The sequence below is a fragment of the Yersinia fenwicki genome (assembly GCF_043099325.1).
Taxonomy (GTDB): domain Bacteria; phylum Pseudomonadota; class Gammaproteobacteria; order Enterobacterales; family Enterobacteriaceae; genus Yersinia.
This window is the reverse complement of sequence record NZ_CP170755.1, coordinates 692,060-749,730: the sequence shown is the minus strand read 5'-3', so window position 1 is coordinate 749,730 and position 57,671 is coordinate 692,060. Positions and strand designations below refer to the sequence as shown.

The window sequence follows — 57,671 nt, the reverse complement described above, 5'->3', positions numbered from 1 at the left end:
ATCACTCCGATATCCCAAGTAGACTCGCATCAGCGCCAGTAAATCGGTATGTAGCGAACCGCCGGGAAGCCAACCATTGGCTTCTGTGGGATTAGACGTAAATAGCGTGACCTTTACGCGACTGTTAGCCTCTTTGGCTGTTTTACCTAACGTCGCCCGCTGGGATAACGACACTCTATTTTCGCGGCTCATACGACAGCGAGGAGTCACGTGGATTTTAACAGGATCATGCTGAACAACCGTGGCTTCAGTATCCGGTGCCAGTAGATTGACCAACGCGCGGATCCCTTCGGCATTACGTGTGGGTAACCTCATCGTGCCTAATAGCGCTAAAAAACGGGAAACTGGCGTAGCGATGTGTTCTGCCGTACCAGGAATACCAAGCCCCACTAGCCCCAACAAACATTGGGACGTTGCGTCTGCACCCCCCCCCTCAAACGTCGCGGGGTAGGCATACTTTCGCCAAATACGATAATACTGGGTGGTGATGCGGTGATTAAATATATCCAGAAATGCCGTTAGGGCTTCATGTCCTTCTCGGCGTAAGGCTATATCATCCAAATACGTGCTAGGTAACGGGGAGTCCACACCGTACATGCCAAGAAATGTGGTCCGTACGGTGGGCGGTAAGTCTGGATTATCTTCATCGATTTCAACGACTTTTAACTCGCTAACTGGAAATCCCATTCCCGGCCATGGACGAAAGCGCACAGGATCGGTTCCTGGGTGACTAGTTCCCCCAAGTAAAGGGGAATTCGGCGAGGCCTGCTCCAACAACTGACAAAATCGATAAAAGTTAACGCGCCAGATATCTTTACTTAATGCTTGTGTCAGCCCGGTACGTGCTGACTGTGGTTCTCGCACCATCTCAGTCGTTTCCCTGTGGGTTGCAGCACCAGCGTTAACTGGTTGAAAAGATGTATATCGGCGTAGAGTGCAAAGAAGCGATGCAGCATCTCACCAAATAAATTCACATCGCCAATCCCTGCAAAATTATCCTGATTGAGGGTAACTTCGATATCCACGCCTCTTAGCATGAACCCTCGTTCAAAACGGCGAATAAGCGTGTGTTTTACCGCGACAATCGCCTCCAGACGGCGGCGATTCATCTCATCATCCGTCCAGTCGTAGAGCGCCAAAGTTCCTCGAAGTACTTCTGGGTTATCCATCATGCTGAGGAAGTTTGAACCTAGGTGGCTCATCACCCGCCAGTGAAAGCGATCATTCGCTGGAGGGTACAGCGGCAGACTTGGTGCCGACAGGTTGAGCACTCGAACAGGCACTTTGCCCGTTTTTACCACCCGATCCAGTAGGGTACTTTCCAGTGCTTTACGGGGCAGTTGGCCATTAGTGCCAGTAATGCGCATAGAGAGCGATTCTGGTTTTTCTGCCAGTTGTTCCATTTCAAAAGAACGCCCACCGAGGATAAGCCAAGTGTCGTACAAGCCTGATGCCCCGCGTTTGACACGGGTGTGGAAGTAGCGTTCCGGCGCATCGTGACGCATCATGCCACCTCGATGACGAAAACTGGTAAAGGGCACGTATGCATGTTTCCCGTTTTTAACTGCGCCATGGATATTGTCTACGCTATATATTTCGGTATGCCCATCCTGAAGACGCAGCGGCCGCAATAGGTATTCGTTATCCAAGGGATTGAGTGTCAGCGGATCGGCTTCTAGGGTGAAGAGATTGATCACGGGAGCACAATGCAAACGAAAGTTTTCAGTCTCAAACGGCAAGTCAGGCGACCAAGCTTCATTGAGTACAATGTCAATTTCGAACCAGTTGTTATCTGGTGTCAGACCAATGGTTTCTAATCCATTCAGTTCCACAAACATAAACTTCGGCCGAAAGCTAAAATACTCAAGCAATAACTGATAACCGCTAAAAGCAGACTCGGCTTTAGGCCACAGTCTGTCTTTATCCTCAAAGCCCATGGGTTTGCACCAACCATCAAACGTTCGGCGTTCTGTACGTGTTCCCGCATGACGGGCATACATAGTATGAACATTGCGGGTTAATGCCAGATGCAGTGCAGAGCTAACAGGACTTTCTGCATGAAGATAAATGGCCACTTTATCTATCCCCGCTTTCGCCCAGTCCGTCTTTTCCGTACATTCAAAACGTAGGCGTATGGCAGAACGTCCATCGGTTTCTGTCTGCAACTGCGCATCCGCAAGGTGTAGCGGTTGAAGTGTGACATCCCGAGTGGTGCGGTATTGGCAATGGGTTTTATGTTGCCCTACAGGACGGGACAAAACAGAAAAGCCCTCCGTCAATGACTCGGCCTGACGTAAGTTACGCCAATCGGGTGAAAACTTGACAATTGCCAAGGACGGAATGGTGCGCATGTAATGTGGCCAGAGCAGGCTGACTAGCCCTTCCGTGAGCTCAGGTAGATCGTCATCAAGTTTTTCACGCATGCGACCCATGAGGAAAGCGAAGCCTTCGAATAGGCGCTCCACGTAGGGGTCTCGACCACCAGGTTTATCCAAGTTAAGCATGGCTGCTCGGTCTGGATGGGCGCGGGTAAATTCTTTACCGGCTTCACGCAGATAGCGCATTTCGGCTTCATAGTAGCGCAGCGTTAAATCATCCATGCCTAGGGCTCCTAAAAATCATCAAAGAAAAAATAACGTTAGCCACAAAGCACCATCGCTCGAGCCGGATCGATGGCGATAAGACCGGCCATCAATGTCTCCATTTCTGGTGTCAGCCGAGCTTTATCAGACTCGCTACGGCTCGCTTTCATACGCAGTAACTTCAAACGGCGAGCCTGCACTTCAAACAGTAAAGCCGGTTCCCAGTCACTGAGCGTCAAGTGCGGCCCTGTCACGGCGAGTTCTCCGAGTAAATGCAATGCCATATCGTTGCGCCCATATTGTTCTGCCACCCTTGCCATCAGTAGCCGTATCAGCCAACGATGACGGGGAACATCCATACCAGGGCGCGTCTGTAGCCAAGTTATTGCGGCCTCTGGGCCCTCGCTATCACCTTTTTCCATGGCCTCGGTTTCTAACGTAAGCACATCATCAGCTTGGCTATTGGCAACACTGACCGGCGCATCATGGAAGGTCAGTTTATCTTCGCTCACTTTCTCGTTAATCCAGCTCAGTGTGACCTCATCGGCAAATGGAGTGCCATCGTTCCAAGCTAAAGTTTCCAATGCAGGAAGACGTTTCAGGAACAACCGTAGATCGAGCAAAATATATTCAGACCACGCCTCCCAAGGCTGGCCAGCACGATTTAACCCTTGCCAGAGGTACCACTGTACGTCGAGCCAAAAATGGTTCACACCTTCGCAATACATCTGGCTAGCCTGCTCAACTAACTCAGCCCAACTCTGCTGACGATATAGGCGTTTGAGCTGTGCGAGGTACTCCGGTTTTGGTGGTTGAAGTCGGGTACGACCGCTGGCATCCAAGGCTGGGATTTGGTCGACCGTATCCCAACGCACTGTTTTCATCAGACGGTGTGAAGCCAGCCAACCTTGCGGTTGCTCACCGAGCCAGCGGGAAAGTAATTTTGTCTGATCCAGCAAATCACGACCTGACTGGACGGTAGACAACTGAGGAGAATGGCGGGTAACGACGGCGGATGCTGGCTCTTGAGTGCTGCTGTTTTGCGGTACAAGCGCTCCCAGTCCCCCGGAACGCGCCAAACGATTTTCAAGTGCAGTGCACAATCCAGAAAAAGAAGGTTGCTCATTTTCCGGCCAATGACTGACCGCAACATGCAGATGATAGAGTGCAGCAGCCGTCAACTCAGCATCCGCACGCGCGACCTCTGGCCATAGCGCAAGGCTATCGAGTACTTTTGCACTATTAAGCCACTCCAGTGCGCTCTTACGAGCAACAGGACGTAGCGGATAGCAGAGGGAACCAAAGCGAGTTATCATCGCCGACAGCAATGTTAAGCCCTCTGCCAGCCCTTTTTCCCCGTCACGATGAAGACGTGCTTGAATATACCAAGTCACTACGCGGATATCTTTGGCGGTCTGACAGAGGAGTTTCTCTGCTAGCTGGCACAATAGTTCTGGGCTGGCCCCTGAAAGCTTGTTGATCTCCTCTCTCATCGACTGGAAATCGTCTTGATAAGCGGGGTCTTCACCGGCATCTGCCTCAGGGCTGATTGGCATCAACCAGTTACTCCATAGGGATGAGGCGTTTTCAGCAAGGGAGAGTAATTTCTGTTGTTCAGCCTTATCTGCTGCACATAGGGCTAATAATTCTTCCGGTGAACTCATGCTTTCCCCCGCTGGTTTATTTTTTTCATCACACTCATTACGCCCACTGCCTCGTCACCGTGGTCATTCTGCTTCTGCAATAAATTGTTCAATGCTCTCTGCCCCCGGCTCAATATTGAAAATTGACTCAGGCAGGCGGAACCCTTGAAGTTTTAGGAGCGCCAGCGGCCCGTCACCGAGCTCGCTGCGTAGGATGAACTTGATGGGATTTCCGTCTTGAGTCGTCCAAACCAATTGAGTTCGACCGCTATCCAGAGGGGTCACTTGGGCCCTATTAAGTAATCGAATGAAGCCCCAATTACCTTGGATATCAGCATAGAGTCGCATGCCTGTATTGACGCCACGCCAGCTAAGCTGAACACCGGGATAGTAGGTATTCCCCGGCCAAGTGAAACTCTGCCAACTCTCCATCTGGTTAAAGTAATCCAGATTCTGCTCATCAACGGTGAGTTGTATTCGAGCGATATCTTTAGATGGGCGCGCCATGAGTTCGAAATGCACATTGGCATCCCCTTGGGCAAATACAATGTCCGAAATATCCGCTAACTGGTTAATCGCATTAAGGAAGGCCGGATTGACTGTCATCCCTTGGCTGGCTACAGGATCTACCACCCAGCGATTGCCTTCTTGATGCAGAATCCCAGCGAGGTTAGCTTTCAGGAATGCGGTAATGCGCCCTGAATCGCTACGCAGAAACTGTGCTAGCAACGGTAGCGAAGCATCACTGCCCGTCGCTTTAAATGGATAACGACCAGCAAAAGCTTTATTCCATTGATCAACAATAGAATTCTGCCAACGGGCATTTAGGCTACCGGCTGCTGGAGCCAGCACTTGTCTCCATGCTAGGTCCAGTGGCTGCACAAATAGCGCCTGACCGAAACCGCCCCATTCCTGCCCAAGACTCGCAGCCATCAAACTGCCATAGTCGCGAGTATCTGTCAGATCGATGGCTTTGCCCTGAAAGACCGTCTGGGCCAACATTTGTGACATCGCCTGTGGGTCTGGTGCGCTGGTGACTTGTTGAAGTTTGAGGCGAACTTGTGTGACGCGAGCTAGCCATGACTGAAAACTCAGATTATCGTTGTTACCCGCTCCGTCTTTGCCTTCGATAACCCCTAATAATGGAGCAAATACGCTGTCCAGCGGACCACGAGGTCCTTGGGCTTGCTGTATAAATTGTTTAGCATTCTTTTCCCGTCCCATCAGTTTTTTTGCTGAATCTACAATTGAATCCGCCAATGCCTCACTTTTCTGGCCCGTTTTCCCCTGCCAAGCAAGCGTATCCATTAATGCAACTAACGGTGATTGGCGTATATCCGCCAGCAGATTGAGTTGAGCAATAGCCTCTGAGAGTGAGCTCGCCGCATGCCATTGAATGCTGTTAACCATATTCAGCCAAGCATTGCCAAAGTCAGTAAAATAGCGATCCGTAAGTCGCGCTTTTAGGGCTTCCGGCGACATCTCACTATCCGGTTGATATGTTTTGTCCGTCAGTACCCAATCGATTTCATTGCGACGGTTTTTCACCACATCATCAATAGCCCCTTGGACTTGTTCTTCCCAAGCCTGACGGGTAAACATGCCCGGTACGACCTCATCTGTACTGAATAATGTTGACGCATCCGTATCACCGGTCATATCAGCCAGCGTTAAGTCTGGCCAGTTGCTGGCAATACGCTTGAGCATATCTTGATACAATCCCGCATCTGCGTTGCGTTGCCCTATTTGTTTGAGCAAAATTTGGCGAACGGTACTAATGAGTTCGGTATCAGGTTTTATTTTCCATTCCGGATGTCTCGGGAGGTTTTGGGCATAAAAGCCCAGTAATTTCGGTGCCTGCGATTGCCAAACCCCATCAGGCACACCTTCTCGTTTCGGCCAAGACTGTATCGTGTTTTTCGACAACCAAACCGCATCAGCTTTATCAGGATGAGACAGCATCAGGTAGCTTTTGAGCAGATCGTAGGCACCCTGTGTCCCCTGTACTCTGGCCTCGCTCGCCGGAGGCAACTGCACAAAAGCGTTCAGTTGCTGATGAAGATGTTTAACAGTGGCATCGCGCATGAGCTCATTGTTATTACGGGTATACAGTGGCCAGAGAGCGGCCAGAGTGTCACTATCTTGATTAAGCCCAAAACGGGTATACCAAGGCGCGCCTTTTGCTTCACGGTTTTGTAAACGGGCAATGGTCTGTTGAAGGACGAGTTGATTACGCAGACGTTCTGGCAGTGGCTGTTTGATATCACCGGCCAGTCGGGCTGTCTCTTGCGCCTGATATATTTGCGTCCGGTTGACACTCAGTGACAACAACGTACCCGCAGCCCAAAAAACAACCAGAGCCAAGAGTAAGAACCGCAGCACCTTCAACCAATCGACAGTCAATTTTTTCGCGGTCACATTTTGGCTGTCTTCTATCACGGCCTGCCAAGCAGGGTTGCTCTGCCGAACGTGAGGTGTGATATCTGCACCGACAAGTTCTGGGCTAATCATGAGGCCGCGAAGGCGATAAGCAGCAGTCCCCTGCATCAGTCCGCTTAATAAGGCTGTCAGTCGGGCTTTTAGCTCACCTTGTAGACGGGAAGACAGTCGCAACAGCCAGTCATGACGCGAATTATTCAATATCTGCGCCATCCCGGCATGACGTAACCGAGGAACCAGCTCATCAAGAGAAGAAAGTGCCTCTTCTGGCGAGGTGCGTAATCCGAACAAAGTGCCTACTGGTGCCCTTTCTCTTTCTTGCTGTGAGCCGTCTTCTTTATCTATCAACCACAACCACACTGGAGCCTGCCAGCCCAGCACTTTATCGGTTCTCTGGCGGTTACGTAAGAAGGCATCACGTTCGATGGCCGAGGGAAGCGAGTCAGTATTGAGCACTTGCACTATGCCGTCTAGCGGGCGGCGTGGTCTCACCTGTTTCAATGAGGACAGGAACACGCTATCCGACAGCAACTGAGCATCACCCGCATGGACGAGAACAATGCCGTCACCTTCCTGCCACAGATCACGCGTTAACCCTGGAACCGCTTTCTCAACATCAGCGCTATCTCCCTGTACCAGTAGGATGCGGACTTTGCTTTTCCAGAAACGCCCATAGCGTAGGTGAAGGTGCTCGGTGAGGGAGGTTGCGCTTAAATTATTGGCTACAGCTTCAGAATGAAGAGTGAAATTGGCTTCGTCACGACTAACGGATTGCTGATTCTTTTGGAACGACAGCCGCACACCAGACTTACCCGCGCGTTCGAACCCTTTTTCGATGAGCCATCCCAGCAAGATGATTGTTACGGCCATGGACAGACAGAGGGTGAGTAGTCTGGTACGGTCTAATGGACCAATCCCTGTCCAGTCAGCCATTTTTTCTGGCATAGATAAAAATAAAAAGGTGATGATGACTGTCAAAAAAATCAAGACAGAAACAATAGCCCCGATGAGTGTTTTTATTTTCACAATAAGTCCTGATTTATCCCTGTTTTATCACCGGGTGTAATACCGACAACCCAGATTTCAGCTGTGTCAGTTTCAGCGACAACAATCTGTGATCCTCCCTGTTGAGCTAGTGTTGCCGCGAGGATGGTAGCAATCCAAGGTGCGGCCTTGCCGGTATAGCCCGTCGTCTGATCCACATCGCGGCTTTCTTCAGTCATACTAAATACCAGCCCATTCTCTTCACAGGCTGAACTCCACTCCCCTCCTACAGCCAGTGTGTTACCAGTAGTGAATGCCCCTTTCACCATTTTTGCGGAGGTTTTACTCCATAACAGAGCTCTGCCCAAGGTTTTGGAGAGTGTACTAATGCTGCCTTTTTCAGGGCGATGTAGCCTGACAGCATCGGGAAAGTCGGAGTGATATCGGTTTAGTAGGAGGGCCCAGGTCATGGCTTCACCTTCATCTTCCTGAGGCATTGCACGTACCACAGCGCTGATAGAGACAAAAACGGCTGGTTGCTCCCATTCCTCATCCAGCCAAAGATCAAAAGCGGTCAAACCTTTACTGCGCAATAGACGAAACGTTCTGCCAGTCTGTGACATGAGGAGGTTCAGAATCTGCTCATCAGCATCCTGAACACCCGTAATATCACAGTCGACCATTAACCCGCAGGGGACGCTAACGGGAACTTTAGCCAGTACAGGCTTAATCTGGCTAACGATTGTCTTCATACCAAGGTCGAGATCTTGAGATTGTTGGTGGTCATTAAAGCCCGGTAACCTGGAATGGCGAACAGGCATTCCACCTGCTCTAGGTATTTGGACATGGAGTTGAGACTCGGCGGATTTAATGGCTTTAAGTAATTTCTCCGGCCCAGTACTAAGCTGTGTGATAATCCCAGAGTTTAAAATCCAAGCGAATCTCTGCCCCCGCGTAGTTTCTTCTGTGAGTAATTGCAACCGCTCACGGTCCCATGATGCAGCCCATACCTGGTCACATTTGTAGCCGAGTCTGCGGATACTAAACATTAAGCCCCATAGGCAAAAGGGTAATCCTGATGCCATAAACCAGAATACCGGCCCTGAACGTTCTCCATTCCATAATCCAAATGTCATAGCATTCCCTATAACCATGATGGCTCCAAGGAAATATAACCAACAGCGGCTATCGGGCCGACGGATCTGAGGAGCCACTTCAGGGATAGCATCCAGATAGACAGACATCGTTATCCCACCTTCGCTGCCGAAAATGAGCTAATCAATGTGCAACCACAGCCACATTTATGCCCATGAAACGCCACTGGGATCCCGTTATCCAAATAATTTGGATTACCCTCAACAATGGTGGTCGGGCCATGCCCCTTGATCGGGCAGGAAACCTCATCGCCTTTTCGGGCAACACCAATACCACCAAATTTCATATTTTCTGAACTGGTTAATACAGTGCCACCATGAGTAGTTTTATCGCCTTTACGAATAATATTCAGCATGTCTGTCTCGGAGATTAATTATTACTAGTAGCTTAATATTGGAGGGTTTTCATTCTTGTTATTATTTACGTGTTACTTCTGAATATATAACCATTAACTAAAAAATCACTGACAGGGAAATATAGAACTAATAATATAGTTCCAAAATCAATCAGGGAATGATTTGGTCACAACTCGACTACCTTGTTCTTCTTCATTGAAATATATTTTTTTCACCACCATCAAACTGCTGAGTAACAATAAGGTTACCTGGCCCACTCCATTTGTATTCGATGAGAATACAAACATTATTACACTTCATGGAAAAATTTTTTCCAAATACTATCTCCCCCTGAAGATTTTCTCTATCACTACTAGCTAATTCATTTCTATATTTAGAATAGGATTCTAGAACACTCATGTTTTTATAGTAACAATCGACAATATCACCATTCTCATAAACTTGTTCTATAGTTTGTTCCTTATGCACACACTCCGCATTAGAAACCTTATCCCCCTCACTCAATTGAGAATAAATAACGGCTCTATTTTTAAGGACAAAAACTAATGAACCATCAATCTTAATAAAGTATGAAAATGGATATATACATTCAATCGAAGGATTTACCGGAGTAATTAATTCCAATGTATTATTCAGTTCAACATTGTAACCAGACAAAAAAATATTATATAATTCAACAGTTTTTTGACTACCCCAGTATTGCAAAGGGGTCATTTCTTCCTTGTGGTACTCATATTTACAAACACCTTCTACAGTTACATTTTTATCATCAATAACAATCTCTCTTCCTTTAAAAACTTCATTTATTGAATATTCCGCCACATCTTGCCCTTGCGGATCGATACGTTCAGAAACTACATAACGCTTCCATACTGTTGTATTATTATTCGAAAACGGGAGTGAAGGCGCAGAACCATCCACTTTCGCGTTTGCTAAAGACGAAATTAAAATAAATATAAAAATCAGTAGCGACTTAATCACTATAAAACACCTTATTATCAATGAGAGGAATCGTAAATGTTGTTTAAAAACATGTTATTTTCTGCAGACCGTCTTCTCACTAGCCCTGTATCACCCTGATTAGTTATATCTAAAAATTCATGAGCAGCTAACTCATATTCCTCAGAGTTAATTAGTCTTAATAAGGCAGGTGCTTTATTGGCTGCAAAGAAATACTCCCCACAGTTAAATAACAAACTAACAAGGGCATCAAATTCATACTGATATAAATCAACGTTAATATCTCTTCTAACACCATTTTCAAATCTAATTAAATCAGCCTCAAAAATTTCTTTTGCTTTATCCTCAGTAATCCCCCCTTGATACTCAGATGGTAATGTAATATTCTCGCACAGTCGCTTCTCTATTAAATGTCCAAAACCTATGGTGCAATACCCTTCTGAATCATTATAAGCAATAAGGCCTAACGACTCCCATCCTGTGATAAAGTCCTTCCCTTTTTCAGATGTATGTAGTGTATTGATGTTCAGAAGTTCTCCATCAGAGGCCTTACTCATAAATGTATTTGTATATCCCTCTGATAATATGTCGATAGGGTCAGTCAAGTCATCACGTCTTAAAAATGGAGGACATGTTCTATCAGTAAGAGGTGTATTAATGTTATAAGCAATTTGGCCAGAGTATAGTTCAAAATGCAGCATATAAACTATGGCACCACCGATTGTAAGTGTTGGTTGGCCTGTAGCTGAATTTACAAGCTTGCCTGTATTACCAATATGATGTCCCTGTTTTACTTCATCACCTATTCTGACAGCGATACTTGGTGGATCCAATTCCCCGTATCTAACAATAAATTTGCGGCCATCAGGTGTTGTATGAAGAATCGTTATCTCATTCGTTCTATCATAGAATTGACTGGTACCAAGAACTTTTCCATCACAGATCGCTACCACTTTTTCATATGGTTTAGTATATAAATCCCTCGCCGCATGCTTCCGGCGACCACCACTACGATTAGTACCGTATGCAGCCATATTCTGTTGATGCATATTCCTCCAGTCATATTGGGCCCACACGTGCTCAGGATCGTTTTCTAGCTTCACTATTAATGGGAAAATCACTTGTTTTTCCAGTTCCAAATTTATCGCATCCAAAAACACCACCGGGTGCATATGCCATGGATTTGGCCCCAGTCCCGCGACTTTTTCCATCCACTTTATTTTCTCGATAAACGCTTCCGTATACGTTTTCCACTGCGGCGCATCTGTGGTCAATGTGTCCAGATAAGTTTTCCAGAGTGGGTCATCCTTACCGTAATACCACTCACTGCCATGCTTGGCTATTATCCGGTAACGCTGATCGCGATAAGAAGTGTTATGCACTGCCTGCAGGTATTCTTGCTCTGAATACTGCCCATCATGATTACTGTCTATTCGCTCAAGCAAACGTTGGTAGTTATATTCGTTTAACGTATGGCTGGTACGCGTTTCATCCTGCGCCGCTTTATACATCTGTTCCAGAATGCCTTTTACAACATTATCCGGTTGCGCCACCCCATCTAGCAGATTAAAACTCGCCGACGCCTTATCTAACGTCACAAAACCCAGCTCACCTAACGCATACTGCGACAGTGTCTTCACACTGTTTGCCGCCAGATACCCATTTTCCTTGTGTATCTGGTAATAAGCCGGTTGTCCATTGACTTCCACTACCGGCACTTTCGATAATGTCACAATACCCGAAGCCAGTGTTTTGCGCGTACTGTCCACCATCTACCCCTGAGCATCCTTCGTCAACAGAGACGCTGCCTTCGAGTACTTCAGAAAAGCAGGATGTTGCTCACCCACATGCTCTGGGTTAGTGAGAAACGTCGAAAGCTTATCATCCATGCTAAAACACTCAATATGCACCTGATAGCGAGAGCGTATCCCATTCTCTTCCGGCAGTTGGAAAAAACCCATATGCCCGATACTGTCACCCGCCTTAATGGCTATAGCCGTCGGGGGGATGACCACTTCACCAAATACCGGCTCACTTGCCGAGGTCGTTGGTGTCACCGGTGTTAAACTATTGCCATCAGAAACCACCCAAACACGATCGCCTTTCTTCTGTTTACCCACATCACGTCCCAGCGTGACCAGGCTAAAGATATTCACTGCATCCGTTGGAGCGGCACCCGCTGCAACTGCTACAGGTCGGCTGACCTGCTGTGCGGTATTGCTCGGTTCATAGCTCAACGGGAACCCTGCTGATAGCTTGCCAGTGGCTTTGCTTTGCATTACATCGTCACGACTCAGGTAATACGACCAGTCTGTGCGGGAGGTGCAGCTCACCTTACCTGCGGGCTGAGTATCGTAAGCCGGTGTACATTTCGCCCACCAGGATGGCACCGCCACTGACGGAGCCGCCTTTAAGCTCCCCCTATCTGATACTGTCCAGATGTTCGTTCCCACACTGAGCGTGGCGCCAGCCGCATTTTTTGTCTCTTCCGCTATCGTGACTTCAGTGAACTGCCGGCGATCACTGCTGCGGGTAATGATCTTGTCACTCAGGGTCAACGGCGTATTTTTAACGAGTGTTCCGGCAACATTGCCACCGTTAGGGGCCAACACATCGTCCGCGCTGGCGTAATACCGCTGAGAACCCGCGCTCTTTCTATCGCGATCCCCGCCCTGCTCTGCATAAGCAGAAAAGGGGGCCAGATTCATATACAGCGTATAAAACGTCAGTCCGCTGTTATCGGTATCGCCCGGCTGAATGTAATGTTTCACTAGCACAAATGATGTTGAGAAGTGCAGGTTTTCATCTCGCCACGGGATCGCACTACTCTCGTAGTCCTGACACATCCGCCAAGCAACAATCTCACCATCTGCCATGCAGCGAATGAACTGCTCTCCTTTATAGGGTTCACGGCGATACTGTTGTTCAGCATCACTGTTGGTACTCAGAGCACACCAAGGGATGGTCGCATCTGTAATGTGGATACCTCCGTGCCACATCCCCTGACTTCCTACCAGGTACTGCCCTGAACTTTCACCGTCCAGTTTCGACAACAGATCCTCCGCGGTGGAAAATGCATGACCATTCTTATTCGAGGGAACGGGATAACTGAATTGGGGTAGTTTTGCTGGCATAGATGACCTTCCCTGTTAATCGCAGGCCCATTTGGCAGAATTTTTAGTAGTGACCGTGACGTCGGTCTGTTTAAAGTCTGGGGTTTCGAAAGGCAGACTGCTACCAGAACCTGGCACCAGATAATTCGCCGCCTTCACAATATAATCCCCTGACGAACCATGCTCTATCCCGCTCTGGCTCAATTTCAGATATGACCCACCACCGTTTAGCGTCAGCGTTTTGGGGGTTGTGATGATGATTTCATCCTCACTGCTGGTAATCGTAACCTGCTGCTTGGCGAAGAGTGCCATGGTGTTGTGCTGCGCCTGAATCTCAATATCGCCCTGATTAGCCACCAATTTCGCCCCCTCTTTATGTACAAACAGTCCCAGCGCCTTTTCGACGGAAACGGAGAGGTTCTTCATTGCGCCAATATCGAGGTGCTGCCCTGCATTTATCATAGTATTACGCGTGCTAGCCAGCTGTAGATGCTCACCGGAAGTGACAGCAATCCCCAGCGGCGCACTCGCCAAGACAACGGCTGACTGCAAACCTGACAAGCGATCTTTGACCAAATTGAGTTGAGTCTGAATATCCGCAACAAGTGCACCTGCCTGTTCAGCAGCCGAATTCAGTGCCTGCATTTCGCTATTAGCTTGGTTAATCAGGCTAACGGCCGGTGCCATTTCCAGTACTTCACCTTGAGCTTTCAACTGATCATCAGCGGTCAGGAAAAGACCTTTGGCTGCACGGACGGCACCGAATTCGTCAGTGCGCAGTTCAAACCCACTGCCACGCTTTTCACGTTGCGCATTGACCATATGCCCCATGTTCAGCTGACTCTTACCAAACTCCGTTGCAAGTTTAATGTGTTCCTGCTGACGAAGATCCTCCATCCTGAGTTTGTTATTCGCTGGGGTTCGCCAAATGTTACGTGTGTGGTTATCACTGGTGACATGGTCAGGATATTCAGAATCGTGCTGTGCGTAGGCAATATAAGGTCTATCCGGATCGCCGCTGTCGAACACCACTGACACTTCGGTTCCATCAAGCAATGGAGCATGCCAACCGTACGTGTCACCAGCATAGGGTTTTGCCATACGCAACCATAAATAGGCGTACCCCTGCTCTGTACTATTGCGGTCGAAATCTAGCTTCACGCGATAGCGGCCTTGACTATCGAGCCAAGCATAGGTGTCGCCTTTCTCGGTGCTTTCTACTCTGGCAGGAAGAGAGCCAGAAATGATCGGGCGGTTAAGTAGTGCGGGGCGATAACAAACTGTTTCACTGTATGGAATACCCTCAAACTCCAACCGGAAGCTGCTTTTACGTGAACCATGGCTGCGTACTGTCGTCACGACAATACCGTCTTTTAAACCTTCCGGTAGTGCGCCATCCGTTTCCAATACCTGGCCGGGGGATAACAGTGGGCTGGTTGAACGTCCACTAACAGTCAACTGGCCGTTAAGGATACGTTCATGGCGCAATCGGGCATAAAACGCCCCCGTTTCTGTGCTCTGCACATCACCTTCTGACAGGAACGGTTCCGCATAATGGTAGACTTCGCCTGTTGTAATACCTTCTGAACGACTGATACTTTCAGCACTGTCCTGTGGGATGAGCGCCTCACGATAGTTATAGTCACGAGTCGCGACGCTCTCGCTCACCACGTTGTAGGTGGTTTGGATATCCCAAAGACTTTCCTGCCCACTGTCGCTCATACCTGCGGGGTTTCGTAGCGGAAGACGGACACCGAACTGGTATTGCTCCTGAGAATCCTGAAATATCACGACGTCCTGTTCAACACGATTGTCCATTTCAAAACGCCAGTAAATGCCAACTTCTGCTAGTAGTCGTTGCACAAACTCCAAGTCACTTTCACGCCATTGAGTAATGAGTTCGCGCGCGGGGTATTCCTGTGACAGGCGGAACTCAAAGTCTGGGCCTTCAAAACCGTGCTTACGCAGGACCTGTTCCACGACTTCAGTCACGGATTGGTTAAGGTAAACCTCATTGTTTTTCGTGTGCTTCAACAGTGCAATTCGAGGTACTAGCGTCAGTGAATAGCGAGTTTCATCTTCCGAGGTAGAGAGGCGGCGAAAAGATTGCACCACACCATAGATGGTACGCTCTGGCACCGCAGCCCCCCCCTGAAATACGGGGGTTTGGAAAGTAAAAGAGCCGGGTTTAAGCAGCAACGTGTCACAGGCAATATCAGACTCACTGCAAGTGAGTGAGACGTTATATTGCCATGGGCGGCTGAAAGACTCTTCGGCATGAAAACTGAGTACGTCCAAGAAGTGCGGACAGTCATGTACATCCACATGGTAACGGGACTGTCCCTGAGCTTGCCTTAACTGACTGGCTACCCCACTCAATATCGAATTACTCATCTCTCGCTCCTCCATCACCAAACTCCAGCGTGATCCCTTCGGCTTCATCCCAGCCCAATGTCAGCGACGTAGTGCGCTGTTGCTCGCTCATGCGACCCAGCAGTTGCTGGCTTAATACCGGTAAAATCTGCTGATTCAGCAGGCTGTCGATGTTACGCGCACCGGTGTCCGGCAACAGGCAGGCGGCGACCAGCGTGTCGTACAGGCTTTCCTCAATCGTGCAGTGCAGGCCGTAATGTTTGTTCAGGCGTTTAGCGACCTGCGCCAGTTTCATCTCGACGATGGTTCGCAATGCGATGGCGCCCAGTGGCCGGTAGATCAGGGTCTGGAAGCGGGCTAATAGCGCTGGCTGGAAGTGGTCGCGCAGGATTGGGCGCAGCAGCTCATGCAGATCGCTATAGGTCGCTTCCGGTTGTTCATCCAATAACTGCATCAGAGGGTCACTGCCCAAGTTGGCCGTCATCAGGATGACAGTGTTACGAAAATCGATTTCGCGCCCTTCGCCGTCGCGCATAAAACCACGGTCAAACACCTGATAGAACAGGTTAATGACATCGGCGTGCGCTTTCTCAACTTCGTCAAGCAGCACCACGCTGTACGGGCGCTTGCGCACCGCTTCGGTCAAAATGCCACCCTGACCATAGCCGACATAGCCCGGTGGCGAACCTTTCAGTTGGGAGACGGTGTGCGCCTCCTGATATTCGGACATGTTGATGGTGACCAGCGATTTTTCACCGCCGAACAGTGTATCGGCCAACGCCAGCGCGGTTTCGGTTTTACCCACCCCACTCGGCCCGACCAGCAGGAACACGCCCAGAGGACCATTTTCGGAGGTCAGCCCGGTTTTGGCGGCGCGCAGGCGTTGCGCCATTTCAACCAGCGCCACATCCTGACCGACCACCCGGGTAGAGAGGTGATTTTCTAGCTGCAACAAATCGGTCTGTTCATCTTTCAGCAGGCTACTCAGCGGCACGCCCGTCCAGTCAGCGATAACTGTCGCCACTGTGCGAACATCAACATCCAGCGACAGCAGCGGCGTATTCCCCTGAATCTGGCTTAATTCTTCCTGCAGCGTGACCAGATCCGCCACGTTAGCGATATCTTGACGCGCTTCGACGATAAGTGAAGTCAGTCGTTTCTCTTCCTGATATTGCTGTGCAAGCTGCTGTTGCTCAATCACCAGTTCTGCGCGGCGTTGATCAATCTCAGATAAGCGCGTTGAACCGATATTCGGCAGCAGGAGCAAATCTTGTTCGATGGCCTGTTGCTCCATCGCCAATGCAGCCAGTTCGGCGTTAATTTCCATCAGCGCTTCGGGTAGCGTGTCGATACTCATGCGCACCCGGGCACCGGCCGTATCGAGCAGATCCACCGCTTTATCCGGCAGTTGACGACCGGTCAGGAAGCGCCGCGACAAAGTAACCGCAGCAATGATCGCAGAATCTAAAATGTGCACGCCGTGGTGCTGGGCGTAGCGGCCTTTTAAGCCGCGCAGCATCAAGCTGGCTTTGGCGTCGTCCGGCTCATCGACTTTCACCATCTGGAAACGGCGTTCCAGTGCCGCATCGCGCTCAAAATACTGCTTGTATTCCGACCAGGTGGTGGCCGCGATAGTGCGCAGCTCGCCACGGGCCAGTGCCGGTTTCAGCAAGTTGGCCGCATCTGCGCCACCGGCCTGATTACCGGCACCGATTATAGTGTGGGCTTCGTCGATAAACAGCAGCACCGGTGTTGGCGATTGTTGTACCGCCTCGATAACATTTTTCAACCGCTGTTCGAACTCACCTTTGACCCCAGCCCCGGCTTGCAACAGGCCCAAATCCAGGGTGCGCAGACTGACGGTTTTCAGGCTGTCCGGTACGTTACCTTCGGCAATACGCAGTGCCAGCCCTTCAACCAAGGCGGTTTTACCGACGCCCGGTTCACCCACCAGAATCGGGTTATTTTTACGGCGGCGCGACAGGATATCGACCATCTGGCGGATCTCGGTGTCACGGCCAAAAATCGGGTCAATCTGCCCAGTTTTCGCTTTGGCGGTGACATCAAGGGTAAATTTATCCAGCGCCGCTTGCAGAGCATCGTTCAATTGTGTCTGACCGCTGGCAGAGGTAGTGGTCGCTGCCTCATCGGTCAAATTGACCGGGTTGTCTGCCAGCGCCGCCGCTTGCTGAAGTTCAGGGCGCTCGTCGGATTGGTTGTCCAGCAGCGGTAGTAAGCGCAGTAGTTGCGTTGTGCTCAAGCTGAGTAATGGCCAAGCCGCATCGGCAACCAATAATGACGGTGTATTTATCAGGGCCGCCAGCAGATGGGAGGAACGTACTGCATCCGCGTTTTCCTGCAACGAGGCATCCAACCAGGCACTTTTGATCAATTGCTGTAATGCGACTGAGAGCTGAGGTTTACCTTGCACCGTGCGCGGCAAGGTGTCCAGATGGGCCAATAATCCCTGCCACAGGCTGTCCATATCCCACTCATAACGCCGGGCAATCACTGTAATATCACCTTCGCCCTGCTCTAACAGTTTCAACAACCAATGTTCAACGGTTATCTCGGCATGGGCGCGGGTTTGACACAGGGTTGCCGCACCGGCCAGAGCCTGCGCGCAATAGGGATTTAACCGACGTAATAAGTGTGCTGAATGCGTTGTCATAAATTCTTCCTTGTGTGTCATTTACCCTGTCAGGCACGCTACCGCCCATAGCCATATCCTAAATAAGGAAACCGAGGCCCATAAGGTCATCTGATAAAATGTGTATGCGTTTAGCGGAATACCTATGCACCGATACTCAGCTAAAAACACAAAAAAGCAGGCGGCGAACCGCCTACTTACGGGGTTACCCTAAATAATTCGTGTGGCAGGCAGGCGGCAAGTGAACGAGGCCCAGGGAGCAGAGATAACTCTGTGACCAGGGTGAGCGAACGTAGCCAACGCACCTGCGGCGCGAAGAATGACAGGTAACTATGCGGTAGCGCGTTCGTTCCAAGAATCGGAATGAATGATGTTGCCGTCTTTGAAGGTCCAGGTGATTTTTTCGTAGCGCAGTTCCACCAGTTCCAAGTGGTTGTGCTTCTCTTTCGCCGGATCTTTCACGTCGTGCATTTTCGGCGCGACTTTAACCACTTTGACGTTTTCCAGTTTGGTGTTGAAATATTCAACTTCCTGGCCAGCGTCATATATGCGATACCATTTGAACTCGGCGGTTTTCAGCGTCTGACCGGTGGTCACAGCCTTGTACAGATAAGGAGTAGACGCATCGATTTCTTTGGTGAAAACGAAAGGAGTATGAATACGGGTACCGGTCAATTTGCCGGTATTGTTATCAGTTGGGATGTACAGGTTATGGTCCTGTGCCACGATCTCAATGCTGCCTTCACGATCTTTAACATCTACGGAACCTTTAATGTCCGCACCGCCATCGTCTTTCAGCCACAGATATACTGGAATTGCCATGGGTTACTTCTCCATTTCTTGAGTTGATACGTCACTTTCATCCTGTGACGCTGTTTTTACGTCTGGTACCTGACAGGCATCAGCCTGCGGCACCAGACTGATTTCGACCCGACGGTTAGCCATGCGGCCTTCCGCCGTATCGTTACTTGCGATGGGCCGCGTTGCCCCGTAGCCCTGTACGGCAAAACAGGTCGGCGAAACGTCGCTGGTTGACAGCATCCAGTCCCGTAACGCTTCGGCGCGCTTAAGCGACAGAATTTGGTTGGACTGCGCATCACCGGTAATGTCGGTATGTCCGGCAACCACAATCAACCAGCCTGGTTTAGCTCTGATATTGAACAACGCGTCGACCAGCATTTTTGTACTGCCAGACTTAAGCTGAAATTTGCCCACATCAAACAGTGATAGGCTATCAAGGCGAACGGTCTTCGGTGCTTGTTCATCCATAGGAGCCAGAGCAGACGGCGGGGGAATGTAGGTATCAATTGCCTGTTGAACGGCTAACCACAAACGTTGTCCAGGATATAGCCCCAAACTGTATCGCAGCGGTTCGCCTTGCCGTTGCCAACGTTCAAGCAACAAGGCATCTTGTTGAAGAACAGCAAGTGCTTGCGATTTGGGGACATAATGATCCATTGGGATGGCTCGCCAGCGCTGTAAATCTGCCCCAACCTGCTGGATCAGGCTCCTATTATTAGCAATAGAAAACCCGACTGCCGCCAGTACGCAGAACATAAGAAAGCGCACCAGATGGCGAGAGGAGCGCCCGCCTTGTACTGGCAAGGCATAAGGCGATAACAGTGGTAGCACCGCATCAGGAAAACGTTCTGACGTGACTAAGTTCATCTGAGTTTTAGGGAGGTGAAGGCATGTTCGGCGATAGAGCCAGTGAGCCCAAAGAGAACTATTTTCTCCGATCTGATGACCTGTTTTCAGTACAACAGCAAAAGGGTGTACCGGAAGATAAAGACTGTCAGTTTTCGCCAACTCATCCAGTAAGATTTCACGGATGAAGGTGAATGCCTGACTGAGAATTGGAAAAGTCGTCAAGCTGGCTGATGTTAATTGCCATTCTTGCAATGAAACGGGGGCTTCATCTGTTGGGCATACAATAGTGCCGCTGCCATGCACAATATTCCATGGCGTTTCAGGCCCTGAAAACTGACAGTTCAGCACCACGGGTAATTGCAAACCTGTCATCGACTTTAAATGTTTAACCTGCTGACGCAGTGCTTTCAGCGATGCCCGCAGAACGGCCTTATCCTGATGCTGATCCGGCAAACAGACGTACATGATTGAAAGTTGCCCCACTTGATGGGGCTGTTGTACCTGGATGTTGTGCACAACATCGCTGAGTGCAACAACATCGCCGACGCGAAGCCAGCAACCCTGCCCGGTATTTCTCAGCGGTAAGTCGGGAAATAGCACATCCAGTCTATCACCACATACCAACACCACAGGGCTCTGGTTTTCAATGAGCGGTAAATCTGATGTGGTGAGGGTATCGGTTGCACCCAGACGACGCCATACAAGCACGCAGGCGATCATAACAATCACTAGCGTGAGCAGGGCTTTGACCCAAATTGCAATCGGGAAGAAGTTCCACATCAGCCATAACAGCACAATGGCACTGATGAGTACGTGAAACACCCTAGAGACGATGGCTGTTTTACGCATTATTGGCGCAACTCCGGCATCTGAGCAGACAACAACGTTTGCAACCAGTGATGACCTCCCCACCAGACGCCCACCGTTAGCACGACAGCAAAGATGACCCAAAACCAAACCGAGCGTAGCAGGCTGTAACGACGACTGCCGGTTTTGTGGACTATCAGGGATAAACCGATATCCGGTGGTGAAACGCGTTCGTTCAGGGCTTTCAGCGTTTCATCTCTCTGGGTCTGGCTAACCGTTTTCACGCTGTACAACCCCTGAAAACCGAGAGAAAGCACTCGGTGATAGCACGTCAATACCGCAGTGATAGGCGTAGGTTGACGTAGCACTTCAGCAATACGATCCCAAATTGCTTCACCCGCATGTAACGAACCAAAAAAACGTGCCTGAAGTGGAGCAGTTCGCCAAGCACGCTGCCCCTCGTCAGCACTGATAGCCCCACTGTCGTTTGTACCCACTGATTTACGACTCATCACTGTTTCATCAAGCAAAGCACACTGCGCATAAGATATATGCTCAATACTGGCGTCGTCGTATCCCGCTTTTTTCAGCGCGTCACGAACATTCTCAACCTGCTTTAGACAATTTTGATAAAGCGCATTACCATCAGGCGTGACAGCACCATGGCGCAGCAAGGTGACCGTTAGCCAGGTTTCCGTCATTAATTGGTCAATATCGATTTCTTGTCTCATGAACGCAACACCGCAAATAATTCAAGTTCCAGAGAACCTAGCAGAGACGGGACATAGAACATGCATACGCCTTGATCAAGCATGTCTCGGGCAGCCACACTTTCCATGTCGAGTGCGAAATACTGATTTTCCAGACGTACGGGCAATGCAGCAGGGACTCGACTAACCGCAATCAATGGAATGCCGTTGAGTGCCGCACTGTAGATCTCATTCACTTCATCTGGGGAGCCGGCTTTACAAAGCGCGGGGAATCGATCAGCAATTTGCCAGGCAGGAATATCGGAACGAACAGACAGATAAAAATCAGCGTCTTCACGTAAACGAGCATCGTGTAAGGATGCTTTCCATGTTTGCTCATCAGGACGTGACATTTCCAAAGCTATTACCCTAGATGGCAAACTGGCTTCTAAGAGATTCGTGATGAGATCAAACAATGGCGGGAAGGTATTTCCTGGTTCTGCATGATCATACCCAGGTATCGCGTCAAGGTCGCTGTCGAGGGAGAAGGTCAGCATACTGCCTGCCAGACGAGCTAATTCAGCCCATACCTGCTCAGGATGACGAGCGGGAAAACGTTCATATTCAGTCAGAACACGAGCATGAGAGTTGAGAGCATTGAGCAGCCAAAAGAGGGAAACATCCGCCACGGCGAAATCAGCTAGGCGTTCGTTACTCTCACGACGCATCGACATCAGACGCTGGCGGCGTGACCGTAATTGACGATTTAGCAAAACCAGACGTTCACGTAAAGCGAAACTGGCTGAGAAAAGCGCCATCGGAGGAATGAATGTAGGATCCTGACGCCATCCCCCCTGCCCATCACGAACTAAACGAGTCACCGCGCAGGTCTTCCACGACTCATTATTTTCATGTTGATAACGGACAGACAGATTAAAATGCGCCACTGCCATAGATTCTTCTTCAGGACCAAAGACATCAGGAACCGTAACCCATCCTTCGCGGTAACGTAGAGGACGCTCAGTCGTCGATGTCTCCTGCTGTACATTAGACATCCCCGTTTGCATCAACGGCAGCGCAATAACAACGGTCACGGATTCTTGACCAACGAGTTGTTCAGCGTTCAGCTCTCGGGCTGCGGGGGATAAATCACTATTTAGCGTATCAATCAGAGTGCCATCAGGAAGCCAGAGCCGAAGATGCCGGATTTGTATAAGCCCAGACGAAAGTAAACTGTCGTCAAACTCTATCTTTTCCGTCCCCCACGGGAACGGGGAGGCCAATGCTGACACACCAGCACTTCTAAAAGTTTCCCATTCTGATTGTTGTTGGAACTGCTGAGGGGACAGCAAAGCCCCCTCGTTCCATAACGGACGATAAATTTTCATCGTATCTCCGTTTATGCCTTAGCCTTCGGCATCTGGGAAACTAATGACAGATTCACATCCATGCCTTCAACCTGGAAGTGCGGCACGGCATACAGCTTCACGCGGAAGAAACCAGGGTTGTCTTCGATATCTTCCACCGTGACTTTCGCATCACGCAACGGATGGGAAGCCTGCAAATCATCACCTGGATCAGTCATTTCAGTGACTAGCCCACGGATCCAGTTATTCAGCTCCAGCTCCAACAGACGGCGGTCTTTGGTAGTGCCGATGTTCTCGCGCTGGATCAGCTTCAGGTAATGCGCAATACGTGACAGCAAGAAGATGTAAGGCAAGCGGGCATTAATGCGGCTGTTGGCAGTGGCATCGGCAGTGTCATACAGCGCCGGCTTCTGCGTAGAGTTAGCCGAGAAGAAGCATGAGTAATCACGGTTTTTGTAGTACGACAGCGGAATAAAGCCCAGATTGGCAAATTCAAATTCACGCGTTTCCGGGATCATCACTTCTGATGGGATTTTGACCTGATTACCGGTACCCAAATCGTACAGGTGGATCGGCAGATTGGTGACTGCGCCACCGGCCTGCGGGCCACGGATCTGTACACACCAGCCATTTTTGATGAAGCTTTTCACCATATTAGCGGCAAAGGCAAACGAGGCGTTGGTCCACAAGTAACGGTCGTGATCCGGGCCTTTTACCTGCTCAACATAGTTAAAGCTGCGTACCGGTACGGTGTCTGGGCCGTAAGGTAGGCGTCCCAGCACGCGCGGCATGGTCAGGCCGATATAGCGGGAATCATCCGAGTCGCGGAAAGCTTTCCACTTGATGTATTCGGCGCGATCGAAATAGTTAGCGATATCTTTAATCGCCGCCACTTCTTCCATGCTTTCTTTACCAAAGAACTCGGGGCCAACTGAACCAATAAATGGCATATGAGCCGCCGCCGCCACTTTGGAGATATTGCGCAATAACGCGATATCCTGCGGGCCACGGTTGAACTCGTAGTTGGAGATAGCCGCGGCAATTGGCTCACCACCGGGGGTATCGTATTCCTGAATATAGGTATGAGCGTATAACCCGCTTTGCACGATTTCTGGCGCATCTTCAAAATCCTGCACCAGATGATCTTTACTGATATCCAGCAGTTCGATACGCACGTTTTGACGGAAATCGGTTTGATCAATAAGGGATTTCACGCCACGTGGACTCAACACGCTGGAAATCAGGGTGATGCATCACCGCATCCAACTGGCGACTAATTTGATCATCCAGCGCCGCAATGTGGCTATCCAGCAAGGTTTTATTCAGTTTTTCCACTTTTTTGGACGACTGTTTCAGCAGGTCTAAAAAGACACTGACGGCAGCGGTGACACGCTCATCAGTCGTGGCATCCGCCATGGTATCGTTGTTTTGGAAAGCATCCAGACCGGTCAATGAGGAGACTGGGCTCAGGTTGATTTTTTCAAATAAAGAGGCGTAAACCCCTTGGGCTACGGGAAGGTTTTTCTCTAATACGTTCGTCGCAGTACCCTGCGCAATATTTTCCTGTACAGACATCAGCATATTCCTTTTCTTCTTTCTACAAGCAGCCAATCCGGCGATTAACAGTCTTTGGGGGCCAATGCCGCCAGTTCAGCACGCAGCTCATCGCTCAGAGCCTCGTCTTTAAGGATGTTTTCCAGCTCACGGCGGAAAGTGGCGTTGTCCAGCAGATTGGATTTGAGGTCACGCAGCAGGTTACGCATTGCCAGCAAGGCACGCAGTTGCGGGATTTGGCGAGCCACGTTTTCCGGTTCAAAATCTTTCATTTCACGGAAAGTCAGGGCAACAGCGGTATCGGTGTTATCGTCAGCCAGGGTATCAGGTACTGCGAGTTTCAGGCTCGGGTGGAATTCCGCCAAAACACTGTTAAAATTGTTTTTGTTGATATTGAGCTTCTCACGCTCAGACAGCGGGCGCTGTTCCTGACCGTTGCTGTAATCCCCCATTACCAACAATTTCAGAGGCAACTCCATTTTCTTTTGAGCGCCGCCAGTATGTAGGTCTAACTTAATATTAATGCGTGCTTTGGGTATTTCATTTTGAAAGCTTGAAGAAGACATCGACATTCCTTGTTAGGGAAGAGAATTAAGGAAATCCATTCCTAATAAAATGAATAGAAATAATCGACATGACACGGCACAACATTCACCGCTCACTGATCAACTCAGCGCGTATTAAAGTAAAAACGCTTTGTAGATATCCCTATTCAATCATTGGATGGCATGAAACAGTATCAGGCAGGTATTTTTCACACGCATTGGCATATCAATTAACTACCCGTTCGAGCAGTGTAAAAACGTTAGCCGTCTAATACCAACGAGTTATATGTAACAAAAGGTAACAATATATGTTTCGAAAAAAAATACAACATCATACTGATGTATAAGACATTTCTGACATTCTGAATATAAACCCCTACAATTAAAGGAGTTAATAAACATAATGAAAATTAAACTAATACTTTATAGAACTTATTGTAGGAATATTCCTATAAATGTTTTTTTCAGAAATGTGATGTGTATTCGAGGTATTTCAGAACCAGGTAGGATCACAAGAGGCTTATCGATTACCGACTTGAATCAGTTAATTCCTAATAACTATATTGATGAAGTCTGAACGGGCTGTCATACCCCAAAATATAATTCGTTATCGCTATGCTGGCTTTCTAAAATTCACGTATTCATTATCCGACACCCACTCCGTTTTCAAACTTCTAAAAAACACTCCATCGGGCTAGTATCCCAGCCATCCCCAGTGCGACTCAGGCTTTGCTTTAACGGATACATCCACAGTAACGGCCTGAAATTCCGACTCGTATAGTGGCTATCTTGATCCGAGTGATACAGTAAATTAGCCGGGTTTCCTCGCGTTTTTCAGGCTATGGACAGCGCTTTAGCTCTCCATGCGCCCAAAAGATCGCTGTACACCAGGAGGTAGCAAAATGATGGTGTTATTTGACAAATAAACTACTATTAGCAGCCAGATGAACATCAACCAGAGTGACGAATTTCTACTTAAGTATTTTGATTGTTGTAATAAAGAAAAGGTAACTTATGAATAAAAATCAGATAGCTAAAATTCTGTTAGGTGCCATGGCCTTTGTCGGTACCATCACACTAATCCCCGCAGCACAAGCCTGTACCAGAGCTGTTTATTTGGGGCCAGAAAATTTAGTGATAACCGGCCGGTCGATGGATTGGAAAGAAGACCTTCACTCTGACCTGTGGATATTCCCACGGGGAATGGAGCGCACCGGGAATGCAGGGCCAAACTCCGTGGCCTGGACATCAAAATATGGCAGCGTGATTACCGCAGCCTACAATATTGCCACCACTGACGGCATGAATGAAAAGGGCTTGGTAGTGAATATGCTGTGGTTGGCTGAATCCCAATATCCAGAGCCAACCTCCGCTAAACCCAATATTTCGCTGGCTGCCTGGGGCCAATATGTTCTTGATAACTTTGCCACCGTCGATGAAGCGGTGAATTACTTTAAGAAAGAACCTATTACGGTCTTAACCAGCAAAGTACCCGGACAGGAAAGGCTGGGTACTATTCATCTCACACTATCTGACGCCAGTGGCGATAGTGCTATATTTGAATATATTGATGGCAAACTCACTATCCACCACAGCCGGGAATATCAGGTTGTCACTAACTCACCGACTTATGACAAACAATTAGCTATCAACTCGTATTGGCAAAGAATTGGGGGTACTAACATGCTGCCAGGCACCAATAGCTCCAGTGATCGCTTTGTTCGGGCGCAGTTTTATATTAATGCCATTCCCAAATATACCGATAAGCAACTGGCTACCGCGAGTGTATTGAGTGTTATTCGTTCGGTCTCCGTTCCTTACGGTATCAGCACGCCGGATGAGCCAAATATCTCATCCACTCGCTGGAGAACGCTCTCCGATCAGAAAAATAAAATTTATTATTTTGAATCCACGCTGATGCCAAATACATTTTGGGTCGATTTTAATAAGATCGATTTTTCGAAATCTGCTGACGTGAAAAAACTGAAAGTTAATACGCCACAAGCGACTCAATATACCGGCGATGTCTCAGCACATTTCCAGCCAGAAAAGCCTTTTGTATTTGAACCGGTTACTCAGAAATCCTAACGTAACAGATGGGGCTGCATCATAATAAAACCGGAAGATAAGAATAATCCGAATGCTATTAGCATAGTGTTATTCTTACTTCCAATATTTATTGGCTCAGAACTCGGCGCATTAACACTCTTCCCACTAATGCAACAGTGCCAGCGATTCTGAAGTATTCGTCATTTTACCCATCACAAAAGCCAAATTAGCGGCTGCGACCAAAGATGCGGCATGCGCGTCAGTGCTCATTTGTTGTGCATTCAACAGCCCATTAGCAGCCTCGTTGGCAACCGTTATCGTGCCGACGCCATTGCGATAAGACTCCAGTGCAGCGTCATAGGTAATGAACGAGGTTTTCACCAGAGTTAATGCCGCCTGATTCGCTTCAAGCGCAGAGCGCAAAGTATCAGCTGCGACAACAATTTCGCGCACCGCCAACTCTTGCGTTTTCTTAAACCCTTCGGCAGCAACCGCAGCTCGAGATTCCGCCTCTTTCACACGCGCGGCACGTATCCCACCATCGTATAGAGGAACACTGACACCGACTAAAATACTGGAAGATGAAGTTTGTGGACTAATACCCGGTAGGCCCTGAATATCAAAATGCCCATCACCGCCTGCCACAGCCCCGGCCAGATAGACTTTCGGCAAGAAATCGGCTTCTGTTGCTTTGATACCCGCTTTGGCCGCCTCGACTGCTGCATAGCTGGCTAACACATCTGGCCGCTGAGAGAGAGCCAGCCGAATCATCTGTTCGGTTGGTGCGCTCATCCCATCCGGTAAAGCACGATCTTCGACATAAGCGACTTTAATATCCAATGAAGGAGAAACCCCCATGGCACCCAATAATGCCTGATAAGCATCACGTTCAGTGCCCTTGGCCACCACACGGCGTAACTCAGACTGTGCGACCTGCTGGCGTGCCAGTGCGACTTCAACTGTCGTCGCGATACCATTTTTGCGCCGTTCCTCGGCAGCAGCTTGAATCTTTAGGCTATTTTTCAGTGTTTGTTCTGCTATCTGGCGCTGAGTTTGTGCAGCACCATATTGGAAATACGTGCGAGTAACATCATAGATTAGCTTCTGGTGCATACCATTAAAGGTCACATTGGCGGCATAAGAAGTCTGTTTCGCGGCATCAAGCAACGCGCTGCGCTGACCAAAATCAAAAATAAGCCACTGTAATGCCAAGGCAGGAACCACCGCACTCCCGCTGGTTTTTAAATCCTTTTCGTTGCCGATGGCATAAGGTAAAGGAGTCGTCGTACGATGGTAACCACCAATCACACTGGCTGAAATTATGGGTAAAAATATCGCTTCACCCATTCCGACCGCCAGCGCAGCCTGCCGTGCTTGTTGCCAGGCAATGCGGGTATCTGGATTTTGGCTCTGGGCGATATCAATCAACTCAGGTAACGAATAAGTATGCTCGCTTTTTATGCTGGGCGGCGCTGCTAATTCCGCCACCAGCGGGTTCGGCGGTACAGAAAAATTGCCACTCCGTATAGGGGTATTCGCATCAGCCGTCCAAGGTTCGGTATAAGATGCAGGTGCAAGATCCAAGCTGTCTGTAGCACAACCGGCGACCAGCATACTCAGACTCAATACCGAGCCAGTCAGACCTCTTTTGGCTATCCGGGCCATCAATACAACGTGCATCATCATGTCATCCAATTCCCAGAAGTTTCTCAAGCCGCTTTATACGTTGTTGAATAGTAAGTTCAATCGGTGATACTCCCTGCCGTGATGACTCGCTATTCTCTCCCTGCTCATCCAATAATGTCGCGGTATCGCTACCTGTCGAGAGCCGACGCAGTTGTGCCACATCAGAGGCCGACTTTTCCGTCGGTAGAAACAGCACCGGGCATAACTTACCCATCTCTGCCAGTATGGCCTGTAAGCGCGCGCACTCTTCTCGCGAGGGGCGTAATTGTGCGGGTTCAAAGGGGATTAGCGCCAACTCTTCTTGCGCGCTGGTGATCTCCGCCTCAACCGTTGTCGCTTCTCTCAGTGCCGCAGGCCGGGCATCGGGCGTTAATGTGGCCAGGTTTGTCAGCCCCTTCATGGCCTGACTAATATGGACCTGAACCGCATCTACAATCGCCACCGGCCACAGTCGGGTGAAAATCAAATACACCACCAAATTACCCAGCAAAATACCCAGCACCCTATCCAGAGCTACGCCCAAATCGGTACTTGGCCCGAAACCTTGCAATACCGTCAGCAGGAAAGCCAGCCCAACCTGAACACCGGCATAGGCAATACGTTCACTGCCACATGACACCCAAGCGGCCAAGAGAATGCAACCAAACACCAGCGCCATCAATTGCCCGATATCGTTGATATGGGGAATGATGAAGATAATCGACAGCACTCCCATTAATGCGCCGACCAAACAACCAATAATCCGCAAGACTAGCTTATGTACCGTCTCACCGGTGGTGCCCAATGCAGCAACATAACAAGTGATCATGGCGGTATGAATATCCTGCCAATCTAGCGCAGTGTAAATCAGATAACAGATCAACGCCGCAGCGGTAGTTTTCAGAGCGAACTGCTGATGAACAGGATTGGTTAGGGCGTCTGCGGCAAAGAAGGTGGATTTCGGAGCATTCAGGTCTTGCCCATTATCGGCGGTTGCCAGTGCTGTCAGCGCGCTCCTGATTTCATTGATTTCATCGCTGGGATCGTCAATGGCGAAGTGAGGGGTAAGCGCAAGATGGCCTGCAGCAATCGCCTGCGCCGCATCACGACAGTAAGCCGCCAGCTCAAGGCGTGCTTTTTCCGATGACGTTGCAGGTAAAGCCGAAGTCGCCAACAGTAACCGGTAACTGCTTTTTACCGCCCCCTCAAGCCAGACAGCTTCAGCCGAAGGCCGTAGATGGAAAATACGCACAAAAAGCGCCCGTTGCTGATGCTCCTTTTGCCCTTCTTGCAGCAGTTCCTTAACCCTATCCATAGTGGCCGCATCGGGTTGACGCAATGCCTCGGCCACCGCCAATAATCGCTCAGCTAGGCTGGCGCGCAATAACGTCTGAGGTGCCCGACCAAGGAAAAGATTAAAACCAATAATCAGCAACATCGGCGAAACAGCCATTAGCCAAGCATACAACAACCCGCGCGTTGCCACTTCTCCCATGGGGATATCACTCAGTAACGTCATGACAAACGCAATCACCAGCGCAATAATACTGCCGGCCGGGCCGAGCTTACTGGCTGAACCGAGATAGAGAAATAAAAATGAGCTGACAATCAAGGCTGCCATGCGCAGCGGTGCAGCTTCCAACGTGAAGTGGATAAGCAGGAATACCAAGCCGACGACCAGCGACACCAATATAGTGATAGCAATAGCCATCACCATGCTCTCGACACCATCAGGTTTCATCACGAAAATAATGAGATAACAGCTAATCGCAGATTCTGGAATGCCATATATCATGGCTATCATCGCCATCAATGCACAGAGCGCGGCAACACGCCACGCCTGAGCTACCCTGCCAGGGAAATAGGCTAAATCTACTTTTGCCTGACGGATTATGCCGCCAAGCGTACCGTCAGCAACCCTCGTCATTTCGCACGATAACCACAGCAGTCGCCCCGATTCGCATCAGGTCCTCCGGCGGTTTTTCCAGGCTGATTCTCACTGGGAAACGCTGGACAACACGCACCCAATTTAATGACTTCGGCACATAAGGCAGGCCACGCGGGATATTCAACATATCTTCAGAACTTACGCCCCAACCAATCCCCTCTACTCGCCCCTGAATCGCACGCTGTCTGTCCGCCATAACATAGACGGTAGCGCAATCCCCCACCTTGATATGCTTCAACTCCGTTTCGCGGAAAAATGCCGAAGCATGCCAGTGTTCGGTATTGATAAGTGTAAAAATAGCCTGGTCCGGGACGACAAACTCCCCGGCAGAGACAGTCAACCCGACCACCCGGCCATCATGGGGCGCACGGATTTGCGTATTCGCCAGTTCCCGTTCGGCAATAGCAAGTGCCGCGCGACGTGCCACCACCAGCGCTTCCGAAGCAGCGGTGCTGCTGACCAACGCCTCAGCGGCAAATGACTGTTTTAATGCCTGTTTTAGGCTGACTTCTGCATCATGTTTCGCCGTCGCTGCATCATCCACCTGCTGGGCGGTAACATAGCCTTTAGAGAGCAGGGGTTGTAAGCGAGCCAACGTCTGAGTGGCTAATTTGAGATTGGCTTGCGCCCGAACAATCTGTTCATTGGTAATTGCCGCATTGGATTGCTCCGCGACCACAGTTCGTTGCTGGGTATCGCGGGCAGCTTCTGCCATTTTCAACTCAGCTTGTGCTTGCTCGACTTGCAAACGATAGAGATCCGGCTCAATGGAAAACAATAAATCACCACGCCGGACTTTGCTGTTTTCCTCAACATTGATTGAGATAATACGGCCCGGAACGGAGCTGGCAATATGTACCACGCTAGCACCCAGCTCCGCATCTTCAGACAGTGGATTCAATGTGGTCTGCCGCACCGACAACCACCCTGAGATCACTGCTGCAACAACAATAACACCAGCTACAATGAGTGCCAGTCGCCGCTTATGCCCACTCCCTTGGAGTTTATTCATATTCATCATTCATCGCGTAAACAGTAATAGGGAACAGATGAATGCCACAGCAAGCGCCAGGCAGACATACACCAACAGCCGCCATGGCAGCACCTCATCAATACCAACGCGAATAAACAGAACACGAGCAATCACCGCAGTGATTATCCCGATAAAAGCGCAAGCCATCCAAGAAGGAAAATAGGAACCCACTAGCGAAAATGAGGGAGCCTCAGCACCGGAGCAACCACTCAGGGTGATCGCCGATAACAGAACCCACGGCCCACGCCATAGATTCTGTTTCACACAGCTTAAAAGCATCAAGAAAAACCACGGCTGCTTCCTAAGGGAAGTCATATAATTCATTGAACAACCTCAATTAACTGGTGCCACCCTATCAGAAGTCAGGGTTTGTCATCATAAAAAACTATTAATGATCACTGCCCAGCGTGTTTTTGAAAATTTGCCCATCTTTCATAATGACTCTAAATGCTTTATCTGGCTGCGCTACGAGTTGGATATCATCCAAAGGGTTGCCATCCACCAGAATCAGGTCAGCCAGCGCACCATTTTCCACCACACCCAGTTTTCCGGGATAAGGGTTTCTCGGGCCAGAAAAAGCACAAAGTTCAGCGTTCACACTGGTCGCCATTTTGAGAATTTCAAGCGGTGAATACCAGCGCGTTAACTTGGCTAATTGCGCCCCTTGTCGGGTTGCCAGTCGGGCATCAAACAGCGTGTCAGTACCCCATGCTGTCTTGATGTTATATTTTTTCGCCAACATATAGGCGGTATCAGTCCCTGCCACCATTTCAAGTTGCTTGGCTCGCGACGCCGGGCTTGGTGTTGGCACCGCATCTTCATCGTCAAGGAAAGGTTGCAAGCTCCACCAGATACCTTTTTCGGCCATGAGTTGCACAGTTTCTTCATCCAATAACTGGCCATGCTCAATACACTTAACTCCGCCTTTGATAGCCATAGTAACAGCACGAGGGGTGTAGGCGTGGACGGTCACATAGGTGCCCCAGTTTTCCGCTGCGGTAACCGCGGCCTGGATTTCAGTGACAGAACCTTCCGTCACATCGATGGAGTCATACATGGAGCTGACACCACCACCAGCCATATATTTGAGTTGCGAAGCACCCCGCATGAGTTGTTCTCTGGCCCGTAGCAATACCTGATCAGCACCATCGGCAATTGCCGTCATCCCCACACGCTCAGCGTAACTTAAGGGGTCTGATGGAGTATGTGGCAATTCCCCCAGCAAGCGAAAATCACCGTGCCCACCGGTTTGAGTGATAAATGCACCAGAAGGGAAAATGCGTGGGCCAGTAGCGACATGTTCATCAATAGCTCGTTTCAAACCAAAAACCGGCCCGCCCATATCACGTACCGTGGTGAAGCCGCGCATTAAGGTGGCATCAGCTTCAGCAATGGCCAACGCCTGAATATAGTTAAAATCCGCCGTCATGGCGGTCATCATCGATGGGCGAGCCATAATGGCGTGCCAGTGAGCATCAATCAGCCCTGGCATTAATACGCAGCCACCGCCATCAATAAGCTCCACATCCGGTGAGAGCGGAGTATCCGCAGGCTCCACCGACTTTATTTTGTTGCCTTCCACTAATACTCGCAGCCCGTCTCGTAGTTGGTCTGATACACCATCAAAGACACGAACATTAATAAAAGCCATCACACGTACCGCATTAGCGGCAACATCTCTTTTTTGTGATTTTGTTCCCGGTACAGCCGCCGCAACCGTTGCCGCAGTAATAGGGGCTGATTGCGTCGCTTTCTGGGAAAATACCGTATTGATGCGTATGAATGCAGGGCTATTGCAGAGGCAACCTTCACCATGAGTATGGGGGAGCTGAATCAATGGCATGTGAGACATAAAGTTCTCCTTAATGAACAGTGCCCCAATAAATAATCAGAGGGCGCGCTGTCGATCATAGAACAAATTCTCCGATAACAACTTATTTTTATGACAAAAGTTAACACGAAACAGTGATATGGCTCTGATCCTACGATGATAAACGAGTCATCACGTTGTGACTTTCAGGTTATTGAATACTGTCAAAGTCTGATAAATAGGATTTTGTGTTCTGCACCCGTTGACTAAGATCAGTATTTAATTGAAAAGAGGCGCTACTGCCTTTGTAACTGAGCGCCCTGCTAGCATTATCACTTTAATAATTCAGTGACTGGGGTGCGTCTTTTCCCTGCCAGATATCGGTATTCAAATTAACCGATTTCAGAATTTTATTATCAAATTAAGTTAATCCGTCCATATTGACGACCAGCGGTGGAGCAGACAACCCATCGAGAGTCGCCTGAAATGCATCGGCAAGATCTGAGATAGCGACAACGGAGATATCAGCGAGTGACTTCTTCCAAATAATCCAGCACATCCTGTACCCGATGCCAAGTCATCCAGGTTTTGTCGTCCAGCGGTTGTTCCGTATATTTTTCTACCGCTGACACTAACTCCAGCATTTCCAGGGAATCAAGATGGAGATCGATAATCAACCGCGATTGCATATCCCAATTTTGGGTTGCGCCCGCGTAGGCGCGAATTTCGGTTAGTTCTGACTTAAGCCAGCGCTGATGAGAATTTTCTGATTTCATCACTTGGCCTCTGACGAATTAATGGGGGAACGACTATTGGTGAATTTATCCGCGCGATATTGATCTTTCTCAGTGAGAGAGCGAGTCTGTGCACCTTCTTGAGTCAGTACCACATTAGCCCCCTTATTATTGATCCAGGATTGCGTTGGCCCAGTGCTATTTTTCCCAAAACCAACAAATTGATTACCCTGAGCATTGACCGAAGAAGAGTTGTTCGGCTGAGTGCCTCCCAACCTGTAAGCTAATTTATTACTGAGATCGCGTGTCTGTGCACCTTGCTGCGTCAGTATCACCGTAGAATCATTGTTCGCCAGCCCAGATTGGGTTGACACCGAGGTAGCCCCCACTTTCATACCAAACGAAGTTCCCTGAGCATTGAGCTGCTTCTCAGCGACGACCTTAGCGGGAGTTGCACGATAAGTCTAATCCGTTTGTTGCAATGTTCCCTCTGAGTTCACCTGAAGATCCAGCGTAGTTATAAAGTTAGGTTTTTGTCCTGGGACGAGTAAATCCGCTTTATAACTCACTTGCGCCGTATCCTGTTGAATCTCAGCCTCAGCCATAGCGGGAACCGCATGATAAATACCATCAACATCTTTCGGTATCGTTTCTGAATTCAACACATTATCCGACACCGGGATATCTTTTGCTGTGGATAAACTCTGTCTATTGTGCACTTGAGGCGCATTCTGCTGAATCTGACTCGCCCCAGCTAATGATATTGGCGCAGAGTTCTGTTGCCCAAAACCAACAAATTGATTACCAAAACTATTTAGTGATGTGGGCTGTTTTTGCTCTACACTCCCCTGCACATAAGCCTGTTTTTGGCTGAGATCACGAACCTGCCCATCACTCGTTAGTGTCACCTTGGCATCCTTGCCTAACCAGGATGGTGCTGGCCCCTTGCTACCATATAACGTCCCCGAAGAATTAAGGGATTTATTGGCCGTGGGGGTGTTAGCGGAAGTTGCATACTTAAGATTTTCAGTCGGCGACGAGCTAGGAGTGCTATCAACTTCGTCGAGTAATTGAGCTGAAGAGTCCACCCTATCCGCGGGTGTTTGATTGGCCGTGGTACTCTGCGACTTATCATTCTCAGGTTTAGTGGTAGCCGCCGTGTTTGACAAACTAATATTTGTGGTCGAAATATTATTTGAGACCAGCGACGGCGCATTATAAGTAATATTATAGTTATTAGTAATATGAGTAATATTCGGTGCGGCAGGCCCAGGATTAGCTGCATTATTACCATCAGCCGAGCGAGGCTGGCCTATATCATTGCTGACGGCAGGCCCTGCAGCGGGTGATACTGGTGCGTCTGGTGCTGCAATATCTTGTCGTATCAACCCTGCCATTATTTGTGTTTTATGCTCTAACTCTTTGAGCAGAGAATACATTTTCACGGCTTTATCACCTACCCCTTTGAACTCAAAAAATTCTTTTTGAAGTTCGGTGATCATATTGTTGGTTTTTTCGTTTTCACCTGCAAAAAGATGATTTTCTACATTTGCAGGATTCTCCTTCAGCATTTGCACATAATCCGCTGACAGCTTTCCATCTAGCTTGGCAATAATATCTGGATAGACATATTCCTGAAGATAATTAGAACAAAGTTGCTTCAGGTTATCTTCTGCTTTCGCTTCTTTCGGAGATAGTTCCATCTTTTCTAAAATGGCGGAGGTAAATGTTTTCATTGCCTTAAGTGCCAAACCTGAATCTTTAACCTCCTTTGTCATCGCATTGTTGAACGCCTTTGCTTTAGCCATCAGACCTGCATCTTTCTTATCCGCCGGTAACAGGCTAAATAATGCCAATGCCGATTTAGTACCTGAATTCAATGTGGCGGTTTTTAAATCACGACTACCACAGAGTTCCACCACTTTATTAAATGATTTTGACTCATTGAGATTAGGCTCACTCTCTTTCAAATCTTTGAGAAAAGAAGCGATATGGTTAGCCGTATTAACGTCCGATAATGGTTTGCCACTTGCAGAATTTTGGCTGAAAGAGATTACACTATGGCTATCAACGCCTTCCCCGGAGGAAACTGGCAAAGATTGTGAATTAACAGATGAAATCCCAGAAAGACTATCCGCCAAAGAGCTTTCATTGCGGGCAGCAGGTTTGCCAGAACCCGAAAATGAGGAAACGGAAGCAGAAACCAGGCGTTCCATAGGGCGCGGCGCAATCATAAATAACCTACCTTATATAAATAGCTTAAAATTTTTGTAATACAACAGTGCGCACCGGTTGCAAAAAATATCCAGCACTGTGCGGCACACCGCTCTCTAAATATTTTAAGACAGTCATATTATTACTAATCTGCGTCACGCTGCTTGAATAAGCAGCAGGGCATAACACCTGCTGCTATTTATTTATTGAAAATAGCCAGCATTATAACGATGTAAATCTTGCGTCATTTGCTGTAACAGCTGAATCAAGGTTTCGAAGGTACTGTTATCCTGGCGAAATCTCTCCAGCAATTGAGATACACCGCTATTCACCGCATTTTTCTGACTATCGATGGCTGATTGTAGGCTTTGGAAAGATTGTGAATTCATATCACTGCCCTCCCAACGAGAGTCACTGCTTGCTACACTACTATATATATTCCTGATAGCGCTTAAATTAGGTAATACGTGGATTTTCCCATCCGAACCTGATCGTTTTACGATATAACCATCTCCCAATTTCTTTTGCCAGAAGTTGAATGCAGCATCATCACCACTAAAGGTATAAATTGGTTTTGTTGAGTTATCATTAGGAGACCATTTGTAATAATCACTCGTACTACTCACTTTGAAATCTGTATATTTAGCAAATGATTTATCTAGCGTCTCTAAAAAATCCTTAGGTTTAAAATTTATTTTTCCATCACTACCGGCTTTTATAAAATCACTTATTTTACCGATAGCAGTATTAACATCCTTCATAAACTCAGCCGCTTTCTCATTAATTTTGGCGTAAGTTTGCTGATAATCACCATGAAGTGTTTCAATCAAATTTTCCAGGGCGTTTATATGAGGAGGCGTTGCTACCTGATTTGAGGTTGATCTGACCTGACGTCTCCCCATGGCCATGTAATCATCGTCACTGAGATTAAAATCTCGCTGTAACTGGCGAGATGCTCCCTGAACCTCTTGCCAATCCAGCTGTGTATCCTGCAGCGCCTGCTGAACTTCCACACTATTGGTTGTGGCAGTCAGTTCACCGGCTTTGGACAATTCAAATGTCACCACCGGGCTGTTTTTCCATTGAGCAAAGGTGTAACTCAAGGTTCGACGCCCGGCTATCGCTTCACTTTCTGTCCGCTCCGACACCGCGGTCATTACTGCCTGAGGTGTGGTTTTCACCTCTTCAGGCTGAGCCACCGTCGATGCTGATGTCGCCAATTGCTGTCCGACCAATTGTTGTGTGTTCAACGCTGGCGCGCGATCATTACTTAGCGTGCTTTCCTTTTTTTCCGCTGGCGGCAAAGACGGGGCTGATTCTCGCTCAGACTTAGATGTAACCATGATCGACGGTTCAACTGCTGAACGAGCTATATCTGTCATATCCTGAGAAATAGGGGTGTCAGACATCTCTTCTTTATTCTCTGTCCTGATAGAAGAAGGGGCAGTTACCCTTGGCATCTCAAAATTATCTCTGGTAGCTGCAATCAGGCCAGCCAGTGACTGCTCACCTTTATCCCTCGAGATACCCTGCGACTGAGTCAATGTTTCTGTCAGTTGTGCCAATACTTCTGTCGCCTTGTCCGCGACGGGTACTGGTTTTGCCCGACTTTCTGCCATAACCTGCGGTTGCTCGGCAGCCTCATATCCCTGCACCAAAGCGCCTTGTTTCTGTAGCGCCACCCACTCAGGCTGTTGCGCAATACTCGGCAACGCTATCTGTTTACTTAGTGGCATGCTGTTTATCGCCATCATCGGAGCAGGTACGGAGGGCGATAACTGCTCCTCGGCCTGTTTTTTGCGCTGCTTTGCCCGAGCCAGCAACTCCACCATTTTCTTTTGCACTTGCTGCTGAACTGATTTCACTGACTGCCCATTATCGCTGCGCAATGTTTCTGGCCGAGATGCGACGGTCGGTTCATCGGTTCGAATATCAGTAGAGGCGCTATGAGTTACCTGTTTTATTGCCACCATATGTGGATAGTTCCTCAATTTCGTATTGCTGTTGAAGCTCTCTATTTAAACGTTTTCTGCTGCTTTCACGCCTCAGATAAGTTCGGAATTTCTCACACCGATTATCGGTTTCCCTTAACAGTCGCTGCATCTGCCCCTGCTTCTTCTCGAGTGCTATCTGCTCCGCCTGAATGTTCTCTAGGTCATATAACTGACGAGCAATTTCCGCCAATAAAGTGGCTTTATGACGTTGGCGTTCAAAAAAGGCTTCGCGGGTCAACTCTGCGGATTGGTCATACAGGCTACTTTGAGCTTCCATAACCTGTATCCGTGTGCGGATATCATGTTGCTGCTGTTGCAGCGCTTGTAACGAACGTCGCAACAACTGCTGCTGTTGTTTGACTCGTTCCAGCCGCCGCTCCGTTAGGCTCAGCAGATTCCTTACCATCAGTTTGCCAGCTCACTGAGTTGCTTGAGCGTAGCGGGAAAATCTCCAGACTCTTCCATTGCTTGTTGCAAGAAGCCTTCAATAACTTCTCTGTTATCCAGCGCATGATCGTTGTCGGTATTTTCACCGCGCTGATACTCACCGAGATCGAGATAGAGCTGAATTTGTGCCAATCGCCCCAGCATGTCGCGAGTGTTCGCCGCGTCCTGACGATGCTGTGTGGTAGTGACCTTGGAAAACACACGGCTGATACTGTGTAAAATATCAATCGCAGGGTAGTGACCGCGCCCGGCGAGTTTTGCACTCAGGTAGATATGTCCATCGATTATTGAGCGAATTTCATCGCCAATCGGATCCGATTCTTCTTCGCTCTCCAGCAGTACGGTATAAAAAGCCGTAATAGAACCCAACTGCAATGCGCCGGGGCGCTCCAATAACAGTGGCAACTGCTCAAAAACCGATGCCGGATAACCTCGCCGGGCGGGAAGTTCTCCCGCCGCCAATGCCACATCGCGCAAAGCGCGGGCATAACGCGTCATAGAATCGACAAACAGCAGCACATCCTTGCCCTGATCACGAAAATATTCCGCCATCGCCGTTGCCAGTAAGGCGGCATTGCAGCGCTCAACCGCCGGGCTGTCTGACGTGGCGTACACCAGAATGGTTTGCGCGGCACGCGGGGAGACCTGCAATTCATGAATGAACTCAGTCACCTCACGGCCTCGTTCACCAATTAGCGCAATGACACAAATATCTGCCACCGCATGGTTCATAATCATGCTCATCAGGGAGGTTTTGCCGCTACCGGCCGCCGCAAAGATCCCCATCCGCTGCCCCTGTCCACAAGTGAGCAAACCATCAATCGCTCTGACTCCCGTCACCAAAGGCGTGGTGACGGGGCGGCGCAAATTGACGCTGACTGGTGGGCTATCAACCCGACACAGAGTGGTTAATGGTGGCGCTGATGATGCCGTGGCATTGCCGAGCACCCCGACGTCTTCTCCGGCAGCGTTATAAATTTTCCCCGCCAGATGTTCTCCCATCTCAAAGACAAAAGGCTGGCCAGTAGGGCGGATCACCACATCACGCGTCAGACCCTGCGCTCGACCAATCAAACTCAGGACGGTCTGCCCCTCTCTAAACCCCACCACCTGAGCTTTTGCAATCACTTCCGACAGACGTAAATCGCGTTCAATCAGACAGATTTCACCAATAAAGACCCCATGCAGCGGGGCCTCTAGCAGGCAACCATGTATACGCGATGGGTGTGCACAGCTATCAAAGAGATTCATAAATTAGCCAGCTAATAGGGTGGATAATCGATGACTGCGCTCATAAAACTCATTTAGACTGTCAGCAAATAATTGAGTGTCATTCAACGCTGGCTCACGCAGTATTGCGGAAAGCACTAAGGTGTCTTCCCTGAAACTCAATGCGGGCTGCCCGATGTGAAAATTACGCGGGGCGTATTCCAGCAATTCGCTCAATAAATTTTGCCCCAGTGATTCAAGATGATTCATTTGGCATTCAGAAATTCTGCACCACAAAATAATATCGTCGGTCAATAAATCGATATTAATAGGCGGCGCTTCATTTAGCTCTAACTGAATAGTTGAATGACAATCAAGCTGTGAGTTAATTAAATCCTGACGCCCTTCAGTAGATAAAAAAGAATTCAATGCATCAACAAAACGATATTTCATGGTAGTTATCCTTACACGGTTTTAATTACGTTAACTTTCACTGTTTCGGAGATCTCATTAAATGAGAGCACCTCCAATTCAGGAAAACGACTTTCAATAATTTTTTTCACAAAACGACGAATATCAACTGGCACCAGCACATTCATATCCCGAATTGAGAGATAGTTGTTTTCTATTGCCTGGGCAAAAGCCTGAATAATTTCATCGGTTTTTTCTGGGGCAAGACTAAGGAAGCCACCACCGGAAGCCTGACGAATCCCTTGGCGAATCATGTCTTCGTATTGATCATTAATCATCAGAACATTCAAACGCCCATCAGTAGCAAAACGAGATGAGATGTAACGAGCCATGGCACCACGGACATATTCCACCAGCATCATGCTGTCTTTCTCTTTTGGTACCCACTGCACCAGTGTTTCCAAAATCAGTTTCATATTACGGATAGAAATTTTTTCCATCAGTAGACGCTGAAATACTTCCGTTATCTTTTGTACTGTTGCATGGCGGTAGCACTCTTTTAATAACTCAGGATATTTCTTTTCCAGATCGTCTAGCAGGTTTTTAGTTTCCTGAATCCCAAAGAACTCATTAATATGATGTAATAACAAAGTGCCGATACAGTCGATAATTTCACTAATATCATCGCGCGCCATGAGACCCAGTTGTTTAACCTCATCAGCATGTTTACTAGCAACCCAAGTACTAACGGCCCCATATTCATCACTAAATTGGGTCAGCTCCAACCCCAGATATTCCAGTTCGTCGTTAACAGTCAAAAGACGTAAACCACCAAAGCTAATGTTGTATTCACCGGCACGAACTTCATTTATCAGCACAATAATTTTGTCGCTTGATACTATCGGTGAATAGTTAATGGCAATATCAGGTATGCGGTAGCCATAGCGCACAAAAATATCTTTCTTAATGCGCGAGAGAAAACTGTTATCCTCCAACAATGACTTATGAACCTGGCTCACCGAAATAATAATTGGCAGTGTTTCCGGTACATATTCATCTTCTGAAACTTTACTTTCTCGTCGAGTTTCACCTTCCGCTACCTCAGGGCTAACTTCAGTGTCACTTTGGCTTTCACCGGAGGTACCCTTTTTCTCTTTACGTTTCTGAAGCTTGCGATGCCACAGCAGTGCCACCATTAACCCAGATAAGAACAGGAAAATGAACGTCGGAAAGCCAGGTAGGAAACCGATACTAAAGACAATGAGAGCGGTGATTAAGATGGTGAAATCTTTGGCAAACAGCTCAGAAACAATGTTTTCACCTAAGTTTTTATCATTGCCGCCCACACGAGTCACAATAAAGCCTGCACTGATGGAAATAAGCAGAGCAGGAATCTGCGCCACCAAACCATCACCAATGGTCAATAAGGTGAATGTGTTCAGTGCGGTAGGCATATCCATGCCCAGTTGCGCCATTCCAACTGAAATCCCACCAATTAGATTGACAAAAATAATGATGATCCCAGCGATGGCATCGCCTTTAATGAACTTCATCGCGCCATCAAAAGAGCCGTACAATTGGCTCTCATTTTCCATATCACTGCGCTTCTGTTTTACTGTTGCCTCATCAATCACCCCGGCACGCAGATCAGCGTCAATGCTCATCTGTTTACCCGGCATGGCATCAAGTGAGAAACGCGCCGCAACTTCGGCAATACGCTCCGAGCCTTTGGTAATCACGATAAACTGCACGATAGTCACGATAGCAAATACCACCATCCCGACAACTAAATTATCCTGAATAACAAACTCGCCGAAAGTAGCAATAATATCGCCAGCATCCGCCTCCAGCAAAATAAGACGACTGGTGCTGATCGATAACGCTAATCGAAATAAAGTGGTAATTAATAAAATTGAGGGGAAAGAGCGAAAATCCAATGCCCGTGTAATATAAAAAGACCCCATAAAAATTAGCACCGAAATCATAATATTCAGGCCAATTAACAGATCTACTAAAATCGTCGGTAAAGGGATAATCAGCATGGCGATAACCATAACCATGATGATCAACACTAACAGTTCAGGACGATTGCGAATATTTAATAATAGTTCGCTAAGTTTATTCATGGCATGTTCTCTTCTTCGTCATGTAATACCCGTCGAGCCATAACAAGCTCTTTTTCCATAAAGTGACTCATACTTTCCCTCAACCCATCAATAAGATGATCGCGATCTTCCGGCGAGGGGAAAATACCTGTCGGCAATACAGAAAAGGCAATAATTAAAATCTGCAAAAACCGCGCTCGCATATCCGTACTGAGTGCGCTGAGTTGCTTAGAATAAAAGGCAACTAAGTTGTCATTAAAATTTTCTTGACCACGAATGCCGCTGATAAATAATTTGCTGAGTATCTTCTCTCCGCTCAGACCAATAAAAGAAAAGTCTGTGTGAGCAAAACGCTGGCGGAATATACCGTCCAAAGACTGCATCTCTCTTAATCGGCTAATTCGATTAAATAGAGCACCAAATTCACTGACATTAATATTTCCTAGCGGTAAGACTTGTAAATCACAAGCCAAAGCCCGAGCCAGGTAACAGATGATATTTTCACGTTCCTGAGCCGCCAGTTCATCTGCCCACTGCTCATACAGATAAATTATCGGGCCGTCATAACTGAGAAACTCGCGGTATACCATTCTCAAATCACCCGCGGACTGCTGCATTTTTTGCGCAAATGCTTTGGCCACCAGAGCAATATTGATACCCGCTTGCGCACTACGATCGAGATCTTCTGCCTCTAGCTGCTCACGCAATGCTTCCAGTTGTTCGAGCTGCTTGCGCTTTAATCGGCTGCGGTGAATCAATGCCGCCAAAGCCATCAGCAAATCGCTGGTATCGGTAAAATATTGAAGCAACAAAGCACGTAACTGCTGCGGTGTCGTCAATTTGCTGTTAAGCGCACTTTCAACCCGCAGGATTTTTTCATCTGCCTGTGCATCCAAAATTCGTTCCGAAAAACGCGTCCACTCTTCCTTGCTGTCTGTAGTTGGTCCACGGCGGCGCACATGACTGGCTGCCAACATGGACATTGAGGCATATTCGCTACTGTTATCAATAACTCCCTGTCCACGCGCCGCTTCGTCAGCATCATCATTAGCCTGTGCGGCAGAACTACTTTTGTCACGCTGACCCACTAAAAAGCGTGAGTTACCGCCAACCGGCCCTATTGCCACGGCTGGCTCGCATACTTCTTAAGAAACTCAACGGTGCCGCGCAACTTGCTATCATGTTGGGTCAGACGTTCATTATCAGAGAACTGACGACCGTCCCAGGCTTCATTTTCATCCAATAAACGTGGCTGAATCAAAAAGATACGGATCATCTTCTGCTGGTTATGTGAACGGTACTTAAACAGGTTACCCAACAATGGAATATCACTTAACAGCGGAATGCGGGTTTCCCCCTCTTCAACCTGATCGCGGGTATATCCACCAATCAACAGGCTTTTATCGCGGCCAATACGTGCCACGGTATTGATATTGGTGCGGTTAACCTCGGGTAGCCCGGCGATATCGGCAAGTTTGCCCGAGTTGTCACGGTTTAATCCGCCATCTTCAATGTTGACTTCCATTTCAACGCTGGCCCCGCCAGAAAGGCGCGGCAGCACACTGATCATGGTGCCGTAGGTCACCTGTTGCAGTGAGGCCACTCGCTCACCCTCGACTCGGGCATAAAAACTGGTGTTGTTATCAAATAGTGCCGGAACATTCTCTTGCGTCAGGATGACCGGGCGAGAAACGATACGGGCATTACCGGTTTTACTGATCGCGTCAATTTGTGCCAGAAACGTTTTGCTGTCGCTCAGCGTACTGCGGTTAAAGGTGACTGTACCGCCAGCCACGCCGATATTCCCAGCCTCCCAGCGCACCCCCAGATCGTCAACTTTGCTTTGCGTTACATCGATAATCCACAGTGATAGTTCCACCTGGCTACGACTGTTATCCAGGGTATGAACTAACTGACGAACATAACGAATCTGCTCCGCACTGCCTTTCACCACCAAACTATTGCTGTCGGGATACGCGACCAGTGAGAACGGACTGCTGGTTTTAGCAGCACTAGCTAGCCTCATTGCGCTGTTGCCGCCGCTAACTGATGGCGGCGCCGGAAAACCGGCATCGATAGTCGGCTCGCCCTCTTTCGGTTGTATCGTCAGAGTGCTTTCCGATGTGGTGCCATTGTTACCTTGGAACAGTGCATTTAATGCCGTTAGCATCCCGGGAATAGTGACGCTCTGCCCACGTTGGTTATAGGTACGATCGGTTACCGATGAGTGTTTTAACGGGATAACCGCCACTTCACCGCCACTGGCCAGATCTTCCTGCTTAATACGCTCATCAAGATAAGCGGCTGCCGCACTAATTAATTCCACATACAGCGGTGGCCCTGAGACAAACAGTAAGCGGTTATCGCCTTGGGTACGGACGGGAAAACGCTTATCGTAAATCCCGGTTTTCTGAATATAGTTAAGCACTTGCCCACTACCAGCAGCCTGAGTATGGACAATGACACTGCGCATTTCGCTGTTGTCATAAACATAAATCCCTGCACCATCGTCATACCACACCAGCGCCATACGTCGGGACAGTGATTTAAACGTCTCATCAGCATTGGCCAGATTAAAGTTCCCAGTGACGCGCTTTTGTGCCGCCAACTTACTGAGAATAATCGGTTTCTCCAATCGCTCGGCGACGGCATCAAACAACTTACCGACCATGACGTTATTCGCGACAAAGGAGTCATTAACGTTTTCCTGCCCGACGGGCAATGCGGTAATCACCTCAGCGTTGACCTGGCACATATTGCCCGCCAACAATAAGAGTGAAAAATAGATCACTCCTCTGTATTTAACTTTCATATAAAATAGACTCCAAACGTCTTATTTCTGAGGGTGTTAACCCCAACTCTTTTTTGAGATCATTAGTAAAATGCGAGGCCGAGCAATATCCGGCATCAAAGCCCACATCCAGAATTGAACCATCACTTTCTATAAGTTGTAATACGGCGGATGCCATACGCACACTCATCATCTTTTTCTTAGCCGTCGCCTTAAAGCTCTCTCGATATAATTGCCTGAAATAAGCTGCCGAGACACCATAGCGCTGACTTAAATAATTAATGCTGACATTATCTGTCTGTTCCGAAGCTGATAATAAGAAGCTCATTATTCCGTATGCTTCATATTTTCTTAATAGATCACACCAAGTATTGAATTCCATTTGGTTACGCAGTATTAAGTCAATCACGGTATTATTCACCGACATTTTGGTCGTACCATTTTGCGTATCGATGGAAATCACCTCTGACCACGGTCGTACCGCTGCAGATAATTTCACTTCAGTATCCAAAAATGATTTACCCAATGCAGAATCAATCGTTGCGAGAAGTTCGGTGAAACTGGCTAACGTGATACTGTGCAAAAACCAGTGAGTTTTATCTCCCTCAATCTTGCCGGGGTTATTGCAAATAAACAGTGAAGGTTGAGCAATGACGACACTTTCACCCGAATATACAGAGCGAAACGTCAATGCCAGCGCCTGATCATTAGGTACAGCCAGTACCAGGCTATCCTCCAGGGATAAACAATGGCCCGATGGGGTTACCGGCTTAATGTCATTATTTATTGCTGTCATCGTTCTTCGTCTCCAGCTCGTTATTTGAGTTGCAGCACAATGAACGATGACGTCGATTTATTAAACGGAATCACTCGGAATAGCCATGACTCCCACGGGTCATTGACTTGGTAAGAAATAGTCCGGTCAATTCCGCTGACAAAAAATTCGTACTCGGCTTTACTTAGCGCCAATTTGGTTCAACGAGAAAATATTATGAGGGACACAGACAACCGCGTCTTAATAATGAGGATTGCCAGTGGGCCTCTAAGCGGTAATGAATTAATGCTCAAAGCGGGTAGCCACCGGATAATTATTGGCCCTGAGCAAAGTTATTCAACAGAAACAGATAATGACGGCTTCACTACCTATTATTTACCGAGTGAGCAGGGTAATTACCAACTGGCCTTTGTCTGTGATAATGACGCAACTTCAGCGCCTGAAACAGAGAACACTGGGCAGTGGTATCTCACCCTGAGCGGTGATTGCCCTGATATTAAACAGCCAGTGATATTTCAAGAAGTGATGCTGGCCGAGCAGTTTCCGGTGGTGATCAAAATGCTGAACACGCCGTGGAATAGTGAAGAGAGTTCGCCTCTTAGCGTACAAATAGCCGATGAGGAAAGCACAGTAAGTCATGTCCGCACTCGCTCATCAGCAGAACGTAAACTTAATCCAGTTTATGTGGCCGGCATTATGCTTGCCGTACTCACAACCGTCATTGGTTGGAAACTGGTTAACTACAACAGTGAAGCACGGCAGGTCAAAACGCTGGAAACGCTGCTTCAGGGCAGTAGCTCCCCATTGACCGTAACCACCGGTGGTGATGGTCAAAGCCTGGTGTTAGTAAGAACACAGCGTGATTTGGACTGGAGCACTCAGCGTTTATTGCGAGAGCATTATCAAGAACCGGTGATATTGAAAAAAATCGCCAGTTTAGAAGAAGAGATCGAAACTCAGCTTGGCAAGCAATTACCCGGCTTGTTAAAGGTGGATTTAACTCTTCCTTGTCAGCCAGTGATTCGCTGGTTAAAAGGCGACTATCCCGCACCAGAAAATAAGCTGATTAAACAGACACTGGCTGATTTTCTCGGCTGCTCGGTAAAAACTCAGTTAGAGAGTTACACCGCAACTGAATTGATGCACAAGGCAGAGCAAGGACTAACGGAAAGTAATGTACCCTGGCGGGTGAGTAATAAAAGCGGCACCTCTGTTTTTATTATTAATGCCAGTCTGAATGATAGGCAGGCGCTGTCGGCAATTGATTTTTCCAAACATTTCACAAAGAGATATGGCGTACGTCATATACAGTTCTCTATCTCTTTGAGTACGAATCATCTGGCAGGAAAGTCGCTCGTTAATAATCCGAACGGCTATGTCCTATTAGATAATAACCATTGGTACTTTAATCAAGTGTCATTTTAAAACTAAGTAATAAGGATATATATTATGGCTGTACCTGTACCTGTACCTGGACTTGCACAAAATGGTAATTGGAGCACTTCTAAATATGAAACTGTTGATGACCAATCAGATAAAAACTGGGGGATGCAATACCGTAGTGGCGCATTACTAAACAAGCGTGTTGAAGAGCTGGCAGACGAATTAAAAAAGGAACTTGAAAACCCAAATAACGAAATGGATAACCCAGTCGTATTGGCAAAAATATCGGCCCTTAATGGGCACTATAACAGTGCGCGCCAGGCACAAAGCAATATTATGAAATCGATTAAAGACACCTCTCAGGCAATTATTCGTAATATGTAAATTCATTATTCCGCAATAATATCTCACCGTGTTATTGCGGAACCATTAAGGATAGTTTATGTCAATGTTTATCAATCTCGCGCCGGCCGTTCAGCCGGTAATGGAACAGAATATTCCGGCAAGCGGCTCAGTAGAAGACCGCGTAAGAAATTTGTTTGCCAACTACAGCGTTAATGCCAGCCAGGAAAAGGCCGCCATTATTAGTCAGGTTAATAATGGCGATGCAACTAACCCAGCTGAATTATTAAAATTACAAAATCGAATGGGCAATTATAGCCTCAGCATCAATTTGATCAGTACATTAACCCATAAGAGTGCCTCTGCGATCGACTCTGTCTTAAAAGCCCAGTAAATCATGAATAAGCTGACAAAACTTCTGCTGATAAGTACTTTCTGTCTGCTGTCTGGTTGTGATAACCAGGTACTGCTCACGGAACTTAGCCAGCGCCAAAGCAATGAAGTCCTGGCAGTCCTACAGGAAAATGGCGTGGAAGGAACACGTAGGGAGAATGGAAAGCTGGGTAATTCCATTAAGGTCGCGCGCAGTGATTTTGTTACCGCAGTGGATTTGCTACGTCTGTACAACCTGCCTTCTAAAGAGTCAGTGGAAATTATTCAGGCGTTCCCAGGGGATTCATTGGTAGCATCACCGCAGGCAGAACGCTCACGTCTGCTTTCCTTAATTGAGCAACGGCTGGAACAATCGCTACTGACCATTCCCGGTGTAGTAAACGCCAGAGTCCATGTTAGTTATCCTTTAAATGGCAATAATCGGGTCAAAGAACCGCAGCAGGTTTCCAGTCTGGTGACTTATTCCGGCAATGAAGATCATAAGCTGATGATGAGTAAAATTAAGTTATTTCTCACTAACAGTTTTGCCGAGGCTAGCTTTGATAATGTTTCAGTGGTGGTAGTCGAGCGCCCTCCATTACAGCGTCAAATGAAAAATGAGCCAGAATTTCCTGTGCCTCCGGTGCTATTGGTTGGCATTGCTGCCGCTTTAATGACAGCTGCCGGTGCCATGTTGTTACTTTGGCGTCGAAAGCAACAAAACAGCAAGCAAGAAGCACCGTTGAGCATCACGGAGCAAAAATCATGACAGCCAATCCCGGTCGGTTTAGTTTCGCTTGTCAGCAGAAAATCTTGCTGGCACCGGGTGGCTACTTTCACGTCGAGCACAGCGGTGTTGATTACCCCGCCCTACCTCAGGTATTACAGCAAGCTCACAATCAGCGCTTGCTGAAGCAGTATCAACTGCCTGCACCTGATAGAAATACGCTGCTGTTGCCCGATTTTATTGCTGAACATTGGGCGCTATTGCCGAATATGGCCTGGGCGCTGGGGGTACTGTTGCTCCCTGCACCACTCCCGTGGTGGGTGGAGACATCTCAATATGCTGAGTTACATCAACGCGTGAATGTTAATTTCCGTCAACCGCAGGAGGCACCATCATCGCCACAAACACTGCTGGCGACAGGTGCGGCGCAACTACTGGCAGGTCTGGCCCCATTTGGCAGGGTGTATACCGCCCGCGCCAGTTACATGTTCAGTGCCATAACCCGACAATTAATGGAAGCGCCGGTGAAAAATGCCCTTCCGTGGAATGTGATAGAAGGAGCCTGCCGCTATGTCACCACAATCTGAACCGGATATCCGGCAAACCGCTGTTGAAAAAGTCTTGATTAAACATCAAGCCATGAAAGCGAACCGCTATCAAAAAGTACTGATAGAGCAGGCTAAAAAACAGGCCTCGGAACATTGTCAGCAGGCGCAACAAGAAGCAGAGGAAATACAACGTATTGCTTACCAGCAAGGCTACCAGGATGGGCTACAAAAACTGTTAGCTGATCTATTGCTCGGGTTGGAATCAAGCCAGCGCCAATATCAACAGGCACTGGCCAGTAGTGAAGCCCGCTTGCAAACGCTGTTGGAGGAGATGTTTAGTGATCCACGGACGTATGAAATTGTTAGTGAACACTTTATCCGACAACATCCTGAACCTATTCAGATTCAAATGCACCTGCCCCCCTCATTGTTGAAGAAGCTAAAACCTGTGCTGGCAGAAATTCAGCATATCAGTTTAGTGGGTGGCACGGAGGAGAGTATTGCGCTGGAGGTAAATAATGAAATCCTCCATTTCTCACCACCGAGCGCGGCGCAACGGACGTTACCACATGTTTTATCTCTGCCTGCGCGCTGCTCTATTTTGCAGTCCAAAAAGGCGTTGTATCAGAAATTTTCCCAACAACTTAGTCAATCAGGAGAACCACATGTCAATTTCGATGATTCACTCAGCGCTGAAAATGACAGCAACAGTCCCGAATGTTAAACCTGTTTCTCACAGTAATAACAATATACAGCAGCGTGTTGCACAAGCATGGCAAGATAATCCCGCAGGAAAAATATCCACAGAGAAAAATGGATCTGCGCAACAACCTTTAACAACGGGGCAATCAGCAATTGATGACTTTGTTGAAAGTCTACGCACCACGCAAGACAAGAAAGCGCTCTTCGGCCTGCTCAATAGGAAACTAATTAGCCTATCATCAACAGAACGAACAACATTTATTACCGGACTGGTTGCAACACTCAATACATCCGAGGTGCCGGGAGATAACACTTTACTGAAAGAAAAGTTTGATCCGGCTTATGCAATGTACATTGCCAACAACATGCTCTTAACTCAAATGAAAGAAGAGGTTTTCTCCAAAATGGGGCGAGTCCCTGATGAGGATGACGAAGAGTCAGACGAAATTTAAATTTATATTCCTATGAAAACTATTATTTATTATTTATTATTTATTATTTATTATTTATCAATCATGTTATTTCTGGTCCCCGCTGCCGCACAAGCATCTTGTTTATCTAATGCGGCTATACGCTGGGATGTGCCAGAAATCATTCTCGAGGCGATTATTATTCATGAATCGGGTGGTCAACCGCACGCCCGTAACATTAACAAAAATGGTAGTCATGATTATGGCCTGATGCAGATTAATACCATTAATATTGCACCGCTAAAATCTAAGGGGATCATCAATGATAAACAGGCGCTGATGCATCCCTGCACCAACATCGAAGCTGGAGCCTATTTGCTCAGTCAGAAATTTAAAAAACATGGTTATAGCTGGCGCGCAGTGGGCGCGTATCATTCAGAAACTATCCAGTATAGAGATAAGTACGCCAGTAAAATTATGAAAATAGTTAATTCCGGCCCTGATTTTGCCCAGAAGAATGCATCACTGCTAAAATCCTCCCCCACATCTTAATATTTAACACCAAAAATAAGACAAAATCTTAAACACACAGAGAGCACTCTCCAAACGCATGGAGAGTATTCTTTAATATACCCCTATCAGTCTTTCTACCGTTGAGAACCTTTTAAGGAGAAGGTATAAAACACGCCTTGAACTTAGTTAATCTTTTACGAAGGCGAAAATATCATGACTAATAATGAACTGACCCCAACCAACGTTGTTTTGTGTGAAGGTGTTATTTTTAATTCCTGGAAGAGAACATTGACCCAACAAGAAACTGTCGTGGTTCTTTCAGAAAGTGAGTCGTGTCTGTTAAAAATGCTGTTGGATAAAACCTGTAGCAAAAGAGAAGTCATGTATGCAATTTGGGAAAAACGTGGCGTTATTGTAACTGAGAGTAGCTATTATAAATTGGTGAGACAATTACGTTGTTCATTTAAGAAAGCCAATCTGGATGAAACCCTGATTGCCACCTTACCAAGAATTGGTATTTCATATACCGGCACCAAGAAAGCACTGGCTATCGAGTCAACATCAGTAGCCCCAGTCAAAAATAAAGTTGTACGTCAGAAAGGTATCATTGATGCAGTTATTACAACCTGTACACTGACTATCGCCGCAACTTGTTCTTTTTTTTATATGTTCACCGTAGGGTAATCCAATGAAGTTTATTTTTAAAAATCATACACACAGTTATTCCTATTGTTTAATTTTATTACTGTCTTTAATTTTATCAGGCTGTACCCTTCCGACAAGTAATAGCCGTAATTATAATGGGGATTACATTCAGGGAAATATTCAGAGCAATAATAAGATAATACCTGAAAATGTTAAAATTACGCTCTCACTTTCTCAGAATAAGGCATCTGGAGAGAAAGAATTCACGCTTCATGAGTATAATTTTGTGACTCAAACAAAAAGTCTTACAATTCCATTTCGCTTGCAACTGCCGAATGAGTTATCATTATCTTCGCAGCCTCTTAATATCAGTGTAAGGGTAGAGAAAGAGGGGCAATTAATTATGATGAGTGACAAACTCACACCGCTCCTACGTCAATCAAGTGAAAAACTATTACTGACAGTCAATGACAGTTAGTTTTTGCCTCACTTGATCGAGGCCTTTATGACGCAAACGAAAACGCTCAATATAGCAATGATCGAAGATGAACCTTTCAGTCGCCTTGCGCTGATGGAGATCTTAAAAAAATACCCTTATCATCACAAAGAACCAGAACTCCAGCTTATTTACAGTGACTTTTCGCTACAGGTTGTCGGTTGTGTCAGCAATACACCCGAACTCATCACGCTGCTAGAAAGCAACCCTGAGATTGAAGTACTGTTGCTGGATTATTCACTTGTAGCTGGCGAGACAGATGAGAACGAGGATGCATCACTGCCTCAGGATGGCGTCGGGCTTATTAAGCGCCTTATACAGTTGCGCCCCGCATTGAAAATTATTGTTCATACCGCCCATAAAAGTCTGGCTGTAGCTCGTCTTGCCTGGCAAGCGGGGGCATGGGGATTTGTGCAAAAGAGCAGTGACATCCAGGAGCTGTTTTTTGCTATTTCGTATGTCGCCCGTGGTAAAAAATTCTTCCCTATTGAGCTGGCAGCCCTGTCTCAACCCACAGAGCAAAATACACACCATACTTTAACCGGGCGTGAAACCGAAGTACTGCGGATGCTACTCAATGGCTTGAAGCAGAAAGAAATCAGTGTGCGCCTTAATATTAGTTTTAAAACGGTATCCAACACGAAAACGCGTGCCTTCAAGAAACTGGGGCTGACTTCAAACACTGATTTCTTTAAATATGCTCATGAAATTTCTCTCTAAATTCTATCTGATACTGATATTTACGCTGCTGTCATCGACAGCCGTTTATGCTACGAGCACCATCAGTTTTACACCGCAAGAGCTGGATTATATTAAAACTCACCCGGTAGTGAACTACGGTATTTTCCCGAACTCTTATCCAATTGAAACTTTTAATAGTAACGGGGAACATATTGGGCTGACACGGGATTATATTGACTTAATTGCCGCGGCCACCGGGATACACTTTAAGCCGGTACCAACGAATGACGACGACGAATCTATTGCAAATCTGGAACACGGCAAAATCTCACTACTTACCAGCACTTCCAGCGCCTTTGTCAAAGCCAATAACCTGATCAGCAGTGTACCGATTTTTTCTACCTGGCCGGTCACTGTCACGCGCAAAGCCACACGACATATCGTGACTCCGGATGACCTGCAAGAGGGTTATGTTTCCATCACTGACTATTTATCACTGATTGAGTGGTTTACTGAGCAATTTCCTAATATTAATTACAAGATATCGCGTTCGCCCGAGGAGGCTATCGGTGAGGTGATACACGGGCGAGCAAAAGCCGCAGTCGTCCTTTCGCCCACAGCTCTCTATTACATGAACGTAGTTCACCCCGGGCAGCTAAAAATGTCCCACCCTCATAAAGTCAAGATTCCCAGAGTGATGAGTGCACGACCCGAAGACCAAATCCTGATCGATATTATCAATAAAGTCATCGCGTCCATTTCCGCCAAACAGCAATCTGAACTCATGGCAAAATGGATGCTCAGCGACACTATTTCGCAACCGGATAATACCCAACCAAATTGGTACTACTATAGCCTGGCCACTGCCTTATTATGTCTGTCGTGTTTTGTTTTTTATCGTAACCGGCAGCTAAAAATAGCATTCATCCAATTGGGTTCAAAAAACAATCTCGAGCTGTCAGTTATTGCGCACGAATTGCGTACGCCACTGATTGGTATTTTGACGGCCTGCGAAGGTCTGGTAGACAAAATAGCTTCAACCAACCAGCGCGAAAGACTTGCTAACGTAATTCATGTCACCCGCGAATTACTGGATAATCTTGATTTGTCACTCGATAACGCCAAAATCAATGCCGGTTCTGTCACTCAAAACCCACAACCACAGTTACTGGTCGAATTATGCGATACCACGGTCAAACTATTCACCAGTTTTGCCGAAACACACGGCACCACACTTCAGGTTCGCTACCTGTCAAAGCAGTTTTTTTTACCTCACTTGATCGATGGTACCTTGGTTTCTCAGGCGCTGAACAATATCGTCAGTAATGCCATTAAGCACACACATGGCGGTATGGTATTGATTGAATGTTCATTGCTGCAAGTGGACGGTAAGAACATGTTTAGCATTGAGGTGATAGACACCGGCACCGGGATCCCCTGCAAGATACTGGCACGGCTTTCAGAACCCTTTTATCAGGGCAAACTCTCTCGCTCGGACAGCAATACTCCTCACCCCAAGGGCACCGGGCTGGGATTGTTCGTCGCCAAGAAAAATATGCATATCACCGGCGGGCATCTGGCTATTGCCAGTCAGCCGGGGGTCGGCTCACGGGTGACCATTGCCCTACCTGCAATTGCTGCCCATTATGTTATCGAAAAACCACAGACTGAAGGGTTGCATATCTTCATATCTGTGGTGCCCCCCACCCCGCTAAGTAGAGAAATTACCCAGATTCTGGATGGCTGTGAGTTACCTTATTGCTTCACTGCTGAGCAACGCTCGACAGCCCCCCCAGGGCCTACGATACACTTACAACTGGATTTGTCTCAGAATCACTGGCAACTGCACAATCAGCAGGGTGAGTCTGTCATTGTCCCTCGTCCGCTGTATGCATCAGCACTCTATCTTGCCATCATCGAGTTATGTAATGAGCAGTCGCCGCTCAAGAGCCGCAGTGATAGTCCCGAGATACACTCCCCTGCCACCATGACAGAATCACGGCGTCTGTTGGTCGTAGAGGATGAACCACTGTTACTGGAGGTTCAGTATGAACTGTTTAGCCGTATGGGGTTTCAGGTGGATGCAGTGGCAAACACGCAACAGGCTTATCAGAGCTGGTTACAACATCACCATACTATTATTGTGACCGACTGCCGGCTCGATGAGAGCGACGGCTTTGAACTGGTTCGTCACCTGCGAAAACTGATGCAAGATACCCCAGAGCCAGTGCTGATTATCGGTCAGTCGGCTTCACTGCAAGTAGAAGATGCACAGCGCGCCCGCGAAGTCGGCATGGATTACCTGCTACAAAAGCCGGTTGCACGCGAGCAATGGCATCAATTGATACGTGACTATTTCGCATCAGAGAAATAATAACAGACAAGCCAAAGGGAGCTACTTGGCCGCGAAAAGTGAAAGCAGCCCTAGTGATTGAGTGACAGACTATTACTTTTACATAATCTAGCGAGGTCACACCATGTCGATTACTTTTTTTAAGCCAGCTGACAGCTTCAGTGTATTTAATAAAAAGAGTCACCCTGCTCTTGCAGAGTGCACTAACGCAGCAGAGAATCTCCAAAAAAAATTAATAAAGTAGCCAATATCCTTAAGGGTTATGCCACAGAGCATAATATTATTAAATATAATGCTGACAGTGGAGAAACAACACTCTTTAATGTGTCAGATAATTAAAGATAGCCCACAAAGTTTGAAGCTAGTTGCAGATGTATTAATGAGTACTGGCCGCTTTAATAATGAGCTAAAAGAACCTTCTTTTATTAGAGAAATCTCCAGGTTGACTAAATCTTTAGATAAATATAGTAAGCAGGCTGAAAAAATTGAGAAAAAGGATCTACAGGCAAAGCTACGCACGTTGCGAGAAATAGTAGCAGCGGAAAATAAATTAGATAACATGAAGTTAAATAGTGGCTTACCAGAAGTAGTCAAAACACAGAAAACAGATAGCAAACAAGAAATAGCCAAGATAAGTGAGACACGAAAACTACTAGGGCAAGATATGACTCCAGAGTGTTTTTCGGCACGTAAAAACATGGGAATTCTTATTGAATATTTTAACGCCAACTCTGGCACTTTCAAGGAAAAAGGACTATTTCGAACTCCCGGTTCCAAAAGGGAAATTGAAACCATTACAGAATATATGAATACGGGCATTAAGACCAAGGAGAAAATATTCAAATATTTAAATGAGTTTAAAGACATTCATTGCATTACTGGTACATTTAAAGAATATTTAAAATTGACATTAACCACTGACGATAAAAAAACTATTCAACGTTTGGTTGAAGGTCATGCTAAGTCCCCTCAAAAGGCACCATGGCTAAAACAGCTACCATCACCAATACAGGAATTGCTGCCTTTCTTAGCTAAAATTGAACGTAATAATAAAACAAACTTAATGACCGCTGATAACCTGGCCAGAGTATTCGCGCCACACTTTCAACAAAACTCTACTGAGATAGATGGTATCAAACAGTTAAAAGAATTAACTGAATCGTATATACCGTACATAAGCCATTTAATCAGTTATAAGAGTAACCACCCAGCACCAGTACCATTACCACGATTTAGTAAACCCAAATAAGGCTATTACAGCCAACTCAGCAGTGTTGGATGACTACGTAAATGAAAAGGGGTATTTCGATATATCATCTGAAGCATCAGGACATCCTTCCGCGATTAATCGTTGCTTACAGATTGCGTGCACTAAAGGAAGGATGGTTCAGGTAGGCGTGGCGATAATTTTCTCATAAGGATGGCATATGCCTGCAGGTACGCTTCTATCCTCACCGCTATTAAAGAAAGTCATCGCTAAAGTTCACCGTTCATACCTACTCAAGTAAAGGCTCTTCTCCCTAACTATGGCCCAAGCGCCTTGCGAATCAAGCATGTGTATTTTGTTTTCTGTTGTGGCAATATACATAACATATATGTTTCGTATAGGTGCTTTATGGGAATTGTTAAAATCTCCGATTTGATGCATGAAAATCTCCGTATCGCCAGTAATGCCATGAGCCGGTCAATTAACGCACAAGCCGAGCATTGGCTCAAAATGGGTATGCTGGCAGAGCTTTATCCCCAATTGAGCCACCATGAGCTGGCACGAGTACTGGTTCAGGCTGAATTACAGGGTGGAGCCGACATTGCCAGAATCATCCAGAGTGAACCCCATACATTTAATAAAGAAGAGAATGCGCAATGACGACAGTAAAAATTCACTCACCGGCAGAAATTGAAATGGCGCGAGCGGCAGGCCAAGCCGCCGCGAAAGTGCTGGAAATGATCACACCTTATGTTCGCGCGGGGGTCACAACAGATGAAATTGATCGGTTATGTCACGATTACGTCGTTAACGAACTGAAAGTCATCCCTGCCAATATAGGCTATCACGGCTATGCGCACACCGTTTGTACCTCGGTCAATCATGTGGTTTGCCACGGAATTCCGTCGGATAAAAAACTCAAAAATGGCGATATCGTCAATATTGATGTCGCCATTATTAAAGATGGTTGGTATGGCGATACCAGCAGAATGTACTATGTTGGAGAGCCATCCGTCAGAGCTAAACGGTTGGTGGATATCACTTATTTATCGATGGTTGCCGGGATTAAGGTCGTAAGGCCAGGGGCAACACTCGGGGATATCGGAGCAGCTATTCAACAAGTTGCGGAAGATGCAGGTTTTTCTGTGGTGAGGGAGTATTGTGGTCATGGCGTGGGTCAGGAATATCATACCGCACCACAAGTACTGCACTATGGGACTCCGGGACTAGGTATGCCGCT

At 47.6% G+C, this 57,671-nt stretch carries 48 protein-coding genes and 2 pseudogenes (2 of these 50 running past the window's edge); 16 read left to right on the top strand and 34 right to left on the bottom strand.

The features are described from left to right. The 18 genes and pseudogenes from tssG to ACF3VQ_RS03275 form a co-directional block, all read right to left on the bottom strand. Nucleotides 1-867, bottom strand: partial view of a type VI secretion system baseplate subunit TssG gene (tssG, locus tag ACF3VQ_RS03360; RefSeq protein WP_392433402.1) — the 5' portion only. Its footprint begins 216 nt before the window's first position; only the first 867 of its 1,083 coding nucleotides appear in the window; its start codon is at nt 865-867; its stop codon lies off the left edge, out of view. Further along, nucleotides 831-2,600 (bottom strand): type VI secretion system baseplate subunit TssF, encoded by a 1,770-nt coding sequence (gene tssF, locus ACF3VQ_RS03355; protein WP_392433401.1) that lies wholly within the window; start codon nt 2,598-2,600, stop codon nt 831-833. Before tssF ends, tssG begins: the two co-directional genes overlap by 37 nt. A 38-nt stretch (nt 2,601-2,638) precedes the next feature. Further along, nucleotides 2,639-4,246, bottom strand: a complete 1,608-nt coding sequence (tssA, locus tag ACF3VQ_RS03350) for a type VI secretion system protein TssA (protein WP_392433400.1) — start codon at nt 4,244-4,246, stop codon at nt 2,639-2,641. Between the two features lie 63 nt (nt 4,247-4,309). Continuing rightward, nucleotides 4,310-7,690 carry an ImcF-related family protein gene (locus tag ACF3VQ_RS03345; RefSeq protein WP_392433399.1) on the bottom strand — a complete coding sequence of 1,127 codons (3,381 nt, stop codon included), beginning with the start codon at nt 7,688-7,690 and terminating at the stop codon, nt 4,310-4,312. Beyond that, on the bottom strand, nt 7,687-8,892 hold the full coding sequence (locus ACF3VQ_RS03340) for a hypothetical protein (protein WP_392433398.1): 1,206 nt from the start codon (nt 8,890-8,892) through the stop codon (nt 7,687-7,689). The genes ACF3VQ_RS03345 and ACF3VQ_RS03340 overlap by 4 nt, the downstream gene beginning before the upstream one ends. A gap of 2 nt (nt 8,893-8,894) precedes the next feature. Further along, the gene (locus ACF3VQ_RS03335) at nt 8,895-9,158 is read right to left on the bottom strand and encodes a PAAR domain-containing protein (protein WP_392433397.1); all 264 of its coding nucleotides are present in this window, start codon (nt 9,156-9,158) and stop codon (nt 8,895-8,897) included. 193 nt (nt 9,159-9,351) lie between these two features. After that, entirely contained in the window at nt 9,352-10,140 is a 789-nt protein-coding gene (locus ACF3VQ_RS03330) for a hypothetical protein (protein ID WP_392433396.1), read from the bottom strand. 17 nt (nt 10,141-10,157) lie between these two features. Further along, nucleotides 10,158-11,891 carry a glycoside hydrolase family protein gene (locus tag ACF3VQ_RS03325; RefSeq protein ID WP_392433395.1) on the bottom strand — a complete coding sequence of 578 codons (1,734 nt, stop codon included), beginning with the start codon at nt 11,889-11,891 and terminating at the stop codon, nt 10,158-10,160. After that, a complete protein-coding gene (locus ACF3VQ_RS03320) occupies nt 11,892-13,253 on the bottom strand; it encodes a hypothetical protein (protein WP_392433394.1) in 1,362 nt (453 codons plus the stop codon). It lies immediately after the preceding gene. A gap of 15 nt (nt 13,254-13,268) precedes the next feature. Next, nucleotides 13,269-15,626, bottom strand: a complete 2,358-nt coding sequence (locus ACF3VQ_RS03315; protein ID WP_392433393.1) for a type VI secretion system Vgr family protein — start codon at nt 15,624-15,626, stop codon at nt 13,269-13,271. After that, complete coding sequence (tssH, locus tag ACF3VQ_RS03310) at nt 15,619-18,276, bottom strand: type VI secretion system ATPase TssH (RefSeq protein ID WP_392433392.1); 2,658 nt, start codon at nt 18,274-18,276, stop codon at nt 15,619-15,621. The genes ACF3VQ_RS03315 and tssH overlap by 8 nt, the downstream gene beginning before the upstream one ends. 309 nt (nt 18,277-18,585) lie before the next feature. Next, on the bottom strand, nt 18,586-19,077 hold the full coding sequence (locus ACF3VQ_RS03305) for an Hcp family type VI secretion system effector (protein WP_392433391.1): 492 nt from the start codon (nt 19,075-19,077) through the stop codon (nt 18,586-18,588). A gap of 3 nt (nt 19,078-19,080) precedes the next feature. Beyond that, nucleotides 19,081-20,754 carry an OmpA family protein gene (locus tag ACF3VQ_RS03300; protein ID WP_392433390.1) on the bottom strand — a complete coding sequence of 558 codons (1,674 nt, stop codon included), beginning with the start codon at nt 20,752-20,754 and terminating at the stop codon, nt 19,081-19,083. After that, nucleotides 20,754-21,443, bottom strand: a complete 690-nt coding sequence (gene tssL, locus ACF3VQ_RS03295; protein ID WP_392433389.1) for a type VI secretion system protein TssL, short form — start codon at nt 21,441-21,443, stop codon at nt 20,754-20,756. The genes ACF3VQ_RS03300 and tssL overlap by 1 nt, the downstream gene beginning before the upstream one ends. Continuing rightward, nucleotides 21,440-22,789, bottom strand: a complete 1,350-nt coding sequence (tssK, locus tag ACF3VQ_RS03290) for a type VI secretion system baseplate subunit TssK (protein ID WP_392433388.1) — start codon at nt 22,787-22,789, stop codon at nt 21,440-21,442. Before tssK ends, tssL begins: the two co-directional genes overlap by 4 nt. Before the next feature lie 11 nt (nt 22,790-22,800). Beyond that, nucleotides 22,801-24,349 (bottom strand): annotated as a pseudogene (tssC, locus tag ACF3VQ_RS03285) (type VI secretion system contractile sheath large subunit). A 38-nt stretch (nt 24,350-24,387) separates the two neighbouring features. Then, the gene (gene tssB / locus ACF3VQ_RS03280) at nt 24,388-24,888 is read right to left on the bottom strand and encodes a type VI secretion system contractile sheath small subunit (RefSeq protein ID WP_392433387.1); all 501 of its coding nucleotides are present in this window, start codon (nt 24,886-24,888) and stop codon (nt 24,388-24,390) included. Nucleotides 24,889-25,424: 536 nt separating this feature from the next. Continuing rightward, nucleotides 25,425-25,695 (bottom strand): annotated as a pseudogene (locus ACF3VQ_RS03275) (IS3 family transposase); the annotation flags it as partial. A 324-nt stretch (nt 25,696-26,019) separates the two neighbouring features. Here ACF3VQ_RS03275 and ACF3VQ_RS03270 point away from each other — a divergent pair. After that, nucleotides 26,020-26,955: a linear amide C-N hydrolase gene (locus ACF3VQ_RS03270; protein WP_392435431.1), complete on the top strand. Its 936-nt coding sequence runs from the start codon at nt 26,020-26,022 to the stop codon at nt 26,953-26,955. Between the two features lie 126 nt (nt 26,956-27,081). Here the strand turns inward: ACF3VQ_RS03270 and ACF3VQ_RS03265 are convergent, their stop codons facing one another. The 16 genes from ACF3VQ_RS03265 to ACF3VQ_RS03190 form a co-directional block, all read right to left on the bottom strand. Then, the gene (locus ACF3VQ_RS03265; RefSeq protein ID WP_392433386.1) at nt 27,082-28,602 is read right to left on the bottom strand and encodes a TolC family protein; all 1,521 of its coding nucleotides are present in this window, start codon (nt 28,600-28,602) and stop codon (nt 27,082-27,084) included. Nucleotide 28,603: 1 nt separating this feature from the next. Beyond that, on the bottom strand, nt 28,604-30,508 hold the full coding sequence (locus ACF3VQ_RS03260; RefSeq protein WP_392433385.1) for an FUSC family protein: 1,905 nt from the start codon (nt 30,506-30,508) through the stop codon (nt 28,604-28,606). Beyond that, nucleotides 30,492-31,541: a multidrug transporter subunit MdtN gene (gene mdtN, locus ACF3VQ_RS03255; RefSeq protein ID WP_392433384.1), complete on the bottom strand. Its 1,050-nt coding sequence runs from the start codon at nt 31,539-31,541 to the stop codon at nt 30,492-30,494. Before mdtN ends, ACF3VQ_RS03260 begins: the two co-directional genes overlap by 17 nt. Nucleotides 31,542-31,550: 9 nt before the next feature. Next, nucleotides 31,551-31,886 (bottom strand): YtcA family lipoprotein, encoded by a 336-nt coding sequence (locus tag ACF3VQ_RS03250; protein ID WP_392433383.1) that lies wholly within the window; start codon nt 31,884-31,886, stop codon nt 31,551-31,553. A gap of 64 nt (nt 31,887-31,950) precedes the next feature. Beyond that, nucleotides 31,951-33,414, bottom strand: a complete 1,464-nt coding sequence (locus ACF3VQ_RS03245) for an amidohydrolase family protein (RefSeq protein ID WP_392433382.1) — start codon at nt 33,412-33,414, stop codon at nt 31,951-31,953. 482 nt (nt 33,415-33,896) lie between these two features. After that, nucleotides 33,897-34,148, bottom strand: coding sequence for an acyl carrier protein (locus ACF3VQ_RS03240; protein WP_392433381.1), 252 nt, complete (start codon nt 34,146-34,148; stop codon nt 33,897-33,899). Then, nucleotides 34,148-34,480 carry a hypothetical protein gene (locus ACF3VQ_RS03235; RefSeq protein WP_392433380.1) on the bottom strand — a complete coding sequence of 111 codons (333 nt, stop codon included), beginning with the start codon at nt 34,478-34,480 and terminating at the stop codon, nt 34,148-34,150. Before ACF3VQ_RS03235 ends, ACF3VQ_RS03240 begins: the two co-directional genes overlap by 1 nt. A 90-nt stretch (nt 34,481-34,570) precedes the next feature. After that, the gene (locus tag ACF3VQ_RS03230; RefSeq protein WP_392433379.1) at nt 34,571-36,340 is read right to left on the bottom strand and encodes a hypothetical protein; all 1,770 of its coding nucleotides are present in this window, start codon (nt 36,338-36,340) and stop codon (nt 34,571-34,573) included. Between the two features lie 183 nt (nt 36,341-36,523). Further along, nucleotides 36,524-38,293: a hypothetical protein gene (locus ACF3VQ_RS03225; protein WP_392433378.1), complete on the bottom strand. Its 1,770-nt coding sequence runs from the start codon at nt 38,291-38,293 to the stop codon at nt 36,524-36,526. Next, nucleotides 38,265-38,720: a hypothetical protein gene (locus ACF3VQ_RS03220; protein WP_392433377.1), complete on the bottom strand. Its 456-nt coding sequence runs from the start codon at nt 38,718-38,720 to the stop codon at nt 38,265-38,267. Before ACF3VQ_RS03220 ends, ACF3VQ_RS03225 begins: the two co-directional genes overlap by 29 nt. Next, entirely contained in the window at nt 38,720-40,012 is a 1,293-nt protein-coding gene (gene sctN / locus ACF3VQ_RS03215) for a type III secretion system ATPase SctN (protein WP_392433376.1), read from the bottom strand. The genes ACF3VQ_RS03220 and sctN overlap by 1 nt, the downstream gene beginning before the upstream one ends. A 3-nt stretch (nt 40,013-40,015) precedes the next feature. Next, nucleotides 40,016-40,423: a type III secretion system protein gene (locus tag ACF3VQ_RS03210; protein ID WP_392433375.1), complete on the bottom strand. Its 408-nt coding sequence runs from the start codon at nt 40,421-40,423 to the stop codon at nt 40,016-40,018. A gap of 11 nt (nt 40,424-40,434) precedes the next feature. Then, entirely contained in the window at nt 40,435-42,507 is a 2,073-nt protein-coding gene (locus tag ACF3VQ_RS03205; RefSeq protein ID WP_392433374.1) for an EscV/YscV/HrcV family type III secretion system export apparatus protein, read from the bottom strand. Further along, the gene (sctW, locus tag ACF3VQ_RS03200) at nt 42,504-43,613 is read right to left on the bottom strand and encodes a type III secretion system gatekeeper subunit SctW (RefSeq protein WP_392433373.1); all 1,110 of its coding nucleotides are present in this window, start codon (nt 43,611-43,613) and stop codon (nt 42,504-42,506) included. The genes ACF3VQ_RS03205 and sctW overlap by 4 nt, the downstream gene beginning before the upstream one ends. Next, nucleotides 43,604-45,298: a type III secretion system outer membrane ring subunit SctC gene (gene sctC, locus ACF3VQ_RS03195; RefSeq protein WP_392433372.1), complete on the bottom strand. Its 1,695-nt coding sequence runs from the start codon at nt 45,296-45,298 to the stop codon at nt 43,604-43,606. The genes sctW and sctC overlap by 10 nt, the downstream gene beginning before the upstream one ends. Further along, nucleotides 45,288-46,073, bottom strand: coding sequence for a helix-turn-helix domain-containing protein (locus ACF3VQ_RS03190; protein WP_392433371.1), 786 nt, complete (start codon nt 46,071-46,073; stop codon nt 45,288-45,290). The genes sctC and ACF3VQ_RS03190 overlap by 11 nt, the downstream gene beginning before the upstream one ends. A gap of 195 nt (nt 46,074-46,268) precedes the next feature. Between ACF3VQ_RS03190 and ACF3VQ_RS03185 the strand changes: the two genes are divergently transcribed. The 15 genes from ACF3VQ_RS03185 to map all read left to right on the top strand — a co-directional run. Then, the gene (locus tag ACF3VQ_RS03185) at nt 46,269-47,477 is read left to right on the top strand and encodes a PrgH/EprH family type III secretion apparatus protein (RefSeq protein WP_392433370.1); all 1,209 of its coding nucleotides are present in this window, start codon (nt 46,269-46,271) and stop codon (nt 47,475-47,477) included. A 24-nt stretch (nt 47,478-47,501) separates the two neighbouring features. Then, entirely contained in the window at nt 47,502-47,819 is a 318-nt protein-coding gene (locus ACF3VQ_RS03180; protein ID WP_392433369.1) for an EscF/YscF/HrpA family type III secretion system needle major subunit, read from the top strand. 58 nt (nt 47,820-47,877) lie between these two features. Next, nucleotides 47,878-48,171, top strand: a complete 294-nt coding sequence (sctI, locus tag ACF3VQ_RS03175) for a type III secretion system inner rod subunit SctI (protein WP_392433368.1) — start codon at nt 47,878-47,880, stop codon at nt 48,169-48,171. 3 nt (nt 48,172-48,174) lie between these two features. Next, nucleotides 48,175-48,918 carry a type III secretion system inner membrane ring lipoprotein SctJ gene (gene sctJ / locus ACF3VQ_RS03170; protein ID WP_392433367.1) on the top strand — a complete coding sequence of 248 codons (744 nt, stop codon included), beginning with the start codon at nt 48,175-48,177 and terminating at the stop codon, nt 48,916-48,918. After that, nucleotides 48,915-49,463: a hypothetical protein gene (locus ACF3VQ_RS03165; RefSeq protein ID WP_392433366.1), complete on the top strand. Its 549-nt coding sequence runs from the start codon at nt 48,915-48,917 to the stop codon at nt 49,461-49,463. Before sctJ ends, ACF3VQ_RS03165 begins: the two co-directional genes overlap by 4 nt. After that, nucleotides 49,447-50,148 carry a hypothetical protein gene (locus tag ACF3VQ_RS03160; RefSeq protein WP_392433365.1) on the top strand — a complete coding sequence of 234 codons (702 nt, stop codon included), beginning with the start codon at nt 49,447-49,449 and terminating at the stop codon, nt 50,146-50,148. The genes ACF3VQ_RS03165 and ACF3VQ_RS03160 overlap by 17 nt, the downstream gene beginning before the upstream one ends. Then, on the top strand, nt 50,090-50,578 hold the full coding sequence (locus tag ACF3VQ_RS03155) for a hypothetical protein (RefSeq protein ID WP_392433364.1): 489 nt from the start codon (nt 50,090-50,092) through the stop codon (nt 50,576-50,578). Before ACF3VQ_RS03160 ends, ACF3VQ_RS03155 begins: the two co-directional genes overlap by 59 nt. A gap of 63 nt (nt 50,579-50,641) precedes the next feature. Further along, entirely contained in the window at nt 50,642-51,088 is a 447-nt protein-coding gene (locus ACF3VQ_RS03150) for a lytic transglycosylase domain-containing protein (protein WP_392433363.1), read from the top strand. Between the two features lie 174 nt (nt 51,089-51,262). Further along, nucleotides 51,263-51,733: a transcriptional regulator gene (locus ACF3VQ_RS03145; protein WP_392433362.1), complete on the top strand. Its 471-nt coding sequence runs from the start codon at nt 51,263-51,265 to the stop codon at nt 51,731-51,733. A gap of 4 nt (nt 51,734-51,737) precedes the next feature. Next, nucleotides 51,738-52,172, top strand: coding sequence for a hypothetical protein (locus tag ACF3VQ_RS03140; protein WP_392433361.1), 435 nt, complete (start codon nt 51,738-51,740; stop codon nt 52,170-52,172). A gap of 27 nt (nt 52,173-52,199) precedes the next feature. After that, complete coding sequence (locus ACF3VQ_RS03135; protein ID WP_392433360.1) at nt 52,200-52,910, top strand: LuxR C-terminal-related transcriptional regulator; 711 nt, start codon at nt 52,200-52,202, stop codon at nt 52,908-52,910. Then, nucleotides 52,888-55,245, top strand: a complete 2,358-nt coding sequence (locus tag ACF3VQ_RS03130) for an ATP-binding protein (protein WP_392433359.1) — start codon at nt 52,888-52,890, stop codon at nt 55,243-55,245. The genes ACF3VQ_RS03135 and ACF3VQ_RS03130 overlap by 23 nt, the downstream gene beginning before the upstream one ends. A gap of 358 nt (nt 55,246-55,603) precedes the next feature. After that, entirely contained in the window at nt 55,604-56,473 is an 870-nt protein-coding gene (locus ACF3VQ_RS03125; RefSeq protein WP_392433358.1) for a Rho GTPase-activating protein, read from the top strand. A 366-nt stretch (nt 56,474-56,839) separates the two neighbouring features. Then, nucleotides 56,840-57,091, top strand: coding sequence for a ParD-like family protein (locus ACF3VQ_RS03120; RefSeq protein ID WP_392433357.1), 252 nt, complete (start codon nt 56,840-56,842; stop codon nt 57,089-57,091). Next, a protein-coding gene (gene map / locus ACF3VQ_RS03115; RefSeq protein ID WP_392433356.1) for a type I methionyl aminopeptidase crosses the window boundary here: on the top strand, nt 57,088-57,671 show its 5' portion. It continues 202 nt past the right edge of the window; only the first 584 of its 786 coding nucleotides appear in the window; it begins with the start codon at nt 57,088-57,090; its stop codon lies off the right edge, out of view. Before ACF3VQ_RS03120 ends, map begins: the two co-directional genes overlap by 4 nt.

Bases quoted from the DNA above. Each gene is read 5' to 3' on its own strand.
- tssF (WP_392433401.1), bottom strand. From the start codon at position 2,600: ATGGATGATTTAACGCTGCGCTACTATGAAGCCGAAATGCGCTATCTG.
- tssA (WP_392433400.1), bottom strand. From the start codon at position 4,246: ATGAGTTCACCGGAAGAATTATTAGCCCTATGTGCAGCAGATAAGGCT.
- ACF3VQ_RS03340 (WP_392433398.1), bottom strand. From the start codon at position 8,892: ATGTCTGTCTATCTGGATGCTATCCCTGAAGTGGCTCCTCAGATCCGT.
- ACF3VQ_RS03335 (WP_392433397.1), bottom strand. From the start codon at position 9,158: ATGCTGAATATTATTCGTAAAGGCGATAAAACTACTCATGGTGGCACT.
- ACF3VQ_RS03325 (WP_392433395.1), bottom strand. From the start codon at position 11,891: ATGGTGGACAGTACGCGCAAAACACTGGCTTCGGGTATTGTGACATTA.
- ACF3VQ_RS03320 (WP_392433394.1), bottom strand. From the start codon at position 13,253: ATGCCAGCAAAACTACCCCAATTCAGTTATCCCGTTCCCTCGAATAAG.
- ACF3VQ_RS03315 (WP_392433393.1), bottom strand. From the start codon at position 15,626: ATGAGTAATTCGATATTGAGTGGGGTAGCCAGTCAGTTAAGGCAAGCT.
- tssH (WP_392433392.1), bottom strand. From the start codon at position 18,276: ATGACAACGCATTCAGCACACTTATTACGTCGGTTAAATCCCTATTGC.
- ACF3VQ_RS03305 (WP_392433391.1), bottom strand. From the start codon at position 19,077: ATGGCAATTCCAGTATATCTGTGGCTGAAAGACGATGGCGGTGCGGAC.
- ACF3VQ_RS03300 (WP_392433390.1), bottom strand. From the start codon at position 20,754: ATGCGTAAAACAGCCATCGTCTCTAGGGTGTTTCACGTACTCATCAGT.
- tssL (WP_392433389.1), bottom strand. From the start codon at position 21,443: ATGAGACAAGAAATCGATATTGACCAATTAATGACGGAAACCTGGCTA.
- tssK (WP_392433388.1), bottom strand. From the start codon at position 22,789: ATGAAAATTTATCGTCCGTTATGGAACGAGGGGGCTTTGCTGTCCCCT.
- tssB (WP_392433387.1), bottom strand. From the start codon at position 24,888: ATGTCTTCTTCAAGCTTTCAAAATGAAATACCCAAAGCACGCATTAAT.
- ACF3VQ_RS03270 (WP_392435431.1), top strand. From the start codon at position 26,020: ATGGATTGGAAAGAAGACCTTCACTCTGACCTGTGGATATTCCCACGG.
- ACF3VQ_RS03265 (WP_392433386.1), bottom strand. From the start codon at position 28,602: ATGATGATGCACGTTGTATTGATGGCCCGGATAGCCAAAAGAGGTCTG.
- ACF3VQ_RS03260 (WP_392433385.1), bottom strand. From the start codon at position 30,508: ATGACGAGGGTTGCTGACGGTACGCTTGGCGGCATAATCCGTCAGGCA.
- mdtN (WP_392433384.1), bottom strand. From the start codon at position 31,541: ATGAATAAACTCCAAGGGAGTGGGCATAAGCGGCGACTGGCACTCATT.
- ACF3VQ_RS03250 (WP_392433383.1), bottom strand. From the start codon at position 31,886: ATGAATTATATGACTTCCCTTAGGAAGCAGCCGTGGTTTTTCTTGATG.
- ACF3VQ_RS03245 (WP_392433382.1), bottom strand. From the start codon at position 33,414: ATGTCTCACATGCCATTGATTCAGCTCCCCCATACTCATGGTGAAGGT.
- ACF3VQ_RS03240 (WP_392433381.1), bottom strand. From the start codon at position 34,148: ATGAAATCAGAAAATTCTCATCAGCGCTGGCTTAAGTCAGAACTAACC.
- ACF3VQ_RS03230 (WP_392433379.1), bottom strand. From the start codon at position 36,340: ATGATTGCGCCGCGCCCTATGGAACGCCTGGTTTCTGCTTCCGTTTCC.
- ACF3VQ_RS03225 (WP_392433378.1), bottom strand. From the start codon at position 38,293: ATGGTGGCAATAAAACAGGTAACTCATAGCGCCTCTACTGATATTCGA.
- ACF3VQ_RS03220 (WP_392433377.1), bottom strand. From the start codon at position 38,720: ATGGTAAGGAATCTGCTGAGCCTAACGGAGCGGCGGCTGGAACGAGTC.
- sctN (WP_392433376.1), bottom strand. From the start codon at position 40,012: ATGAATCTCTTTGATAGCTGTGCACACCCATCGCGTATACATGGTTGC.
- ACF3VQ_RS03210 (WP_392433375.1), bottom strand. From the start codon at position 40,423: ATGAAATATCGTTTTGTTGATGCATTGAATTCTTTTTTATCTACTGAA.
- ACF3VQ_RS03205 (WP_392433374.1), bottom strand. From the start codon at position 42,507: ATGAATAAACTTAGCGAACTATTATTAAATATTCGCAATCGTCCTGAA.
- sctC (WP_392433372.1), bottom strand. From the start codon at position 45,298: ATGAAAGTTAAATACAGAGGAGTGATCTATTTTTCACTCTTATTGTTG.
- ACF3VQ_RS03190 (WP_392433371.1), bottom strand. From the start codon at position 46,073: ATGACAGCAATAAATAATGACATTAAGCCGGTAACCCCATCGGGCCAT.
- ACF3VQ_RS03185 (WP_392433370.1), top strand. From the start codon at position 46,269: ATGAGGGACACAGACAACCGCGTCTTAATAATGAGGATTGCCAGTGGG.
- ACF3VQ_RS03180 (WP_392433369.1), top strand. From the start codon at position 47,502: ATGGCTGTACCTGTACCTGTACCTGGACTTGCACAAAATGGTAATTGG.
- sctI (WP_392433368.1), top strand. From the start codon at position 47,878: ATGTCAATGTTTATCAATCTCGCGCCGGCCGTTCAGCCGGTAATGGAA.
- sctJ (WP_392433367.1), top strand. From the start codon at position 48,175: ATGAATAAGCTGACAAAACTTCTGCTGATAAGTACTTTCTGTCTGCTG.
- ACF3VQ_RS03165 (WP_392433366.1), top strand. From the start codon at position 48,915: ATGACAGCCAATCCCGGTCGGTTTAGTTTCGCTTGTCAGCAGAAAATC.
- ACF3VQ_RS03160 (WP_392433365.1), top strand. From the start codon at position 49,447: ATGTCACCACAATCTGAACCGGATATCCGGCAAACCGCTGTTGAAAAA.
- ACF3VQ_RS03155 (WP_392433364.1), top strand. From the start codon at position 50,090: ATGTCAATTTCGATGATTCACTCAGCGCTGAAAATGACAGCAACAGTC.
- ACF3VQ_RS03150 (WP_392433363.1), top strand. From the start codon at position 50,642: ATGTTATTTCTGGTCCCCGCTGCCGCACAAGCATCTTGTTTATCTAAT.
- ACF3VQ_RS03145 (WP_392433362.1), top strand. From the start codon at position 51,263: ATGACTAATAATGAACTGACCCCAACCAACGTTGTTTTGTGTGAAGGT.
- ACF3VQ_RS03140 (WP_392433361.1), top strand. From the start codon at position 51,738: ATGAAGTTTATTTTTAAAAATCATACACACAGTTATTCCTATTGTTTA.
- ACF3VQ_RS03135 (WP_392433360.1), top strand. From the start codon at position 52,200: ATGACGCAAACGAAAACGCTCAATATAGCAATGATCGAAGATGAACCT.
- ACF3VQ_RS03130 (WP_392433359.1), top strand. From the start codon at position 52,888: ATGCTCATGAAATTTCTCTCTAAATTCTATCTGATACTGATATTTACG.
- ACF3VQ_RS03125 (WP_392433358.1), top strand. From the start codon at position 55,604: ATGAGTACTGGCCGCTTTAATAATGAGCTAAAAGAACCTTCTTTTATT.
- ACF3VQ_RS03120 (WP_392433357.1), top strand. From the start codon at position 56,840: ATGGGAATTGTTAAAATCTCCGATTTGATGCATGAAAATCTCCGTATC.